At 73.1% G+C, this 56,342-nt stretch carries 57 protein-coding genes and 1 pseudogene; 25 read left to right on the top strand and 33 right to left on the bottom strand.

The window, feature by feature from the left end:
• Positions 1 to 12 precede the first annotated feature (12 nt).
• From BGP03_RS10000 to BGP03_RS09985, 4 genes are all read left to right on the top strand, one after another.
• Positions 13 to 609 carry a hypothetical protein gene (locus BGP03_RS10000; RefSeq protein ID WP_298796866.1) on the top strand — a complete coding sequence of 199 codons (597 nt, stop codon included), beginning with the start codon at positions 13 to 15 and terminating at the stop codon, positions 607 to 609.
• A gap of 45 nt (positions 610 to 654) precedes the next feature.
• Entirely contained in the window at positions 655 to 1,458 is an 804-nt protein-coding gene (locus BGP03_RS09995; protein WP_298796865.1) for a hypothetical protein, read from the top strand.
• A gap of 340 nt (positions 1,459 to 1,798) precedes the next feature.
• On the top strand, positions 1,799 to 2,365 hold the full coding sequence (locus BGP03_RS09990; protein WP_296367973.1) for an ATP-dependent Clp protease proteolytic subunit: 567 nt from the start codon (positions 1,799 to 1,801) through the stop codon (positions 2,363 to 2,365).
• Between the two features lie 23 nt (positions 2,366 to 2,388).
• Complete coding sequence (locus BGP03_RS09985; protein ID WP_296367685.1) at positions 2,389 to 3,414, top strand: 6-phosphofructokinase; 1,026 nt, start codon at positions 2,389 to 2,391, stop codon at positions 3,412 to 3,414.
• On the opposite strand, the gene BGP03_RS09980 is transcribed toward BGP03_RS09985, so the two are convergent.
• Entirely contained in the window at positions 3,384 to 3,986 is a 603-nt protein-coding gene (locus BGP03_RS09980; RefSeq protein WP_296367972.1) for a DUF4126 domain-containing protein, read from the bottom strand. The genes BGP03_RS09985 and BGP03_RS09980 overlap by 31 nt on opposite strands.
• 90 nt (positions 3,987 to 4,076) lie before the next feature.
• Between BGP03_RS09980 and BGP03_RS09975 the strand changes: the two genes are divergently transcribed.
• Positions 4,077 to 4,472, top strand: coding sequence for a hypothetical protein (locus tag BGP03_RS09975; RefSeq protein WP_298796863.1), 396 nt, complete (start codon positions 4,077 to 4,079; stop codon positions 4,470 to 4,472).
• Here the strand turns inward: BGP03_RS09975 and BGP03_RS09970 are convergent.
• From BGP03_RS09970 to BGP03_RS09960, 3 genes are all read right to left on the bottom strand, one after another.
• Entirely contained in the window at positions 4,455 to 5,435 is a 981-nt protein-coding gene (locus BGP03_RS09970; protein ID WP_298796861.1) for an AIR synthase related protein, read from the bottom strand. The two genes, BGP03_RS09975 and BGP03_RS09970, sit on opposite strands and share 18 nt — an antisense overlap.
• On the bottom strand, positions 5,432 to 6,028 hold the full coding sequence (locus BGP03_RS09965) for a cupin domain-containing protein (protein ID WP_296367679.1): 597 nt from the start codon (positions 6,026 to 6,028) through the stop codon (positions 5,432 to 5,434). The genes BGP03_RS09970 and BGP03_RS09965 overlap by 4 nt, the downstream gene beginning before the upstream one ends.
• A gap of 64 nt (positions 6,029 to 6,092) precedes the next feature.
• Positions 6,093 to 6,833 carry a response regulator transcription factor gene (locus BGP03_RS09960; RefSeq protein WP_296367677.1) on the bottom strand — a complete coding sequence of 247 codons (741 nt, stop codon included), beginning with the start codon at positions 6,831 to 6,833 and terminating at the stop codon, positions 6,093 to 6,095.
• 167 nt (positions 6,834 to 7,000) lie between these two features.
• Here BGP03_RS09960 and BGP03_RS09955 point away from each other — a divergent pair, with 167 nt between their 5' ends.
• Positions 7,001 to 8,476, top strand: coding sequence for a helix-turn-helix domain-containing protein (locus BGP03_RS09955; protein WP_296367675.1), 1,476 nt, complete (start codon positions 7,001 to 7,003; stop codon positions 8,474 to 8,476).
• Positions 8,477 to 8,635: 159 nt separating this feature from the next.
• On the opposite strand, the gene BGP03_RS09950 is transcribed toward BGP03_RS09955, so the two are convergent.
• A complete protein-coding gene (locus tag BGP03_RS09950; protein ID WP_296367662.1) occupies positions 8,636 to 9,775 on the bottom strand; it encodes an MSMEG_0565 family glycosyltransferase in 1,140 nt (379 codons plus the stop codon).
• A 77-nt stretch (positions 9,776 to 9,852) separates the two neighbouring features.
• Here BGP03_RS09950 and BGP03_RS09945 point away from each other — a divergent pair, with 77 nt between their 5' ends.
• The 5 genes from BGP03_RS09945 to BGP03_RS09925 all read left to right on the top strand — a co-directional run bounded on the left by BGP03_RS09945 (position 9,853) and on the right by BGP03_RS09925 (position 13,506).
• Positions 9,853 to 11,004 (top strand): MSMEG_0568 family radical SAM protein, encoded by a 1,152-nt coding sequence (locus BGP03_RS09945; RefSeq protein ID WP_298796859.1) that lies wholly within the window; start codon positions 9,853 to 9,855, stop codon positions 11,002 to 11,004.
• A 116-nt stretch (positions 11,005 to 11,120) separates the two neighbouring features.
• Positions 11,121 to 11,597 (top strand): MSMEG_0567/Sll0786 family nitrogen starvation N-acetyltransferase, encoded by a 477-nt coding sequence (locus BGP03_RS09940; protein WP_299736147.1) that lies wholly within the window; start codon positions 11,121 to 11,123, stop codon positions 11,595 to 11,597.
• Between the two features lie 75 nt (positions 11,598 to 11,672).
• The gene (locus tag BGP03_RS09935) at positions 11,673 to 12,095 is read left to right on the top strand and encodes an SgcJ/EcaC family oxidoreductase (RefSeq protein ID WP_296367657.1); all 423 of its coding nucleotides are present in this window, start codon (positions 11,673 to 11,675) and stop codon (positions 12,093 to 12,095) included.
• Between the two features lie 5 nt (positions 12,096 to 12,100).
• Positions 12,101 to 13,015, top strand: a complete 915-nt coding sequence (locus BGP03_RS09930) for a sigma-70 family RNA polymerase sigma factor (protein ID WP_298796857.1) — start codon at positions 12,101 to 12,103, stop codon at positions 13,013 to 13,015.
• Positions 13,012 to 13,506 carry a cupin domain-containing protein gene (locus BGP03_RS09925; protein ID WP_296367650.1) on the top strand — a complete coding sequence of 165 codons (495 nt, stop codon included), beginning with the start codon at positions 13,012 to 13,014 and terminating at the stop codon, positions 13,504 to 13,506. Before BGP03_RS09930 ends, BGP03_RS09925 begins: the two co-directional genes overlap by 4 nt.
• Here the strand turns inward: BGP03_RS09925 and glmS are convergent, their stop codons facing one another.
• The 7 genes from glmS to BGP03_RS09890 form a co-directional block, all read right to left on the bottom strand.
• Positions 13,507 to 15,333, bottom strand: coding sequence for a glutamine--fructose-6-phosphate transaminase (isomerizing) (gene glmS / locus BGP03_RS09920; protein WP_296367648.1), 1,827 nt, complete (start codon positions 15,331 to 15,333; stop codon positions 13,507 to 13,509). It abuts the gene before it with no gap.
• Between the two features lie 10 nt (positions 15,334 to 15,343).
• Positions 15,344 to 15,607: a hypothetical protein gene (locus BGP03_RS09915; RefSeq protein WP_298796854.1), complete on the bottom strand. Its 264-nt coding sequence runs from the start codon at positions 15,605 to 15,607 to the stop codon at positions 15,344 to 15,346.
• A gap of 68 nt (positions 15,608 to 15,675) precedes the next feature.
• On the bottom strand, positions 15,676 to 19,347 hold the full coding sequence (locus BGP03_RS09910; protein ID WP_298796926.1) for an ABC transporter ATP-binding protein: 3,672 nt from the start codon (positions 19,345 to 19,347) through the stop codon (positions 15,676 to 15,678).
• Positions 19,348 to 19,453: 106 nt separating this feature from the next.
• Entirely contained in the window at positions 19,454 to 20,269 is an 816-nt protein-coding gene (locus BGP03_RS09905) for an ABC transporter permease (protein WP_296367644.1), read from the bottom strand.
• Complete coding sequence (locus BGP03_RS09900) at positions 20,266 to 21,177, bottom strand: ATP-binding cassette domain-containing protein (RefSeq protein ID WP_298796852.1); 912 nt, start codon at positions 21,175 to 21,177, stop codon at positions 20,266 to 20,268. Before BGP03_RS09900 ends, BGP03_RS09905 begins: the two co-directional genes overlap by 4 nt.
• Positions 21,174 to 22,097, bottom strand: coding sequence for an alpha/beta hydrolase (locus BGP03_RS09895; RefSeq protein ID WP_296367639.1), 924 nt, complete (start codon positions 22,095 to 22,097; stop codon positions 21,174 to 21,176). Before BGP03_RS09895 ends, BGP03_RS09900 begins: the two co-directional genes overlap by 4 nt.
• Before the next feature lie 76 nt (positions 22,098 to 22,173).
• Entirely contained in the window at positions 22,174 to 22,938 is a 765-nt protein-coding gene (locus BGP03_RS09890) for an SGNH/GDSL hydrolase family protein (RefSeq protein WP_296367637.1), read from the bottom strand.
• Positions 22,939 to 23,119: 181 nt separating this feature from the next.
• Between BGP03_RS09890 and BGP03_RS09885 the strand changes: the two genes are divergently transcribed.
• Positions 23,120 to 24,670, top strand: a complete 1,551-nt coding sequence (locus tag BGP03_RS09885) for a long-chain-fatty-acid--CoA ligase (protein ID WP_296367635.1) — start codon at positions 23,120 to 23,122, stop codon at positions 24,668 to 24,670.
• A 4-nt stretch (positions 24,671 to 24,674) separates the two neighbouring features.
• Here the strand turns inward: BGP03_RS09885 and BGP03_RS09880 are convergent, their stop codons facing one another.
• From BGP03_RS09880 to BGP03_RS09865, 4 genes are all read right to left on the bottom strand, one after another.
• Positions 24,675 to 25,379 (bottom strand): Sir2 family NAD-dependent protein deacetylase, encoded by a 705-nt coding sequence (locus tag BGP03_RS09880; protein WP_298796849.1) that lies wholly within the window; start codon positions 25,377 to 25,379, stop codon positions 24,675 to 24,677.
• Positions 25,380 to 25,823, bottom strand: a complete 444-nt coding sequence (locus BGP03_RS09875; protein ID WP_296367633.1) for an NUDIX domain-containing protein — start codon at positions 25,821 to 25,823, stop codon at positions 25,380 to 25,382.
• A gap of 218 nt (positions 25,824 to 26,041) precedes the next feature.
• The gene (locus BGP03_RS09870) at positions 26,042 to 26,236 is read right to left on the bottom strand and encodes a hypothetical protein (protein WP_296367631.1); all 195 of its coding nucleotides are present in this window, start codon (positions 26,234 to 26,236) and stop codon (positions 26,042 to 26,044) included.
• 17 nt (positions 26,237 to 26,253) lie between these two features.
• Positions 26,254 to 26,829, bottom strand: coding sequence for a winged helix-turn-helix domain-containing protein (locus BGP03_RS09865; RefSeq protein ID WP_296367629.1), 576 nt, complete (start codon positions 26,827 to 26,829; stop codon positions 26,254 to 26,256).
• A 75-nt stretch (positions 26,830 to 26,904) separates the two neighbouring features.
• Between BGP03_RS09865 and BGP03_RS09860 the strand changes: the two genes are divergently transcribed.
• From BGP03_RS09860 to BGP03_RS09850, 3 genes are all read left to right on the top strand, one after another.
• A complete protein-coding gene (locus tag BGP03_RS09860) occupies positions 26,905 to 27,729 on the top strand; it encodes a DUF427 domain-containing protein (RefSeq protein WP_296367627.1) in 825 nt (274 codons plus the stop codon).
• A gap of 38 nt (positions 27,730 to 27,767) precedes the next feature.
• Entirely contained in the window at positions 27,768 to 28,799 is a 1,032-nt protein-coding gene (locus BGP03_RS09855; RefSeq protein WP_296367625.1) for an LLM class F420-dependent oxidoreductase, read from the top strand.
• Positions 28,800 to 28,885: 86 nt separating this feature from the next.
• The gene (locus BGP03_RS09850; RefSeq protein WP_296367623.1) at positions 28,886 to 29,659 is read left to right on the top strand and encodes a hypothetical protein; all 774 of its coding nucleotides are present in this window, start codon (positions 28,886 to 28,888) and stop codon (positions 29,657 to 29,659) included.
• Positions 29,660 to 29,732: 73 nt separating this feature from the next.
• Here the strand turns inward: BGP03_RS09850 and BGP03_RS09845 are convergent, their stop codons facing one another.
• Positions 29,733 to 30,188, bottom strand: coding sequence for a nuclear transport factor 2 family protein (locus BGP03_RS09845; RefSeq protein WP_296367968.1), 456 nt, complete (start codon positions 30,186 to 30,188; stop codon positions 29,733 to 29,735).
• Between the two features lie 137 nt (positions 30,189 to 30,325).
• Between BGP03_RS09845 and BGP03_RS09840 the strand changes: the two genes are divergently transcribed.
• From BGP03_RS09840 to BGP03_RS35835, 4 genes and pseudogenes are all read left to right on the top strand, one after another.
• Positions 30,326 to 34,072 carry a multifunctional oxoglutarate decarboxylase/oxoglutarate dehydrogenase thiamine pyrophosphate-binding subunit/dihydrolipoyllysine-residue succinyltransferase subunit gene (locus BGP03_RS09840; RefSeq protein ID WP_296367621.1) on the top strand — a complete coding sequence of 1,249 codons (3,747 nt, stop codon included), beginning with the start codon at positions 30,326 to 30,328 and terminating at the stop codon, positions 34,070 to 34,072.
• A gap of 6 nt (positions 34,073 to 34,078) precedes the next feature.
• Entirely contained in the window at positions 34,079 to 34,255 is a 177-nt protein-coding gene (locus BGP03_RS09835) for a DUF6104 family protein (protein WP_296367619.1), read from the top strand.
• A gap of 84 nt (positions 34,256 to 34,339) precedes the next feature.
• Positions 34,340 to 34,543: pseudogene (locus tag BGP03_RS09830) on the top strand (hypothetical protein); the annotation flags it as partial.
• An 82-nt stretch (positions 34,544 to 34,625) separates the two neighbouring features.
• Positions 34,626 to 36,170, top strand: coding sequence for an NlpC/P60 family protein (locus tag BGP03_RS35835; protein WP_363093495.1), 1,545 nt, complete (start codon positions 34,626 to 34,628; stop codon positions 36,168 to 36,170).
• A gap of 27 nt (positions 36,171 to 36,197) precedes the next feature.
• Here the strand turns inward: BGP03_RS35835 and BGP03_RS09820 are convergent, their stop codons facing one another.
• The 6 genes from BGP03_RS09820 to BGP03_RS09795 form a co-directional block, all read right to left on the bottom strand.
• The gene (locus BGP03_RS09820) at positions 36,198 to 36,551 is read right to left on the bottom strand and encodes a hypothetical protein (RefSeq protein ID WP_296367618.1); all 354 of its coding nucleotides are present in this window, start codon (positions 36,549 to 36,551) and stop codon (positions 36,198 to 36,200) included.
• Positions 36,551 to 39,298, bottom strand: coding sequence for an FtsK/SpoIIIE domain-containing protein (locus tag BGP03_RS09815; RefSeq protein WP_298796844.1), 2,748 nt, complete (start codon positions 39,296 to 39,298; stop codon positions 36,551 to 36,553). The genes BGP03_RS09820 and BGP03_RS09815 overlap by 1 nt, the downstream gene beginning before the upstream one ends.
• Positions 39,299 to 39,302: 4 nt before the next feature.
• Positions 39,303 to 39,557, bottom strand: coding sequence for a hypothetical protein (locus tag BGP03_RS09810; RefSeq protein ID WP_296367613.1), 255 nt, complete (start codon positions 39,555 to 39,557; stop codon positions 39,303 to 39,305).
• Positions 39,554 to 39,814, bottom strand: a complete 261-nt coding sequence (locus BGP03_RS09805; protein ID WP_296367612.1) for a hypothetical protein — start codon at positions 39,812 to 39,814, stop codon at positions 39,554 to 39,556. The genes BGP03_RS09810 and BGP03_RS09805 overlap by 4 nt, the downstream gene beginning before the upstream one ends.
• A gap of 210 nt (positions 39,815 to 40,024) precedes the next feature.
• Positions 40,025 to 40,453 carry a type II toxin-antitoxin system VapC family toxin gene (locus BGP03_RS09800; protein WP_296367610.1) on the bottom strand — a complete coding sequence of 143 codons (429 nt, stop codon included), beginning with the start codon at positions 40,451 to 40,453 and terminating at the stop codon, positions 40,025 to 40,027.
• Entirely contained in the window at positions 40,434 to 40,667 is a 234-nt protein-coding gene (locus BGP03_RS09795) for an AbrB/MazE/SpoVT family DNA-binding domain-containing protein (protein WP_296367608.1), read from the bottom strand. The genes BGP03_RS09800 and BGP03_RS09795 overlap by 20 nt, the downstream gene beginning before the upstream one ends.
• Positions 40,668 to 40,804: 137 nt before the next feature.
• Between BGP03_RS09795 and BGP03_RS09790 the strand changes: the two genes are divergently transcribed.
• From BGP03_RS09790 to BGP03_RS09770, 5 genes are all read left to right on the top strand, one after another.
• Complete coding sequence (locus BGP03_RS09790; protein ID WP_296367607.1) at positions 40,805 to 41,644, top strand: nitrilase-related carbon-nitrogen hydrolase; 840 nt, start codon at positions 40,805 to 40,807, stop codon at positions 41,642 to 41,644.
• Positions 41,645 to 41,734: 90 nt separating this feature from the next.
• On the top strand, positions 41,735 to 43,060 hold the full coding sequence (locus BGP03_RS09785) for an aspartate aminotransferase family protein (protein WP_296367605.1): 1,326 nt from the start codon (positions 41,735 to 41,737) through the stop codon (positions 43,058 to 43,060).
• 88 nt (positions 43,061 to 43,148) lie between these two features.
• Positions 43,149 to 44,543 carry a dihydropyrimidinase gene (hydA, locus tag BGP03_RS09780; protein WP_296367603.1) on the top strand — a complete coding sequence of 465 codons (1,395 nt, stop codon included), beginning with the start codon at positions 43,149 to 43,151 and terminating at the stop codon, positions 44,541 to 44,543.
• Positions 44,544 to 44,553: 10 nt separating this feature from the next.
• Positions 44,554 to 45,552 (top strand): TIGR03842 family LLM class F420-dependent oxidoreductase, encoded by a 999-nt coding sequence (locus BGP03_RS09775; protein WP_298796840.1) that lies wholly within the window; start codon positions 44,554 to 44,556, stop codon positions 45,550 to 45,552.
• 281 nt (positions 45,553 to 45,833) lie between these two features.
• Entirely contained in the window at positions 45,834 to 46,328 is a 495-nt protein-coding gene (locus BGP03_RS09770; protein WP_298796838.1) for an excalibur calcium-binding domain-containing protein, read from the top strand.
• A gap of 4 nt (positions 46,329 to 46,332) precedes the next feature.
• Here BGP03_RS09770 and BGP03_RS09765 read toward each other — a convergent pair whose 3' ends face one another.
• The 10 genes from BGP03_RS09765 to BGP03_RS09720 all read right to left on the bottom strand — a co-directional run bounded on the left by BGP03_RS09765 (position 46,333) and on the right by BGP03_RS09720 (position 56,097).
• Positions 46,333 to 46,653: a multicopper oxidase domain-containing protein gene (locus BGP03_RS09765; protein WP_298796836.1), complete on the bottom strand. Its 321-nt coding sequence runs from the start codon at positions 46,651 to 46,653 to the stop codon at positions 46,333 to 46,335.
• 211 nt (positions 46,654 to 46,864) lie between these two features.
• Positions 46,865 to 47,662: an MOSC N-terminal beta barrel domain-containing protein gene (locus BGP03_RS09760; protein WP_296367597.1), complete on the bottom strand. Its 798-nt coding sequence runs from the start codon at positions 47,660 to 47,662 to the stop codon at positions 46,865 to 46,867.
• The gene (locus BGP03_RS09755; protein ID WP_298796834.1) at positions 47,659 to 47,805 is read right to left on the bottom strand and encodes a hypothetical protein; all 147 of its coding nucleotides are present in this window, start codon (positions 47,803 to 47,805) and stop codon (positions 47,659 to 47,661) included. Before BGP03_RS09755 ends, BGP03_RS09760 begins: the two co-directional genes overlap by 4 nt.
• Before the next feature lie 76 nt (positions 47,806 to 47,881).
• Entirely contained in the window at positions 47,882 to 48,811 is a 930-nt protein-coding gene (locus BGP03_RS09750; RefSeq protein WP_296367595.1) for an ABC transporter substrate-binding protein, read from the bottom strand.
• Between the two features lie 23 nt (positions 48,812 to 48,834).
• The gene (locus BGP03_RS09745) at positions 48,835 to 49,551 is read right to left on the bottom strand and encodes an ABC transporter permease (protein ID WP_296367593.1); all 717 of its coding nucleotides are present in this window, start codon (positions 49,549 to 49,551) and stop codon (positions 48,835 to 48,837) included.
• Positions 49,548 to 50,204: an ABC transporter permease subunit gene (locus BGP03_RS09740; protein WP_296367592.1), complete on the bottom strand. Its 657-nt coding sequence runs from the start codon at positions 50,202 to 50,204 to the stop codon at positions 49,548 to 49,550. The genes BGP03_RS09745 and BGP03_RS09740 overlap by 4 nt, the downstream gene beginning before the upstream one ends.
• 61 nt (positions 50,205 to 50,265) lie before the next feature.
• Complete coding sequence (locus tag BGP03_RS09735; RefSeq protein WP_296367590.1) at positions 50,266 to 51,348, bottom strand: ATP-binding cassette domain-containing protein; 1,083 nt, start codon at positions 51,346 to 51,348, stop codon at positions 50,266 to 50,268.
• Positions 51,349 to 51,445: 97 nt separating this feature from the next.
• The gene (locus BGP03_RS09730; RefSeq protein WP_296367588.1) at positions 51,446 to 54,241 is read right to left on the bottom strand and encodes a GGDEF domain-containing phosphodiesterase; all 2,796 of its coding nucleotides are present in this window, start codon (positions 54,239 to 54,241) and stop codon (positions 51,446 to 51,448) included.
• A 193-nt stretch (positions 54,242 to 54,434) separates the two neighbouring features.
• Complete coding sequence (locus tag BGP03_RS09725) at positions 54,435 to 55,595, bottom strand: NADP-dependent malic enzyme (RefSeq protein ID WP_296367586.1); 1,161 nt, start codon at positions 55,593 to 55,595, stop codon at positions 54,435 to 54,437.
• A 214-nt stretch (positions 55,596 to 55,809) separates the two neighbouring features.
• Positions 55,810 to 56,097 (bottom strand): S26 family signal peptidase, encoded by a 288-nt coding sequence (locus tag BGP03_RS09720; protein WP_363093540.1) that lies wholly within the window; start codon positions 56,095 to 56,097, stop codon positions 55,810 to 55,812.
• 103 nt (positions 56,098 to 56,200) lie between these two features.
• Here BGP03_RS09720 and BGP03_RS09715 point away from each other — a divergent pair.
• Positions 56,201 to 56,342 (top strand): superoxide dismutase [Ni] (locus tag BGP03_RS09715; protein ID WP_299736193.1); only part of this gene is annotated, 142 nt, incomplete at its 3' end.

Raw genomic sequence — 56,342 nt, 5'->3', positions numbered from 1 at the left:
GCGCTGTCCCTGATGGGCGCGGCCGCACCGGTGCCGTCCGCGGCACCCGCCGCCCTCACGGCGCAGGCCGCACTGCTCCCCTCGGTCGTGCCCGTCGCACCGGAGCCCGAGGTCCTGGGCGCCACCCGGCTCGTGGCCGCGGTCCAGCGCGTGGAGAAGCAGGTCGCCGCGGCGAAGGCCGAGGCCGACCGCCGCGCGGCGGAGGCGAAGGCCGAGGCGGAGCGGAAGGCCGCCCTGGACTGCGGGCTCGACACCTCCGGCCTCGGCGCGGTCACGGCCGTCGCCCGGGCCGCCGCGCAGTACCTGGGCTGCCAGTACCGCGAGCCCACGATGTACGGCGTCGCCGGCCGCGCCGGCACCTCGGACCACCCCGGCGGCCGGGCCGTGGACTTCATGGTCGACCGCTCCACCGGTGACGCCCTGGCCGCCTGCGCGCTGCGCAACGCCGACGAGCTGGGCATCTCCTACGTCATCTGGCGCCAGCGCATCAACTACGGCAGCGGCTGGGAGGCCATGGAGGACCGCGGCGGCGCCACGGCCAACCACATGGACCACGTGCACATCTCGTTCGGGTCCGGGTCGGCCGGAGCTCCCCCGCCCGCCTGTTGACCCACTGAGCGTGACGATCCAGCTACCCTGCGCTAGATTCCCGCCGTGTCCCGGCACCGATCTCCTGGCCGCCCCGAGCCGGGGCGGGCAGCGCGACGGGTCCTGGCGTCACCCGGCGGGCCTGCGGCCACCCGGCACCGGGCCGAGCCCGCCGTGCGGCACGGGCTGGCTGCCGCTGCCGTCGCCGGTGGCGCGCTGGTCGTCGCCGCACCCCTGGCCCCCGCGGCGATCACCGGGGAGACCCCTCGGGACGCCGCCGCGCTCGGCCTCGCGTCCGACTCCCGCCCGGCCGCACACCCGCCCGGCACCTCCCCGGTCACCGGCCCGTTGCCGGCCGGGCCGGACCTCCCGATGCGACGCCTGGCCGCTGTCGTGCCCGTCGGGGCCGCCCCCGAGCCCGAGCCGGTGAGTTTCAGCGTCGCGGGCCTGCTCAAGTCGGTCGGCCTGGCGGCGGAGCGGGAGCGGACCGCCTGCGACGCCGACCTCGACGGGCTCGGCCGCGTGAAGCCGTGGGCCCGCGACGCCGCCCGGTTCCTGGCCTGCCTCTACGGCCGACCCGACCTGATCGGCGTGGCGGGCCGCGCCCGGCACTCCGACCACCCGTCCGGGCTCGCCGTCGACTTCATGATGCGCGGCGAGCGCGGCGACCGGCTCGCCGCCTGCGCCCTGGCCAACCAGGAGGCGCTGGGCATCTCCTACGTCATCTGGGAGCAGCGCATCAACTTCGGCGACGGCTGGCAGCGCATGGAGGACCGCGGCGGCGACACGGAGAACCACGTCGACCACGTGCACGTGTCGTTCGAGCGCAGGCCCGGCTCCGGCGAACCTCTGGCGTCCCGCTGCCGGTAGCACCTCGCAGCCCGTCGTGCGTCCTCGCAGCGCGCCGGCGGGCTGCGAGGTGACCGGCGGGCTGCGACGTGACCGGCGGGCTGCGACGTCGGGCGGCGGCCGGGAGCCGCGCCGTCGTGATCGCTCTCGGCGTACATCGTCGCTCTCGGCGAACACGGGGTCACCGCGTCCACCGACGGCCCTAGCGTCGGGGCCACCGCCGACGAGAGGACCTCCCGTGCCGATCCCCACCGGAACCCGTGTGACCGCCACCGGACCCTGGCCGCTCCTGCACCCGGACCCGCCCCTGCCCGTCCACCCCCAGCCGCCCCGGCCGGATCCCCGGCCGTACCCGCCGGCTCTGCGTGGCCCCGTTCTCCAGGCCGCCCCGGCCGGGCCCGACCCCGTCGTGGAGCGCCTGCTCGACGAGCGGATCGTGTTCCTCGGATCCGAGGTGGACGACGCGGTGGCCAACCGGATCGTCTCCCAGCTGCTCCTGCTGGCCGCCCAGGACCCCCACCGCGACATCACGTTCTACATCAACTCCCCGGGCGGCTCCGTCACCGCGGGCATGGCCATCTACGACACGATGGCGCTGATCCAGCCCGACGTCGCGACGTGGGCCGTCGGGTTCGCGGCGTCGATGGGACAGTTCCTGCTCTCGGCGGGCACCCCCGGCAAGCGCCACGCCCTCCCGCACGCGCGGATCCTGATGCACCAGCCGTCGGCCGGGATGAGCGGGGGCGCCACGGACATCGCGATCCGGGCCGGTGTCTACGCCGCCATGAAGCAGGAGATCGCCGAGATCACCGCACAGCACACCGGCCAGAGCGTCGAGACGATCACCGCGGACGCCGACCGCGACCACTGGTTCACCGCCGACGAGGCCCTCGCGTACGGACTTGTGGACCACGTCACACACCGGTAGTACCGGCCGGATACGGTGCACCCATGCGCATCGGGGTGCTGACGGGCGGCGGCGACTGCCCGGGGCTGAACGCGGTCATCCGGGCAGTCGTCCGCAAGGGCGTCACCGAGTACGGCTACTCGTTCCTGGGCTTCCGCGACGGCTGGCGCGGCCCTCTCGAGGCGCTCACGAAGCCACTCGACATCCCGGCCGTCCGCGGCCTGCTGCCCCGCGGCGGCACGATCCTCGGCTCGTCGCGCACCAACCCGTTCGCCGTCGAGGGCGGTGTCGAGCGGATCAAGAAGAACCTGCAGGACCTCGGCGTCGACGCGCTGATCGCCATCGGCGGCGAGGACACCCTCGGCGTCGCCACCAAGCTGCACGAGATCGGCGTCAACGTCGTCGGCGTGCCGAAGACGATCGACAACGACCTCTCGGGCACCGACTACACGTTCGGCTTCGACACCGCGGTCAACATCGCGATGGAGGCCATCGACCGGCTGCACACCACGGCCGAGTCGCACCACCGCGCGCTGATCGTCGAGGTGATGGGGCGGCACGCCGGCTGGATCGCGCTGCACGCCGGCATGGCGGGCGGGGCCAACATCATCCTCATCCCCGAGGTGCGGTTCGACATCGAGCAGGTCTGCAAGTGGGCCGAGTCGCGGTTCCGGCTGGACTACGCGCCGATCATCGTCGTCTCCGAGGGCGCGAAGCCCAAGGACGGTGACGAGTCGTTGCTCAGCGGTGAGAAGGACGCGTTCGGGCACGTCCGGCTCGGCGGCATCGGTGACTACCTGGCCCGCGAGATCGAGGCGCGCACCGGCAAGGAGGCCCGCACCACGGTGCTCGGCCACGTCCAGCGCGGCGGCACGCCCACGGCCCGCGACCGCTGGCTCGCCACCCGCTTCGGCCTGCACGCCATCGACGCGGTGCACGCCCAGCAGTGGGGTCAGATGGCGGCGCTGCGCGGCACCGACATCGTCATGGTGCCGCTCGCCGAGGCCACGAAGGAGCTCAAGCTCGTGGACCCTGCGCTCTACGCCGAGGCCGAGGTGTTCTTCGGCTGACGCCGCTCGCGCCACGCCGTGTAGCGGCGGTAACCGCGTCGCACCCGGCTCCACAGCAGCACCAGCAGCACGATCCCGATCGCCAGCAGCACGCCCGCGATGCCCAGCGCGAGCGCGGGCTGCAGCACCGCCAGGCTCGTGACCCCGGCGACCGCGACGTCCTCACCGACGCTGACGCCGATGTTCGTCACCGGCTCGGGCGAGGTGTTGACGATCAGCCGCAGCCCGCCCTTGACGAGGTGGCTGGCCAGCGCCGCGCCACCCCCGCCGGCGGCCAGGACCGCCTGCTGCAGCGTCGGCGCGTCCTGGGCGATGAGCAGCCCGATCACCACGCCCACTGTGGGGCGGATGGCCGTGGAGATCGCATCCCACAACGAGTCGACGTACGGGATCTTGTCCGCCACGAACTCCACCGCGACGAGCACCGCGGCGACGATGAGCACGTCGGTCCTGGTCAGGGCCTCGGGCACCGCGGCGACGTCGCCGAAGCGACCGATCAACCCGAGCATCAGCACGCACAGGTAGGCGTTGACCCCGCTGGCCCATCCGCTCGCCAGCACCGCGGGCAGCATCTCCACGGCGACCAGGCTACGGACCGGACTTCATCCGGCCGCAACAGTTCGGAAACGGGGAGGTACCGGCTCGTCACCGATCATCGACGCATGCCCCGCATCGCCCGCATCGCCTGCCACGCGGGCTGCCGCACGGACGCCGCCCGCCGCACCCACCACGACCGCCTGCTCGCCGTGGAGACCGACCCGGACGCGGTGCTGGAGCTGTTCGACCTCGCCGTCACCTGGCACGAGCTGGAGTACGACGACGAGGTGCTCGTGGCCCCGGCCCGCTGGCCGGAGTTCGCGGAGCGCCACCGCTGGCGGGCCCCCGACCGCGTCGAGCGCCTCTTCGGCCTGGCCGTGGACATCGCCCTGCGCGCCCAGCCCGCACCGGCGGCCGCCCCGCTGAGCATGGCGGCGGGCTCGGGCATCTGCCCGACCCTGGTCGGCCCGAGCCCGGCCACGGCCCGCGCGACGCACCTCTCGCTAGCGCCCCGCCCCTGAGCCCGGCGGTGTGCGAGGCAGGCCGGTGACACGGAAGTCCGCCATGCGCATCACCGTCGCGATCGCGCCGCCGGTCGTCACCGCCAGCTCGCCGGTTCCGTTCAGCTCGCCCACCACCGCCGCGGCCAGGTCCCGCTCGGCGAACGCGGCCAGGCACTCCTGCTCGCGGCCCGACGGCACGCAGAGCAGGAAGCCGAAGCTGGGGAAGCAGTTGAGCCAGCGGGTCAGCGGCACCCCGGCGGGGGTCGGCACGGCGTCGAGGTCGACGGTGACGCCGAGCCCGTCGCACTCCAGCAGCATCGCCAGCGACCCGATCAGCCCGGCCATGCTGATGTCCTTGCTCGCCACGCACACGCCGTCGGCCGCGAGCTGCGCCAGCAGGCGCACGTCGCCGGCGCAGCGCTGCCCGCGGGCCGTGAACGCGGGGAAGAACGGGAAGTCGGCGCGCATCGCCCCGTCCAGCGCCGCGGCCACCACGAGCGACTGGCCGGGGGCCGCGTTCGTCACCGACAGGGGGAACGGCGCGTGCCCCACCCCGAACGCCGAGACGGCCGGCGGCCCGTCGTGGATGGTGAGGTGGCCGCCGATGATCGGGACGTCGAGCAGCCCGCACGCCTCGCGCATGCCCTCCAGAACCTTGCGGGCCACCGCCTCCGACGCCACGACGGTGTCCACGATGCCCAGCGGCACCGCGCCCATCGCCGCGAGGTCGTTGACGTTGGTGAGCACCGCGGCGAACCCGGCGCCGTGCGGGTCGGCGGCCACGAACGGCGGGAAGACGGCCTCGCCGCAGGCCACGACCCGGGTGCCCGCGGCCTCGACCACGGCGCCGTCGTCGCCGGGCCCGCCGAGCCAGTCGGGGGCCGCGCCCAGCACCTCGCCGACCAGCCCGATCTCGGCCTTGGACCGCAGGCCGGGGTTGTCGAGGACGGACGCGACGACGTCGGCCAGCGACTCGCTCATCCGCGCACCGTGAACCACACCGCCCGCGCCGGCCCCGCGCCCGGGTTGCGCCACTCGTGCGGGCGGTCGGTGGGGTAGTGCAGCGTGTCGCCGGCGTCGAGGCGGTACCGCTCGCCCGCGACGTCCACCTGCATCTCGCCCTCCAGCACCAGCAGGATCTCCTCGCCGGCCCGCAGCGGGCGCGTGTCGCCGCTGCCGCCGCCGGGCTCGACCGTGGCGTGCACGCCGGCGGCGCGGAAGCGCTCGTCGGGGGCGGCGAGGGTCCGCCCGTCGACGCCGTACGCGGCGGGCGCCCAGTCCGCGGGCGTCGGAGTGGGCACGTCACCGCGCACGAGCGTGGCCACCGGCCGGGGGCGCGAGCCGTCGCCGACGAAGTGGACGATCGGGCGGTCGAGCGCGCCGGCGAGCTTCAGCAGCGTGGTGATGGTGGGGACCATGTCGCCGCGCTCGACCTTGTGGATCGCGGCCGCCGAGACGTCGGCGCGGGCCGCGAGCTGCTGCAACGACAGTCCGAGCGCCTGCCGGGCCTCACGCACCTTCGGCCCGATCGCCCCGACGACGGGTTCCCACGCGGCAGCCTCCACGTTCACCATCGTAGACAGACGCACCCGATGGTGAACAGTGCGTCGGTCCGAGCACCGTCCGCAACTCCCTGACTCAGACGATGCCCTGTCGCGTCGCGGTGTAGACGATCTCCGTGCGGCGGCGGACCTCGAGCTTGTCGCGCAGGTTGCGCACGTGGAACTTGACGGTGGCCTCGCTGATCACGAGCCGCCGGCCGATCTCGCGGTTGGACATCCCGACGGCGAGCAGCCGCAGCACCTGGTTCTCGCGCTCGGTGAGCATGGCCCCGCCGAACGAGCGCATGACGGGCCGGTCCTCGTCGCGCAGGACGTCGGTGACGATCGGGGCGGCACCCGCGGCGCCGCGGGAGTCGAACACGCTCTCGCCGCGCAGCAGCGCGTGCACCGCACGGCTGATGTCGGCGGTCTCGGCGCCCTTGCGCACGTAGCCGTGCACGCCGAGGCGGACGGTGCGCATCATGACCTCGCGGTCACGACAGCTGGTGAGCACGAGCACGCGGACGCCGCGGTGGCGCTCCAGGAGCATCCGGGCCAGCTCGACGCCGGCGGCGTCGCCGCGACCGAGCTCGATGTCCAGGATCACCAGGTCGGGCGGGCACCGGTCGGCGACGACGAGCGCGTCGCGCGGGGTGGCGGCCTCACCGACGACGGACAGGTCGGGGTCGGAGGCGAACAGCTGCCGCAGCCCGAACCGGACGATGGCCTCGCCGTCGACGATGAGCAGGCGGGCGGTCCGCTGCGCGAGGGGGGCGGGAGGGACGGCAACGGAATCCGGCACCGGAGTGCGGGCGTCGAGCACGGCGTCCGTTGTCACGGGCAACCTCCCTGGCACGATCGAGCGGTGATGGCGGCGACAGTAAGCGCCGTCACGTTGCCTGGACGTTGCACGCGCAACCGGCGCGTCGACCACCCACCTTGCCGCTGATCAGCGCCTGGGAGATGATGGGCAACCTTCCAGGGGCAGTGACGCTCGGAGTGCCGATGACACAGGATGGCGCGCACGACCCGGTCGAGCATGCCCATTTGCTGCACGGGGTCTACGACGCGGTGCTGGGTGGCGACGCGGGCCCGGCGGCGCCGAGGTCGCTCGTGTCCGAGTCCTGGCGGCGCAGCCTGGCCGCGCACGTCGACCCCGACCGGAACACACCCCCCGAGGTGGTGCCCGACACCGAGCTGCCCGACCTGCGCAGCGCTCACCCGCTCAACGAGGTCATGCCGCTGCTGCGCAGCACGCTCGTCAGCATCGCCGACGAGGCCATGCACGTCATGCTCGTCACCGACGCCGACGGCACGATCCTGTGGCGCGAAGGCGCCGCGAAGCTGCTGCACATCGCCGACTCCACGGGCCTGTCCCCCGGCTTCCGCATGTCCGAGGACGCGATCGGCACCAACGCGATGGGCACCACGCTGGCCGTCGACGCTCCGGTGCAGATCCACTCGGCCGAGCACCTCGTCCGCGCGTTCCACGCGTGGACCTGCGCCGCCGCCCCCGTCCACGACCCGGACACCGGCGCCATCCTGGGCGCCATCGACATCAGCGGCCCCCTGCACACGGTGCACCCCGCGATGGTGCAGCTCGTGTCGGCCACCGCGCAGCTCGCGGAGAACCAGCTCCGCGTGCGCCTGGCGATCGCCGACGAACGCCTGCGCGTGCGCAACATGCCGCACCTCACCAGCCTGCGCGGTCACACCGGCGCGCTGGTGACGCCCACCGGGCGGATCGTGGCGGGCGAGCCGTACGGCGCGTGGCCCACGCGGGTGGCGATGCCCGCCGAGGGCTCCGACCGCGTCCTGCTCGACGACGGCCGCGAGATGGTGCTCGAGCCGTTGGCCGAGGGCTACCTCCTGCGGGCCCCGCGGCGCGCCGCGACCAGCAGGCGCAGCGCGTTGTCGCTGCGGATGATGGGCGCCGGCAACCCGAGCATGGTGCTCAACGGGCGGTCGATCCCGCTCACGCTGCGCCCGGCCGAGCTGCTGGTGGCGCTGGCCCTGCACGCGGGCGGCCTCACCGCCGAGCGGCTCGCCCAGCTCCTCTACGGCGACGACGGCAACCCCACCACCGTGCGCGGCGAGATCCTGCGGTTGCGCGGCCTCATCGGGGCCGATGTCCTGCGCACCCGGCCCTACCGCCTCGACGCCGGGGTCGACTCCGACTTCGACGCGGTCCGCCGGGCGCTGCGCGCCGGGAAGCCCGCGGAGGCCCTCCGTGCGTGCGACGGCCCGCTGCTGCCGCGCTCGGACGCGCCGGAGATCCGGGAGCTGCGTGACGAGCTGGAGGTCGGCCTGCGCCACGCCGTCCTCGACGCCGGCGACCTCGACCTGCTCGCCGCCTACGCCGCCCACCCCCTGGGCCGCGACGACCTGGAGGTGCACGACCGCCTGGTCGACGACCTCCCGCCCCACGATCGCCGCCGCCCGGAGCTCGAGGCGAGACGAGCCCGCCTGTCGTCCGACTGAGACCCCGCACCCGTCCCCACTGCGGCGTCCACGGGCGGAAGGTCGCTGGTCGATCTCCACGAGCCGTCCGGCCGTGATCACCACCCGGGCGGGGGCCGCCGCGGTGATCCCGGGCGGACGGTCGTCTGTCGATCTTCGGGCCCGACCTTCCCGCCGTGATCACCTCGGTGGGGGCGGCGCTCCCGTCAGCTCCGTGTAGACGTGTTCGTGGGCCGCCGCGGCCGCGGCCCAGGTGTAGGACTGCGCGGTGGTCTCTCCCGCCCCCCGCAGACGGTCGGCCAGGCCCGGCTCCTCCAGCACCCTCCGCAGGGCCACGGCGAGGGCGTCCGCGTCCCCGGCCGCCGGGAGCAGGGCGTTCACACCGTCGACGAGGTACTCGCCGAACACGTCGATGTCGCTGGCCACCACCGGCAGCCCCTGGCTCATCGCCTCGATCGTGACGAGCCCGAACCCCTCCACCAGCGACGGGTAGCAGAGCACGTCGGCCGCGGCGTACCAGCCGGCCAGCTGCGCGTCCGTGACGGTGCCGACCTCCACCACGTCCACCCCGTCGACCAGCCCCAGCGACGGCAGCTCGGCCAGCGCCGCGTCGCGGTAGGGGGCGAAGTCCTGGAACGAGTGCCCGCCGACGATCGCGAGCACCGGACGGGGAGCACCCAGCTGCGCCAGCGCCCGGAACGCCACCGTCGACCCCTTGCGCGGCTCGATCCCGCCCACCGCCAGCAGCAACGGTCCGTCCGTCGTCCACGGGGGCGGCTCGGCCACGGCGAACCGCGCGGTGTCGACGGCGTTCGGCACCACCGTCGTCTCGACGCCGTAGTCGGCGCGCAGGATCCGCCGCCACTGCTCGCTCACGACGAGCACGCGGTCGGGCTCGACGATCGCGCGGCGCTGGCAGTCGATCAGGGCCCGGGTGGTGAAGTCGTCGACGTGGTGGGCGGTGCGCAGCACCCGGACGGGCGACCCGGTGAGATCCCGCGCACGCAGCGCGGCGCTGGCGGCGATGCAGTCCTGGGCGTGCAGCACGTCGAACTCGTCGATGCGGGCGGCCAGCGCGGCGGCCATGAGGTCGATGGACGCGAACACCCGCTGCTCCAGCGTCGTCCCCTCACGCGCCGGGCCCCTCACCACGGTGAACGGCAGGTCGACGGGCCGGTAGAGACCCTTGTCGGGATCGCCCATCGCCACCAGGTGCACGGGCAGACCGGCGCGGTGGAGGGCCTCGCCGAGCCCCAGCGTGTGGACGTGACCACCGCGCGGGGTGGTCGAGTGGCTGAGCAGCGCGACGCGGGGCGGCATACCCCGCATCTTGACAGCAGCCCGCCCGAGGTTTCCTATATGACACGATCGAACACTTCAGTGAACGGAGCAGGAGCATGACCCTGGTGGCGGACACCGCAGGACTCATCATGGACCTGCAGAGCGTCGGCCTGCGTCTGGAGACCACGCTCGAGACGGCCCGCAAGGGCGGGGCCGGGCCCTCGGACTCCGGGATGCTGTGGATCGAGGGCGTGCCCGTCACGGTGCCCCCCAGCGACTCCTCCCCGTACTCGCTGCGCGCCGAGGACGACGGCCAGGGCATCTACCGCGACGGCGTCAAGATCGCGTCGGTGGCCGGCACCGCGCGGCCGAGGTTCTACGACCTCGAGACCGCCGACGGCGTGCCGTACCACCAGATCGCGCTGCTGCACCTGGACTCCCTCGCCTCCACCGTCGTGCAGGCCTGCAACTACTGGGGCAACTCCGACCAGTGCGGCTTCTGCGGCATCGGCCTCTCGCTCGCCTCGGGCGCCACCATCGCGAAGAAGACCCCCGAGATGCTGGCCGAGGTGGCTATCGCCGCCAAGGAGCTCGACGGCGCGGTCGACGCCACCCTCACCACCGGCTCGTCGGTGGCCCCCGACCGCGGCGCGTTGTACGTCGCGAAGTGCGGACAGGCGGTCAAGGAGGCCGCCGGGCTGCCCGTGGAGATCCAGTTCGAGCCGCCGCGTGACCTCTCGGTGATCGACCAGGTGCACGACATGGGCGTCGACGCGCTGGGCATCCACATCGAGACGTTCGACCCGGCCGTGCTCGCGAAGGTGGCCCCGGGCAAGTTCCGCACCGGCATCGAGACGTACTTCCGCACGTGGGAGCACGCCGTGAAGGTGTTCGGCGAGGGCCGCGTCTCCACCTACGTCATCCTGGGCATGGGCGAGGACCCCCAGCTGACGATCGACGCGTGCAAGCGCGCCGTCGACATCGGCGTCTACCCGTTCGTGGTGCCGCTGCGGCCCGTCGCGGGGTCGCTGATGGAGGACGTGCCCGCGCCGTCGCGGGAGTACACGGAGCCGATCTACCGCAAGGTCGCGGGCTTCCTCGCCGAGCGCGGCCTCGGCGCCCACACCGCGGTGGCCGGCTGCGCGCGCTGCCAGGCCTGCTCGTCGCTCAACCTCGTGCAGACCGCCGGCTCCGCCGCCCCGTGCGGGCCGACCGGCGGGGCCCCGACCAGCGCTCCCCTGCTCCAGATCGGCCGGCGCCCCGAGTGAGCGGCTCCGCCGCCCGTGCGCGGATAACGGTGTTCCCGCCCGGATTTCCGCGCACGACCCCGCACCGGCCGGTGAGGCCGTCGCGACCGGTCACTGCGCTCGTCGGGATCGACCCGGTGCTGTGCCGACCGGCCTCGGACGCGGCGTCACGGGCCGCGCACCACGCCATCCGCCACGCCGTGTTCGTCGAGGAGCAGGGGGTGTTCACACTCTCCGACCTCGACGCCCACGACGCCCGGGACGACGTGATCCACGTGCTCGCCCTCTACGACGGGTGCCCGGCGGGCACCGTGCGGCTCCACCCCACCGGCCCCGGCGAGTGGCTGGGCGACCGGCTCGCGGTGCTGCCCGAGTTCCGCTCGGCGAGCATCGGCGGGCCGCTCGTCCGCTTCGCCGTGGCCACCGCGAGCGCCCGCGGCGGGCGGGTCATGCACGCCCACGTCCAGGTGGCCAACGAGCGCTTCTTCCACCGGCTCGGCTGGAGCACGGCCGGCGAGGTCGAGACCTACGTCGGCCAGCCGCACGTGCCGATGAGCATCGCGCTCTCGCCGGTCTGCACCTGGCTGACGGGCCCGGAGCCCGCGTCGGCCTGAACTCAGCGGCTCACCGATGAGTCCCGGCCCCGTCACCGGTACATCCCTCGACACCACCACCGAGGGAGAGTTCTCATGACCGGCACCATCAGCACCGACACCACCACCGACACCACCACCGACACCACCGCCGTCCGCGCCGTGCTCGACCGCTTCTACGACGCCTGGGCCGCGAACGACGCCGACGCGCTCGTCCCGCTCTACCTCGACGACGCCTCCGTCGTGCGGCCCGGCGTCGTGCACCACAGCCGCGACGCGCTGCGCGCCGGGATGGCCGCCTCCTTCGCCGGGCCGTTGAAGGGTTCCCGCGGCGTCGACGACGCGGCGAGCATCCGCTTCCCCGGGCCGGACACCGCGATCGTCGTGAGCACCGCGGGCGTCCTGATGCCCGGCGAGGAGTCGCTGCCGCCGGAGCGCGAGGTGAGCGCCACGTGGGTGCTCGTGCGCCGCGACGGCGAGTGGAGGATCGCCGCGTACGCCAACGCACCGGCACACTGACCCGGGTGACGACGATCGACATCGAGCCGCACCGCCGCGAGCTCGTCGTGCACTGCTACCGGATGCTCGGCTCCGTGCACGAGGCCGAGGATCTCGTGCAGGAGACGATGCTGCGGGCGTGGAAGGCCCGCGACCGCTACGACGGCAACCGGGCGTCACTGCGCACGTGGCTCTACCGGATCGCCACCAACGCGTGCCTCACGGCGCTGGAGGGGCGGGCCCGGCGCCCGCTCCCGTCCGGGCTGGGCGCGCCCGGCGACGATCCCGGCGCCCCGCTCGTACCGTCGTTAGAGGTGCCGTGGCTGCGGCCGTTCCCCGACGCCCGGCTCGACCCGGCGATCCGGGCCTCGGAACGCTCGGCGTTGCGGCTCGCCCTCGTCGCGGCGATGCAGACGCTCCCGCCCCGGCAGCGGGCGGTGCTGGTGCTGCGCGAGGTGCTGGAGTTCAGCGCCGCCGAGGTGGCCGGGCAGCTCGACATGACCACGGCCGCGGTCAACAGCGCCCTGCAACGGGCCCGGGCGGGGCTGGCCGCCGCGGGCCTGCGGGAGGAGACCGTCGAGGAGCCGGCCGACGATGCGGTGCGCCGCTACGTCACGGCGTTCGAGGCCGCCGACGTCGACGCGCTCGTCGCCCTGCTCACCGAGGACGTCGTGCTGGAGATGCCGCCCGTGCCGCACTGGTACCGCGGCCGGGAGAGCTACGGCGCGTTCATGACGGGGATGTTCGCGAGGCGCACCGGCCGGTGGGGGCTGGTGCCGACCGCCGCGAACGGCCAGCCCGCCGTCGCGGCGTACCTCGACGGCGGGCTGCACACGCTGCAGGTGTTCACGGTCCGGGGCGGGCGGGTGGCGCACACCGTGGTGTTCCAGGATCCGCAGGTGTTCACGGACTTCGCCCTGCCGGGCAGCATGGCCCCATGAGCACCTACCCACCCGGCCGCTACCTCGGTGCCGACGGCGAGGTCACCGCCACCTACCGCCCGGCGGACACCCCGCCCGACATCGCCAACCCCGACGGCGGGGCCTGCCACTACCTGGCCTCCGGTGCGTCGACGGACGGGAAGTTCGGCCTCTACCGCTGGGAGATGGGTCCGGGCCGCAGCGGCCCGGACCCGCACTTCCACCGCAGCATCTCCGAGTCGTTCTACGTGCTGACCGGCGAGATCATGATCTTCGACGGGAAGGCCTGGGTGCCGACCCGCCCCGGCGACTTCGTCCACGTGCCCGAGGGCGGCATCCACGGGTTCCGCAACGAGTCGGGCGCGCCCGCGTCGATGCTGCTGCACTTCGCTCCGGGCGCCCCTCGCGAGGACTACTTCGAGACCCTCGCCGACCCCGCCCGCCGCGAGGCGCTGACCGACGAGGAGGCCAGGGCCGCGTTCATGCTCCGCCACGACACCTACTGGGTGTAGTCACTCCACCGTGACGCTCTTGGCCAGGTTGCGGGGCTTGTCGACGTCGCGGTTCAGGGCCACCGCCGCGTGGTAGGCCAGCAGCTGCAGCGGGATCGAGAGCAGGATCGAGTCCAGCTCGGGCTCGTTCGCCGGGACGACGATGGTGCGGTCGGCCAGCTCCGCGGGCAGCTGCCGGTGGGCCAGCGCGATCACCGGACCCTTGCGCGCCTTGATCTCCGAGAGCGTGGAGGTGTTCTTGTCGAGCAGGTCGTCGTCGGGGACGATCGCGACCGTCGGCATCTCCGGGCTGATCAGCGCGAGCGGCCCGTGCTTGAGCTCCGCCGAGGGGTAGGCCTCGGCGTGGATGTAGGAGATCTCCTTGAGCTTCTGCGCACCCTCGCGCGCCACCGGCCAGCCCCGCCGACGCCCCACGAACATCATGCTGGCGCTGGGCGCGATCTCCTTCGCCACCTCGGCGATGACGCCGGACCGGGCCAGGATGTCCTCGATCTGGTCGGGCAGCGCCTTGAGCCCGGCGATGATCCGGCGCCCCTCCGACGGCGCGAGGTCGCGCATCCGGCCCAGGTGCAGCGCGAGCAGCGCGAACGCCGTGACGGTGGACGTGAACGACTTCGTGGCCGCCACCGACATCTCCGGGCCGGCGTGCAGGTAGATGCCGCCGTCGACCTGGCGGGCGATCGTCGAGCCGACGACGTTGATGATGCCGATGACGCGCCCGCCCTTGCGCTGCAGCTCGGTGACGGCGGCGAGGGTGTCGACCGTCTCGCCGGACTGGCTCACCGCGACGTAGAGCGTGTCGGGCTCCACCACCGGGTTGCGGTAGCGGAACTCCGACGCGGCCTCCGACGACGCCGGCACGCGGGCCAGGTCCTCGATCAGCTGCGCGCCCAGCTCACCCGCGTAGCAGGCCGAGCCGCAGCCGAGGATCTTGACGCGCCTGATCTCGCGGGCCTCGCGCACGGTGAGGTTGAGCCCACCCAGGTGCGCGGTGTCGAAGCGCTCGTCGAGCCGCCCCGAGAGCGTGCGCTTGATCGTGCGCGGCTGCTCGGAGATCTCCTTGATCAGGAAGTGGGCGTGGTCGCCGATCTCCGCGCCGACGACGTCCCAGTCGATGGTGGACGGGCTCTTGGCCGTGGACCGGTCGTCGAGGGTGAAGGTGCGGTAGCCGGTGGCGGTGATCGTGGCGAGCTCGCCGTCGTCGAGGTAGACGACCTGGCGGGTGTAGCCGATCAGGGCGGCGACGTCGGAGGCGACGAACATCTCCTTCTCCCCGACGCCCAGCAGCACCGGGCTGCCGTTGCGGGCGACGACGATGCGGTCGGGGTGCTCGGCGTCGACGATCGCGAGGCCGTAGGCCCCGACGACCTGGCGCAGCGCGGAACGGACGGCGCCCTCCAGGTCGACCGTCCCACCGGAGAAGGCGGCGGCGATGAGGTGCGCGATGGTCTCGGTGTCGGTCTGGGAGGTGAACTCCACGCCGTCGGCCACCAGCTTGGCCCGCAGCTCGTCGGCGTTCTCGATGATGCCGTTGTGCACGACGGCGATGCGGCCGGCCGCGTCGGTCTGCGGGTGGGCGTTCTCGACGGTGGGCTCCCCGTGGGTGGCCCAGCGGGTGTGGCCGATGCCGGGCGAGCCCTTGAAGCGGGCGGGGAGCTCGGCGGCGAGGTCGGCCACGCGTCCGATCGCCCTCTCGACCTTCAGCCCGCCCTTCGTGCACACCGCGAGGCCGGCCGAGTCGTAGCCGCGGTACTCCAGCCGCCCGAGCCCCTCCAGCAGGATGGGGGTGGCGTCCCGGGGGCCGACGTATCCGACGATTCCGCACATGCGAGTGTCCTTATCCGTAGACGATGCGACGCAGCTGGCGCTCCGACAGCGGCGGCGAGGCGAACCGCCGCTGGGCCAGCTCCGCGTCGAGGCCGGCAAATATCTGGTCGTTGGTGAGCCCGCGACGTTTCAGTTCGGCGTGCCGGCGGCGGACGAAGTCCGGTACCGGTTCGCCGAAGTACTGCACGACCTCCGCCACCACCCGCGCCGCCTCGGTCGGGCTGAGCGGGGTGCTGCGCACGAGGTGGTCCACGAGATCGTCGGGGGCGGGCACGAGGGGCAATGGTGCCCGATCGCGGCCAGAACACCAACTTTCCTGCCCGAAATCGGGCAGGAATCAGATCAGGCCGCCGGTTCCAGCTCCCCCGCCTCCCACAGCGTGGCGTAGCGGCCGCCCATCGCCAGCAGCTCGGCGTGGGTGCCCTGCTCCACGATCCGGCCGCCCTCCAGCACCAGGATGCGGTCGGCGCGGGCCGCCGTGGCCAGCCGGTGGGCGACGACGAACGCCGTGCGCCGGGAGGTGACGTGGTCGCCCGCGGCGAGCACCGCGGCCTCGGTGGCGGGGTCGAGCGCGGCCGTGGCCTCGTCGAACAGCAGCACGTCGGGGTCGGCCAGCTCGGCGCGGGCCAGCGCGATGAGCTGGCGCTGCCCCGACGACAGGCCCTGGCCCCGCTCGCCGACCGGATGTCGGAAGCCACCGGGCAGGCCGCGCACCAGATCCAGCGCTCCGACGGCCCGCGCGGCCGCCTCGATCTGCGCGGGCGGGGCGTCGGGGCGGGCGTAGGCGATGTTCGCGGCGACGTCGCCGGTGAACAGGTGTGCCTCCTGCGGCACGATGCCGAGCCGGTGACGGTAGTCGGCGAGCCGGAACCGCCGCACGTCCACGCCGTCGATCAGCACCTCGCCCGACCCGGCGTCGTAGAACCGGGCCAGCAGCTTGACCAGCGTGGACTTGCCGGCGCCGGTGGCCCCGACCAGCGCGACGGTCTCCCCCGGCGCCACCCGCAACGAGACGCGGTCGAGCGCGGGGGTGGCCGCTCCGGCGTAGGAGAACGACACGTCGCGCAGCTCGACCTCGCCGCGCAGCCGGTCGGGCACCGCCACCGCCTCGCCGTCGGGCTCCGGGGGCACGGTGGTGGGGGTGCGCAGCAGGTCGGTGATGCGGTTGAGCCCGACCCGGGCCTGCTGGTAGGAGTCGAACACCTGCGAGAGCTGCTGGACCGGCGCGAAGAACAGCCCCAGGTAGAGCAGGAACGCCGTGAGGATGCCGGCGGTCAGGTCACCCGACGCGAGGCGGGCCGCCCCGACCCCGAGCACCGCCACCGTGGCGATGTCCGACAGCAGTGCCACACCGGGGAAGTAGGTGGCGATGTAGGTCTGGGCGCGCAGCCGCGAGCGGCGGTAGGCGGCGCTGCGGTCGGAGAACCTCCGGGCGCTGCGCTCCTCGCGCACGTAGGCCTGCGCGATGCGGACGCCGGTGACGTTCTCCTGCATGTCCGCGTTGACGATGCCGACCTTCTCCCGCGCCTCCGTGTACGCCCGCGACGACAGCCGCCGGAACACCACGGTGGCCACGATCAGCACCGGGAACACCGCCAGCGCGACGAGCGCCAGCTCGATGTCGGTGACGAGCAGCGCCACCGCCACGCCGACCACCGTGATCAGGCTGACGATCGCCTGCGCCAGGCCGGTCTGCAGGAACGTGGACAGCGCGTCGACGTCGGTGGTCATCCGCGTCATGATGCGGCCCGAGAGCTCGCGCTCGTAGAAGTCGAGGCCGAGCCGCTGCAGGTGCGCGTAGCTGCGCACGCGCAGCAGGTAGAGCAGGCTCTCCCCGGCCCGGGCGGTGACGTAGGTCTCGGCCGCCACCACCAGCCAGCTGACCGCGACGACGCCCAGCCCGAGCAGCGTGGCCGCCAGCAGGATGCCGGGCGCCTTCGAGGTGATGCCGCCGTCGACGGCGAGGCGGGCGATGTTGGGGAACGCCAGCGAGCTGAGCGCATCGAGGGCGACGAGGGTGATGCCCAGCGCCAGCAGCCCGCGGACCGGCCGGAGCAGCCGGCCGAGCCGGCCCAGCTCATCGCTCATGGCCGGGTCGGGTGCGGTGGGGTCGGTGGCGCCGAGCTTCGGGACGTCGACGGCGGGGGGCAGCTTCGCCACCGCCGCCATCAGCCGGGGCGAGGGCGGCAGGACGCCCACCATGCCCGACGCGCCCATGCCCGGGTCGGGGGCGGCCGTGCTCCGGGCGCCGGGGGCCACCGGCTCCGGCCACAGCTCGGCGGTGACGCCGCCCAGCGCCGGACGGGCCGGAGCCGGAGGCCGCGGGGCCGCGCCGGACGGATCGGCGAGCGCCAGCAGCTCCCGGAACAGCGGCGACCGCGCCGTCAGCTCCGCCTCGGTGCCGACGTCGACCACGCGCCCGGCGTCGAGCACGGCCACGCGGTCGGCCAGGGCGAGGGTGGATCGGCGGTGGGCGACGAGCAGCGTGGTGCGGCCCTCCGTCAGCACGCGCAGCGTCTCGTGGATGGCCGCCTCGGTGGCGGTGTCGACCGCGGAGGTGGCGTCGTCGAGCACGAGGACCCGCGGGTCGGTGAGCACCGCGCGGGCCAGGGCGATGCGCTGGCGCTGCCCGCCCGACAGCGTGAGCCCGCGCTCGCCGACGAGGGTGTCGTAGCCGTCGGGGAGCTGGTCGACGAACGTGTCCACCTGGGCCGCACGGGCCGCGGCGCGGATCTCCTCGTCGCTCGCGTCGGGGCGGCCGTAGGCGATGTTGGCGCCGATGCTGTCGGAGAACAGGAACGCCTCCTCGAACACCACGCCCAGCTCGCGGCGCAGGTCGTGCAGGCGCAGGTCCCGCAGCGGCACGCCACCGAGGCGCAGCTCGCCGGCCTGCGGGTCGTAGAAGCGCGGCAGCAGCAGCGCCGCCGTGGACTTGCCGGAGCCGGCCGTGCCCACGAGCGCGAGCGTCTCCCCCGGCTCCACCCGCAGCGACGCGTCGTCGAGCACCGGCTCGCGGCGGGAGTAGCCGAACGTGACGTGGTCGAGCTCCACGGACAGCGGACCCTCGGGCAGGGCGGCGGGGGACACCGGATCGACGATGTCGGGGTGGGAGTCGATCAGGTCGTACACGCGCTCCACGCCGGCCCGCGCGAGCTGTGCGGTGACCACCAGCGAGCCCAGCAGCCGGGCCGGGCCGACCAGCCCGGCCACGTAGGTGGTGAACGCGAGGAACGTGCCCAGCGTGATCGAGCCGTTGAGTGCGAGGTAGCCGCCGACGGCGATGACACCCACCTGCCCGAGCGTGGGCAGCGTGAGCAGGGTGGGGTTGAGCCGGGCGGTCATCCGGGCGGCGCGCAGCCGCTCGGCGAACAGCCGCTTCGCGCCGCGCTCCAGCGCCGCGACCTCGCGCGCCTCCTGCCCGAAGCCCTTCACCACCCGCACGCCGGTGACGGTCTCCTCGACCTGCTGCGCGATGTCGGCGGCCCGCTGCTGCGCCGACCAGGTGGCCGGGAACAGGGTGGCGCGGGACTTCAGCGTCACCCACCCGGCCAGCGGGAGCAGCACCAGCGCCACGAGCGTGAGCGCCGGCGAGAGCCACAGCATCGCGCCCACCGACACCACCACGAGCACGACCGTGCCGAGCGACAGCGGCACCATCGACAGCAGCCCCTGCAGGAGCTGCAGGTCGGTGATGGCGCGGGAGACGACCTGCCCGGTGCGGATGGCGTCCTGCCGCTCACCGTCGAGCCGCTGGACGGCGGCGAACACCTGGCGGCGCAGGTCGTGCTGGACGTCGAGGGCGAGCCGGCCACCCAGGTAGCGGCGCAGGAACGACGCGGCGAAGCGCAGCACCGCGAGCCCGAGGAACGCCACGACGATGGGCACCAGCACCTCGGTGGAGCCCTTGACGGCGTCGTCGACGGCCACGCGGGTGAGCAGCGGCCCGACCGCGTCGAGGCTGACGCCCAGGGCGGACGCGACGAGCGCGGTGACGGCGACGCCGCGGTGGCGCATCGAGGCGCCGATGAGCCTTCTGATCCAGCCGGGAGATGTGGGGGATTGAGCAACGGGCACGGATCCACCGTATGCCGCCGCACCGACGGTCCACCTGTCGACGGCGCTAGGTGATGTCGCGGCGCCGACCCACCAGCCACGCCGTGGCCGCGGCGGCCGCGGTCCAGGCCGCCAGCACCAGCAGGGCGCCCCACCACGGCGGCGGTCGGCTCACCCCGGCCAGCAGCTCCGCGAGCTGCGTGCCGTCGCCGAGCAGTGCCCTTCCGGCCACGTCGTAGACGGCGACGTCCCCGGCGTTGACGGGCAGGTAGGCCGCCAGCCCGGCCGCGACGGGGTTGTCGGAGCGGCCCAGCAGCAGCGACAGCAGCGTCTCCGCCACCAGCATGTAGACCAGCGTCACGACGAGCGCGGTGGCCTGGTTGCTGATCACCGTGCCGAGCGCGGTGCCCAGCACGGCCCACAGTGCCGCGACCAGGAGCCCGACCGCCGTCACGGCGGCCAGCGCACCGACGCCCGGCAGCCCGGAGTGGGCGACCAGCCCGGCCAGCACCCCGACCACGACGGTGGCCGCGGCGTACAGCGCCCCGACCGCCCCCGTGGACACCGCCTTCGCGGTGAACACCCGCCCGCGGCCCTGCGCCGTCAGGTAGGCGGTGGTGATCGTGCGGTGGCGGAACTCCGCGGCCGCCGTCACGACGCCGTAGAGGGCGGCGAAGACGCTGGTCAGGGACAGCGAGTATGCCAGGGAGCCGAGCAGGATCGGCGGCACCCCGGTGCCGGCGTGGGCGTCGGCGAGCGACGCGGTGAACAGCCCGCCGAACAGGTTGACCAGCAGCGACAGCACCACCACGGGGACGAGCAGCGCCCACCACAGCTTGGTCGAGAACGCCTTGCGGAACTCCGCGCGGACCAGTCCCGTCATCCCCGCCACGCGCCCGTCGTGAGCTGGAAGAACAGCTGCTCCAGGTCGATCGTCTCCTCCACCAGCCCGTGCACCGCGACGCCGGCGGCCAGCGCCACGTCGCCCACGCGGACGGCGTCGGCGTCGGCGACGCCCAGGCGACCGTCGGGCAGCGTGTCGATCTCGACGATCCCGGCGGTCGCCAGGGCCCGCGCGAGCCCGCCCGGATCGGCGCACCGCACGAGCACCCGCGCCCGGCGCGACGCGCGCAGCTGGTCGAGCCCGCCCTGGTAGACGCACCGGCCCCGGCTGACGACGACGAGGTGGTCGGCGGTCTGCTCGATCTCGCCCAGCAGGTGGCTCGACACCAGCACGGTGCCCCCGCGCGCCGCGAACCCGCGCAGGAACGAGCGCATCCACGCGATGCCCTCGGGATCGAGCCCGTTGCCCGGCTCGTCGAGGATCAGCACCTGCGGATCGCCCAGCATCGCGACGGCCAACGCGAGGCGCTGCTGCATGCCCAGCGAGTAGCCGCCGACGGCGCGGTCGGCCGCGTCGATCAGCCCGACGGCGCCCAGCCCGACGTCGACGGCGGCGTCCGGCACCCCGACCGCGGCGGCGCAGGCCAGCAGGTGCCGCCGCCCGGTGCGGGCGGGGTGGAAGCCCTGGGCCTCCAGCACCGCCCCCACCACGCGCGCCGGCCGCTGCAGCGCCGCGAACGGCACCCCGTTGATCCGCGCCTCCCCGGCGGTGGGCGCGACCAGCCCCAGGATCATGCGCAACGTGGTGGTCTTGCCCGATCCGTTGGGCCCGAGGAACCCGGTGACCGCACCGGGCGGGGCGTCGAAGGAGAGGTCGGAGACGGCGGCGACCGGGCCGAACCGCTTGGTGAGCCCGCGCACGCCCACCCGGCCGCCGTCCTCGGTCATCCCTCGCGCAACAGCTTTCCGACCTGGTCGAACACCCCGCGCACGTGTCCGACGACGCCCAGCATCCACCAGAACCCGTGGATCATCGTCGGGTTCTGCAGGTGCTCGACCGGCACCCCGGCGTCGCGCAGCAGCGCGGCGTAGGCGTCGCCCTCGTCGCGCAGCGGGTCGAAGCCGGCGGTGACCACGATGGCCGGCGGCAGGCCGGAGTGGTCCGCGGCCCGCAGTGGCGAGACGTAGGGGTCCTCCACCGCGTCCGGACCGGGGAGGTAGTGGCCGTAGAAGAAGTCCATGGCGCTCTTGGTGAGCAGGTACCCTTCCCCGTTCTCGACGCGGGAGGCGTACTCGCCGCCCGCGTCGACCGCCGGGTAGAGCAGCAGCTGGCGGGCGATCGCGGGGCCGCCACGGTCACGGGCCATCAGCGCGACGACGGCGGCGAGGTTGCCGCCCGCGCTGTCGCCGGCCACGGTGAGCCGCGTGGCGTCGGCGTCGAGCTCGGCGGCGTGCTCGGCCACCCAGACGGTGGCGGCATAGCAGTCCTCGGGGGCCGCGGGGTAGAGGTCCTCGGGCGCCTTGCGGTAGCCCACCGAGACCACCACGGTGCGGGCGACGTTCGCCAGCGAGCGGCACGGGCGGTCGGCCACCTCGATGTCGCCGATCACCCACCCGCCGCCGTGGAAGTAGACGACCACCGGGAACGGGCCGGCGCCGTCCGGGGTGTAGATCCGCACGGGGACGTCGCCCGCGGGGCCGGGCACCGTCCGGTCGGCGACGTCCGCCACGGCCTCGGGCTCGCCCTCCAGGGCGATGAACCCCAGCCCGGCCTCGCGTGCCTGCGGCACCGTCATCACGGAGAAGTCCTCCGCGCCCTGCGCGGCCATCATGTCGAGAAGCGCCTGTGCCTGCGGGTCGATCGCCATCGCCACTCCCGTCGCCGGGGCCCGGTCGTCGTCGACCGGACCGCGCACCGACCTGATCACGTGTGCCGTACGCGCGTCAACGGGCTGTGGGCTCCGCTTCGCCGGCGGTCACGACCGGGATGCCCTCGGCCGGGGTGACCTCCTGGTTGGGCGGCGGGTTGTCGACGGCCGCCATGATCGCGCGCGACCAGGTGGCGTGGCCGACGTCGTTGAGCCGCACCGCCTCCCGACCGCGGGCGGGGCCGCCGCCGGTGAGGCCGAGATCCGCGACGCGCAGCCCGTGGCGCACGACCTCCTCGCGGATCACCGCGTTCGCCGCCTCGGCGGCCGGTCCCCGCAACGGCACGGTGGCGACGATGGCGCCCCGGGGCAGCGCCGCGATCATCGAACGCAGCGTGATGTCGAGGCCCGGCGTGCGGCGGGCCACGTCCTCCGCGCCGATGACGCAGGTGACGAGCGCGGCGGGCTCGTCGGCGGTGAGGGTGGCCAGCTCGGGCAGCTGGCGGGCCAGCACGTCGGCGACGCCGGCCCCGGCGCGTGACAGGTTGACCACGCGCCAGGCGTCGCGTCGGCGCAGCATCTCGTGCACCAGCCCGACGTAGCCCGCCTCGCGCGTGGTGGCGCCGATCCCCTGGCTGGCGGCGTCGCCGAGCACGATCCACAGCGGGCCGCACGACTGCTGGGCGTCGAGGTTGGCCGCGGCCCAGTCGTCGGCGTAGGCGCGGGTGCGGAGCCGGCGGGCGGTGGCACCCGGCAGCACTCCGCCCAGGAACCGCTCACCCCCGGCCTTGACCCGGCGCAGCGAGGCGCGCATCTGACGGGCCTGCGGGATCGAACTCATGGGATCTCCGAGCGGTGGGCGCATGCCGGGGAGCGGCGCGGGGCTGGGCGGCTCACCGTAGCCAATCCCCGAACGGGACGGGGGGACCGGGTGGACACGATCCGCCCGCGTCGAGGGCTACGCACGGCGGATCGTCTGTGTTTAGGCTCCTGCTTCTCGACGCCGAGCCCGGGAGACGCGCATGACCAGCACCGCCGCCGATTTCACCTCGATCGTGGCACGCTGGGAGGCCGAGCGTCCCGACGCCGTGGCCACCAGCCACGCCGGGACGACGCGGACCTGGGCCGAGCTGGCCCGGCGGGTGCGGCAGGTCGCCGCGGCGCTGCGGGCCGACGGGATCGGGCCCGGCGACCGGGTGGCCGTGCTCGACCTCAACCACCCCTCGTGCCTGGAGATCACGCTGGCGTGCGCCCAGATCGGCGCGGCCAACGCCGTGGTCAACTTCCGGCTGGCCCCGCCCGAGATCGTCTACGTCATCAACGACGCGCGGGCGCGGATCCTGTTCGTCGGCCCGGAGTTCGCCCGGGCGGCGGCCGCGATCCGCGAGAAGCTGACCGACGTCGAGCGGGTGATCGCGGTACCCGCGGAGTACGAGGACTGGCTCGCCGCCCACGAGCCCGACCCCGACGTCCATCCGTCCGCGCCCGACGACTGTTTCGTGCAGCTCTACACGTCGGGTACCACGGGCTTCCCCAAGGGCGCGATGCTGACCCACCGGGGGATGTTCGCCCACGCCACCAACGTGATGGCCGACTTCTCGATGACGTCCGACGCGGTCGTGCAGGTGGCGATGCCCCTGTTCCACGTCGGCGGCATGAGCTACTCGTTGCTGGCCGTCACCGCGGGCGCCCGGATGGAGATGATGCGGCTGCCGGACCCGGCCGCGATCCTCGAGATGTTCGAGCGCGACCGCGTCACCCACACCTTCCTCGTGCCCGCGCTGATGGGCGCGATGGCGCAGGTGCCCGGCGCGGCCGACCGCGACTACTCGTCGCTGGTGGCGCTGTCCTACGGCGCGTCGCCGATGCCGCTGCCGGTGATGCGCGCGTCGATGAAGCTGTTCCCCGGCGTGATGCACCAGGTCTACGGGATGACGGAGGCGTGCGGCGTCGTCAGCTCGCTGGGGCCGGAGGACCACGACGACCCCGCCGTCGCGCACCGCCTGGTGTCGGCGGGCACGCCGATCCACGGCGTCGAGATCGAGGTGCGCGACCCCGCCACCGGCGAACCGGTGCCCACCGGCGAGGCGGGCGAGATCTGGGTGCGCACCGACCAGCTGATGAGCGGCTACTGGGACAAGCCCGAGGCGAGCGCCGCCGCCATCACCGCGGACGGTTGGCTGCGCAGCGGCGACGGCGGCCACATGGACGCCGACGGCTACGTCTACGTCACCGACCGGATCAAGGACATGATCATCAGCGGCGGGGAGAACATCTATCCCGCCGAGATCGAGCGGGTGCTGGCCGAGCACCCGACGGTGGGTGACGTGGCGGTGATCGGGGTGCCCGATGAGCGGTGGGGCGAGGTGCCGAAGGCGGTGGTCGTGGCCGCGCCCGGGGCGACGGTGGACCCCGACGCCCTCCTGGCCTACTGCCGCGAGAACCTGGCCGGCTTCAAGTGCCCCAAGAGCGTGGACGTCCTGGACGAGCTGCCGAGGAACCCCACCGGGAAGATCCTGAAGAAGGACCTGAGGGCCCCGTTCTGGGAGGGGCGCACCCGCACGGTGGTCTGACCGGTCACCCGGCCCATTCCGCGAGCACCTGCTGCGCGTCGCCGGTGACCTGGTGGTGGAACGCCGGGCCGGGATCGCCCGGCACCGGATCGATGTTGATCACGGTGGCGCCGGCGGCGCGGGCCATCGGCGCCAACCAGGACGCGGGGGCCACCCGGCCGGACGTGCCGACGGCCAGGAACAGGTCGGCCGACACCGCCGCGTGCTGGGCGGCGGCGAGGGCGGCCTCGTCGAGCGACTCGCCGAACAGCACGACGGACGGGCGGACGAGCTCGCCGCAGCGGGGGCAGCGCGGCCGGGGGTCGCCCGACGCCCGGGCCGCCTCGACGGCCGGCCCGTTCCAGGGGCAGAGCAGGCAGCGGGCCCGGCCGGCGGAGCCGTGGATCTCGATCGTGTCGTGGGACCCCGCGGTGTGGTGCAGCCCGTCGACGTTCTGGGTGATCACCTGCGCCTGCACGACCGCGAGCGCCCGGTGGGCCGGCGTGGGCCCGGCCTCCTGCGCCTGCTCGTGCATGCCGCCCCAGACCTGCCACATGAGGTCGATGTTGCCGGGCACGTACTCGGCGTGCATGGCCCGCTCGACGTCGGGCGCGATCGTCCACAGCCCGTCGGGCCCGCGGAAGGTGCCGAGCCCCGCGGCCACGCTGATCCCGGCGCCGGTCAGTGCGACGACATTGTCGAAGTCCGCCCGCGGCGGCAGCTGCTCCACTCAGAAACCGTACGTCGTGATGGCCGGCGTCGTGCCCGCCCGGAGGTGCTCCAGCACGAAGCGCTCGTGCGGCACGACGGGCTCGGGCAGCGCGTCGAGGGGGAACCAGCCCAGGTCGGCGGCCTTGGCGGTCTCCCGTAGGCGGGGCTCGCCCGTCCAGGTGCGGGTGGTGAAGAAGAAGTCGACGCGCTCGTCGATCGCCTGCCCGTTGGCGTGGGTGCGGTGCATGGTGGTGAGCGGCGCGAGGTCGGTGGGCACCACGCCGATCTCCTCCCCGGCCTCCCGTACGGCGGCGGCCAGCACGGACTCCCCGTGCTCGACGTGACCGGCGGCCGCCGCGGCCCAGTGCCCGTCGCGGTAGCCGGTGTTCTGCCGCAGCTGCAGCAGCACCTCGTCGTCGCGCAGGAGGAAGACGTAGGCGGCGGGGACGACCTGGAAGCGCACCGCCCGACCCTAGGCCGTGCGCGGAAATCGGTGCCGGGGCACTGATATCCGCGCACGACCCCTCTCCGAGCGTCGCATGATCATCGAAAGCTGGAACCGGGCCACAGGACGCGGTGCCTGGCGGCCGCGCGTGCGAGATCGCCGCACTGAGCATCCATGATCGCCGCCGGCCGAGCGGGAGCACCCGGCGCGGGGCCGGGAGGTGCGACTGATCGCGATCAGGTGCCCGGGAGGAACGAGGGGGGCCAGGCGGCGGGGCGGGGGCGGGCGGCCCACCAGAGCCGGCAGTACAGGCGGACGGGCAGCGCCGGGCGGCGGTCCCGACGGCCCAGCTCGCGGGCCAGCCGGTGGGCGTCGGCCGCGGCCCGCAGGTCGGCGGCGTGCAGGTGGGCGAGGTACAGGTGCGGATCCATGGCAGATCCTTCCGGACTCAGTCGAGCGGACGGGTGAGCCAGCTGGTGAGGTGGAGGCGCACCGGGCGCGAGCCCTCGGGGCGCAGGGACGGATCGGCGATCCGGTCGCGGTAGCGCGCGCAGATCGCCTCGTACTCGGCGGCGACCTCGGCGAACTCCGCGGCGGTGAGATACGGCGTGGTGGACCACGATCCGGCCGAGCGGCGCCACTCCTCCGGCTCCCGGCTGGCGCGGCGGATGAACTCCTTGTGCTGGGCGGCGTGGTGGTCGATGACGACCTCGCTGAGGGCCTCGACCGCCAGCTGGCCCTCGTCGTCCATGTCCTCCATGTCGAAGCTGTGGTGCAGCGACACGAGCTTCCACGGCTTCTCCCGCCCCTCCCCACCCGCGGCCGGCTCCACGAACCCGTACTTCGCGAGCATCCCGAGGTGGTAGGAGCAGCTGGCCACGCTCTCGCCGGTGATCTCGGCACACCGCGTGGCGGTGGCCGCCAGCTCGACGCCCAGCAGATCGACGATCGCCACCCGCGTCGGGTGGGACAGCGCGCGCAACGCCTTGGGCTCGGTGATCCGCCCGGGCAGGTTCTCCGTCACGCGAATCAACATACCTTGCGCAAGAAACCTTTCGCAAGACTTCTTGATATAGCCGGACGCGAGGATCCTCGCGACATGGCGATCCGGATCTCCGCACTGCTCGCGGCCACCCTGGACGACCTCCGCTCCGAACCCGTGGAGAAGCGGATCCGCGTCGTCCACGGCGGACACCCGATCGCCGACACGACCGCGGCGGTGCTGGTGTGGGAGCCGCAGCGCGTCGTGCCCCAGTACGCCGTGCCCGTGGCCGACCTGCTCACCGAGCTGCGCGTGGCGGCCCCGGACGACGGCGACCGGAGCGGGCCGGCAGCCGCCGAAGTCGGCCCGGGTGGCCGCGCCGTCCTCACCCCCGCCACCGGCTTCGGCGTGCACACCGCCGACGGCGTCGTGCACAGCGTGGGGCCGGTCGGGTCGGCGTTCCGGCTCGCGGATCCCGCTCTGCACGACCACGTGGTGCTGGACTTCGCCGCGTTCGACACGTGGCTCGAGGAGGACGAGGAGATCGTCAGCCACCCGCGCGACCCGTTCCACCGCGTCGACGTCCGGCGCAGCTCGCGCCACGTCCGCATCGAGCTCGACGGCCACGTCCTCGCCGACAGCACCCGGCCGTCGCTGGTGTTCGAGACCAACCTCCCGATGCGCTACTACCTGCCGCCCGAGGACGTCGACGCCGCGCTGCTGCGACCGAGCGCCACCACCACGGCGTGCGCGTACAAGGGCGTGGCGTCCTATCGCAGCATCGCGCTGCCCGATCGCACGGTGCCCGACCTGGCCTGGACCTACCCCTCCCCGTTGCCCGACGCCGTCCAGCTGACCGACCTGCTCTGCTTCTTCACCGAACGCGTCGACCTCGTCCTCGACGGCGTCCACCACGACCGGACCGTCAGCATGTTCTCGTGAGCTTGACTGGCCAGTAACTTGTGCGTTAGACCCAGCGCATGAAGCTCTCGACCCAGCTCCAGTACGGCGACGACCCGATCCGCAACGCCGAGGCGGTGGTCGCCCTGGAGCAGGCCGGCCTCGACGTGGTGTGGGTCGCGGAGGCCTACAGCTACGACGCCGTCTCCCTCATGGGCTACCTCGCCGCGAAGACCGAGCGCGTCGAGATCGGCTCGGGCATCCTGCCGCTCTACAGTCGCACGCCCACCCTGACGGCCATGACGGCGGCCGGCCTGGACGCCCTGTCCGACGGCCGGATGATCCTCGGCCTCGGCGCGTCGGGTCCGCAGGTCATCGAGGGCTTCCACGGCGTGCCCTACGACAAGCCCGTCGCCCGCACCCGCGAGATCATCGACATCTGCCGCCAGGTGTGGCGCCGCGAGAAGATCCAGCACGAGGGCCTCTACAACATCCCGCTGCCCGCGGGCGAGGGCACCGGCCTGGGCAAGCCGCTGAAGCTGATCAACCACCCGAAGCGCTCGGACATCCCGATCTGGGTGGCCGCGCTGGGCGACAAGAACCTCGAGATGACCGCCGAGCTGGCGAACGGCTGGCTGCCCCACGCGGTGATGCCCGAGACGATGAAGGAGACCTTCGGCCCCGCGCTGGAGGCCGGCTTCGCCAAGCGCGCGCCGGAGCTCGGCCCGCTGCAGATCACCGGCGGCGGCATCCTCGCGCTCGAGGAGGAGATGTGGGAGCCGGCCCGCCAGCTGGCCAGGGCCATGTACGCGCTCTACATCGGCGGCATGGGCGCGCGGGGCAAGAACTTCTACAACACGGTGTTCCAGCGCCAGGGCTACGTCGACGAGGCCAAGCTCGTGCAGGACCTCTACCTCGACGGCAGGAAGGACGAGGCGGCCGCCGCGCTGCCGTCGGACTTCATCGACCGGGTGACGCTGATCGGCCCCGCCGGTCACGTCAAGGAGCGCATCGCGGCACTGCGGGAGGCGGGCATCACCCACCTGCACGTGAACCCGGTGGGCAGTGACGCCCCGAAGCTGATCTCGCAGGTGAAGGAGTGGATCGTGTAGCAACCGCACCCCGGAGCCGGTGACGGATGGTCACCACCGCACACTGTGAGGTGACCAGTCCGCCGCCCCCCGGAGTGGAGTGTCCGTTGCCCGACCTCGCCATCGAGGCGTCAGACCGGCCGTTGCGGTCCGACCAGTACGTGTTCGTCGAGACCCACGCCTGGTGGATGGGCACGTTCGGACGGCACAGCCACCTCACCGAGCACCGCCTCCGGCAGTGGGTGCCGGCGCGCGCCGACCGGGAGTGGGTGCTGGACCGCGAGCTCACCGGTGCGCAGGAGTGGCTGCTCGGCTCGGCCGAGGAGGCCGCCGACGAGGGCTTCGACCTCCGCGACGTCGCGCCGGTGGGCCGCTTCCGCGCCGTGCACGGCAGGTTCAACGACTCCGACGAGGCCTTCTGCGGCGTGTCCACCGACGCACCGCGCGGCAACTGGCAGGCCCCCACGCGCGAGTTCTTCGCCCGCCTCCCCCGCGACCCCGCGGCCCTGCACGAGCGCCTGCTCGGCGAGAACGCGGGCAACTGGTTCGGTCCCTTCACCGCGGGGGTCACGGTGCTGCGCACCTGCCTGGTGCCCGCCGACCTGCGCTCCGCGCTCTACCTGGCGATGGCCCGGCTCCCGGGCGTCAGCGCCGTCGAGGGCGTCGAGAACGTCGACGGTCGGCAGTGTCTGGCCCTGGTGCACGACATCGGACGCACCCGCACCGAGCTGATGATCTCCCCGACCGACGGCCAGTTCGCCGGCGAGCGCGACACCCTGCGCATCGACTCCCGCTGCGGTCTACCGGCCGGCACGGTGATCAGCTCCACCGCGGTGCGCACGGCAGTGGCCGACACCGAGGGTCACATCCCGCTCCCCTGACTCACGCTTGCAGGCGATGTGGTGCGTTCGCGCGCGAAACCGCGCGCGAGGACGCAGAATCGCCTGCAAGGCGCTACTGCAGCGGCTGCTCCGGGCCCGCCTCCCCGCGCTTGCCGAAGATCCGCCGCTCGGACTCGTCGATCTTCACGTCGTTGATGCTGGCCTCCCGACGGCGCATGTAGCCCTCGTCGTCGAACTCCCACAGCTCGTTGCCGTAGGAGCGCCACCACTGGCCGTCGACGTCGTGGCTCTCGTACTGGAAGCGCACGGCGATGCGGTTGCCCTCAAAGGCCCAGAGGTCCTTGCGCAGGGCGTAGTCCAGCTCGCGGTCCCACTTGCCCTTGAGGAACGCGGCGATCTCGGCGCGCCCCCGCACGAACTGGTCGCGGTTGCGCCAGACGGAGTCCTCCGAGTAGGCCCCGGCCACCTTCTCCGGGTCGCGGGTGTTCCAGGCGTCCTCGGCGGCCTGCACCTTCGTGCGGGCACCCGCCTCGTCGAACGGGGGCAACGGTGGACGGGTCACGGCCATCTCCTCAGGTAGTTGATCTGTGCAGGCGGTCATTGTGACAGCGTCCGAACGGCGTGTCCGAGCCGATGTCGGGAGGACTAACCTGAACGCCAGTCAGCGGCGAACGACGATGCGATCCGATCAAGGCGGTCCACAGCGTGTCCAGCAGCAGTACCTCGAGCACAGCCGACCAGTTCGGTCCCAACGAGTGGCTCGTCGAGGAGATGTACCAGCGCTTCCTGGACGATCCATCGGCTGTCGACCCGGCGTGGCACGAGTTCTTCGCCGACTACCGCCCCGCCGAGACGCCCGGTGAGGTGGCCACCACCAGCAGCAACGGGGTGGCGCCCGCGCCGGTGCCGCAGGCGGAGCCGGCCGAGCCCACCGAGAAGCAGCGCACCGCCGACCGCGCGGCCATGACGCCGCCGTCGTCGGCCACCAACGGGGCCGCCCCCAAGACGAGCCCGCCCGCCGTCTCCGCCACTCCGGCCAAGCCGGCCGCCGGGTCCACCACGCAGGCGGCCAAGCCGGCTCCCGTCGGCAGCGACGGCGAGTCCACCCCGCTGCGCGGCGCCGCGTCCGCCGTGGTCAAGAACATGAACGCGTCGCTGCAGGTGCCCACGGCCACGAGCGTGCGCGCCGTGCCGGCGAAGCTGCTGGCCGACAACCGCGTCGTCATCAACAACCAGCTCAAGCGCACCCGCGGCGGCAAGATCTCCTTCACCCACCTCATCGGCTTCGCCGTGGTGCAGGCGATGGCCGACTTCCCCACGATGAACCGGCACTTCGTCGAGGTCGACGGCAAGCCCACCGTCGTCCAGCCCGAGCACGTCAACCTGGGGCTGGCCATCGACCTGCCCGGCAGGAACGGGCAGCGCAGCCTCGTCGTCGTCTCGATCAAGGGCTGCGAGGCGATGAACTTCGCCCAGTTCTGGTCGGCCTACGAGGACATCGTCCGCAAAGCCCGCAACGGCGCGCTCACCGGTGAGGACTTCGCCGGCACCACCGTCAGCCTCACCAACCCGGGCACGCTCGGCACCAACCACTCGGTGCCGCGCCTGATGCAGGGCCAGGGCACCATCGTCGGTGTCGGCGCGATGGAGTACCCGGCGGAGTTCCAGGGCGCCAGCGAGGAGCGGCTCGCCCAGATCGGCATCAGCAAGATCATCACGCTGACCTCCACCTACGACCACCGCATCATCCAGGGTGCCGAGTCCGGCGACTTCCTGCGCCGCGTCCACCAGCTCCTGCTGGGCGAGGACGGCTTCTACGACGGCATCTTCCGCTCGCTGCGGGTGCCCTACGAGCCCATCCGCTGGGTGCAGGACATCCCCGAGGGCGAGGTCGACAAGACCGCCCGCGTCATCGAGCTGATCGACGCCTACCGCACCCGCGGCCACCTGATGGCCGACACCGACCCGCTCAACTACCGCCAGCGCCGCCACCCCGACCTGGACGTCCTCACCCACGGCCTCACGCTGTGGGACCTCGACCGCGAGTTCGCCGTCGGCGGCTTCGGCGGCAAGCAGCGCATGAAGATGCGCGACGTGCTGGGTCTGTTGCGCGACTCCTACTGCCGCACCATCGGCACCGAGTACATGCACATCGCCGAGCCCGAGCAGCGCAACTGGCTGCAGGAGCGCATCGAGGTGCCGCACCAGAAGCCCAACCCCGCCGAGCAGAAGTACGTGCTGAGCAAGCTCAACGCGGCCGAGGCGTTCGAGACGTTCCTGCAGACCAAGTACGTCGGGCAGAAGCGGTTCTCGCTCGAGGGCGGCGAGACCGTCATCCCGCTGATGGACGCCGTGCTGGACAAGGCCGCCGAGTACGAGCTCGACGAGGTCGTCATCGGCATGCCGCACCGCGGCCGGCTCAACGTGCTCGCCAACATCGTCGGCAAGCCGATCAGCCAGATCTTCCGCGAGTTCGAGGGCAACCTCGACCCCGGCCAGGCCCACGGCTCCGGCGACGTCAAGTACCACCTGGGCGCCGAGGGCAAGTACTTCCGGATGTTCGGCGACGGCGAGACGGTGGTGTCCCTGGCGTCCAACCCCTCTCACCTCGAAGCCGTGGACCCGGTGCTCGAGGGCATCGTCCGCGCCAAGCAGGACCTGCTCGACAAGGGCCACGACAACGGCTACACGGTGCTGCCGCTGATGATGCACGGTGACGCCGCGTTCGCCGGCCAGGGCGTGGTGGCCGAGACGCTGAACCTCGCGCTGCTGCGCGGCTACCGCACCGGCGGCACGGTGCACGTCGTGGTCAACAACCAGGTCGGCTTCACTACCGCCCCGGAGCACTCGCGCTCCTCCCAGTACTGCACCGACGTGGCCAAGATGATCGGCGCGCCGGTCTTCCACGTGAACGGCGACGACCCCGAGGCGTGCGTCTGGGTGGCCAAGCTGGCCGTCGAGTACCGCGAGCGCTGGCACAACGACGTCGTCATCGACATGATCTGCTACCGCCGCCGCGGCCACAACGAGGGCGACGACCCCTCGATGACCCAGCCGTCGATGTACGACGTGATCGACGCCAAGCGCAGCGTCCGCAAGATCTACACCGAGTCGCTGATCGGCCGCGGCGACATCACGATGGAGGAGGCCGAGCACGCGCTCAAGGACTTCTCCAACCAGCTCGAGCACGTGTTCAACGAGGTCCGCGAGCTGGAGAAGACCCCTCCGCGGATCAGCCCCTCGGTCGAGTACGAGCAGAGCGTGCCCACCGACCTCGACACGTCCGTGCCGCTCGAGGTCATCCAGCGCATCGGCGACGCCCACGTCGAGCTGCCCGAGGGCTTCACCGTCCACCAGCGCGTCAAGCCGGTGCTGGAGCGGCGGCTCAAGATGTCGCGCGAGGGCGGCGTCGACTGGGCGTTCGGGGAGCTGCTGGCGCTGGGCTCGCTCGTGATGGACGGCAAGCTCGTCCGGCTCTCGGGGCAGGACACCCGCCGCGGCACCTTCGTGCAGCGGCACTCCGTGGTGATCGACCGGAAGACCGGCGAGGAGTACTTCCCGTTGCGCAACCTGTCGGAGACCCAGGAGCGCTTCCTGCCCTACGACTCGGCGCTCTCGGAGTTCGCGGCCGTCGGCTTCGAGTACGGCTACTCCGTGGCCAACCCCGACGCGTTCGTGGCCTGGGAGGCCCAGTTCGGCGACTTCGTCAACGGCGCGCAGTCGATCATCGACGAGTTCATCTCGTCCGGTGAGGCGAAGTGGGGCCAGACCTCCGACGTCGCCCTGCTGCTGCCCCACGGACTGGAGGGCCAGGGCCCCGACCACAGCTCGGGCCGCATCGAGCGGTTCCTGCAGCTGTGTGCGGAGGGCTCGATGACGGTCGCGCTGCCGTCGGAGCCGGCCAACTACTTCCACCTGCTGCGCCGCCACGCCATGGACGGCGTGCGCCGCCCGCTGGTGGTGTTCACGCCGAAGTGGATGCTGCGCGCCAAGCAGGTCGTCAGCCCGCTGGCCGACTTCACCGGCGGCCGGTTCCGCTCGGTCATCGACGACCCGCAGTTCCGCGAGACCGACGGCCCGGCGGCCGGCGTCCGCAGGGTCCTGCTGTGCAGCGGCAAGATCTACTGGGAGCTGGCGGCGGCGCGCGAGAAGCAGGGCGGCATCAGCGACACGGCCATCGTGCGCATCGAGCAGCTCTACCCGCTGGCCGAGCGCCAGATCGCCGCGGCTCTGGACCGCTACCCCAACGCGGAGGACATCCGCTGGGTCCAGGAGGAGCCGGCCAACCAGGGCGCGTGGCCGTTCCTCGGCCTGGCCCTGCCGGAGAAGCTCCCCCGCCTCGTCGGGATCAAGCGCATCTCGCGGCGCCGCATGGCCGCACCCGCGGCCGGCTCGTCGAAGGTGCACGAGGTGGAGCAGGCGGCGCTGATCGCCGCGGCGTTCGAGGACTGAGCGCCCGTGTACTTCACCGACCGCGGTATCGAGGAGCTCGTCGAGCGCCGGGGGGAGGAGCAGGTCGCCGTCGAGTGGCTGGCCGACCGCCTGCGCGTCTTCGTGGACCTCAACCCGTCCTTCGAGGACGCCGTGGAGCGGCTGGCGTCGTTCCTGGCCAGGGACGACGCCGACCTGGAGTGACGTGGCCGCCCCGCTCCCGGTCGCCTCGGCGTCCGACCGCTCCGGCGGCCCCGCCGACGCCGGCACGCCGGCCCGACCGGGCACCTCGGCGTGGCGGCCGGTCCGGACGCGGGCTTCGCCATCGTCAGCACCGTCCGCGGCGGGAAGGCCACCTCGTCCCCGGGGTTCGCGACGCTGGAGGTCGGCGGCCGCCACGCGCTCGACGAGGTGGATCTGCTCACCGGCGCGACGGACCGGGTCGGCGGTCTCTCCGGCGGCGTCTCCGACATCGCGATCGCCCTGAGGTAGCCCCCGTCGGGAGTTGGCAAACAAGATCCCGCAGGGCACGATCGGCCATCACGGCGTCGAGCAGTGGCAAGGGGAGCGGTAGGTGACCAGTGGACGGCGGATACCCCCGTATCTGCGTCCCTCGATCGTGGCCCTGACCCTGGGTGTCATCACGGTGGGTGCCGTTCCGGCTGCGGCTGCGTTCGGCGCACCCGCGGCCGTCACCACGGCCGACGCGACCACCGCCCCGAAGGTCCACGCGCCGTTCGCGGTCGGCACCACCGGCGCCCCGGCCACCTCCACCACCCCGATCGCGACGAGCAACCAGGCGTTGTCGCCGGTCGCGTTCGTGACCACCACCGCCCCGCCCGGATCGGCGGCCGCCGAGGCCATCGAGTTCGCGCTGGCCCAGCGCGGGCTGCCCTACGTGTGGGGCGGCGACGGGCCTCAGAAGGGCGAAGCCGGCTTCGACTGCTCCGGCCTCACCACCGCCGCCTACGCCTACGCGGGCATCACGCTGCCGCGCACGGCCCACACCCAGTACTACGCGGGCCCGCACGTGCCCGACACCGCCGAGCTGCAGCCGGGCGACCTGGTGTTCTACGGCGTCCCGACCCGTGTGCACCACGTGGGGCTCTACATCGGTGGCGGTCGCATGGTCAACGCGCCGACGTTCGGCAAGCCCGTCCAGCTGGCGTACGTGCGCTACCAGGGCGACGACTACCTCGGCGCCACCCGCCCGGCCGCGGGCAAGGACGCCACCGGGCTGATCCCCACCGACAAGCTGCCGGTGACGGTGCCGCCCACGCCCTCGCTCAGCGCGCCGCACGGCCCCGGCGACTTCCCCGCCCCGCCTGCGCCCGATCCCGCGCCCGACCGGATCCAGGGCCCGGCCACCCCGCAGGATATGCAGAACGCGGCAGCGGGGTCGCCCGAGCAGCAGCAGGTGGTCGGCAGCATCCCGGTCCCGCCGGTCACCAGCTCCCCGGTGACCCCGCCTGCGACGCTCCCTCCGGTCATCACGACGCTGACGGTTCCGCCGACCACCCCGCCCGTCACGACGCCTCCGGTGACGACCCCGCCGGTGACCACACCCCCTGTGACGACTCCTCCGGTGACGACTCCTCCGGTGACGACTCCTCCGGTGACGACTCCTCCGGTGACGACTCCTCCGGTCACCACACCGCCGGTCACCACCCCGCCGGTCACCACACCGCCGGTCACCACCCCGCCCACCGCGACGCCGCCGGTCACCACACCGCCCCCGGCCGCGAAGGCCCCCACCGGCCTCGTCCTGCCGGGCGGCACCCTCACGCTGACCCGGGCGGCCGACGACGCCGACGGCGTGCCCGCAGCGCCCGCCTCGGCGAGCCGGGGTTCGCTCGGCTGGCACCCCGGCGCCGGCGACGCGTGGACGGCGGCGGTCACCCTGAACTCCGCGGTGGCCACCGGCTCGTTGACGGCCGACGCCACCGTCGTCGTCACGGGTCCGGGCGGGGCGAGGACCACGCTCACCGTCGCGTCGGTGCGCACCGTCGACGCCGCCACGGTGAACTCGCTCTCCCGCACGACCGGCAAGGGCCCACGGGTGGTGCTGATGCAGACCGACGCGGCGACGGGCCAGGTGCTGGTGATCACCGCGACCTGATCGCGGCCCCAGGGCGGCGGAATCGGCTCAGGAGCGGCGCAGCCGCCGCCCCTGCACCTCGGAGCGCAGCTCGGCCGCCCGCTGTTCCACGGCGGCGAGCAGCGTGTCGAGATCCGACGCCTTCGCCCAGGGGTCGGGCTTCGGGAACGGCCGCATCGTGATCCACGACTCCACCCAGAGGGCGTCCAGAGCACTCTCCCAGGCCAGCTCCACACACAGGCGCGCCAGCAGGTGCCGGTCGCTGGCCTCGCGCAGCTGCCAGCCCAGCGCCTTGACCCTCTTGTCGAGCTCCTTGACGCGCTCGGCGTTGAGGTCGGCGCGGGCGTCGAGCCCCCCGGTGACCTCGGCGATCCGGGCCTTGTAGCGGCGCGCGGCGTCCATCAGTCCTTCTCCTCCGCCGACGCCGGGACGATGACCACCTCGGGCGCGGAGTGCTGGCTGCGGTCGAAGAAGAACCCACGGCCGGGCCGGGGCGACCACGTGACCAGCATCCCGGGCAGCAGCGACTGCAGCTCGGTCCCCTGGACGTCCAACGCCACCCACGCGCCCAGGTCGTCCACCGCCGCCCCCATCATCAGCAGGGTCTTCAGCCGGGGCACGCTGCGCCACCAGCCCAGCACGTGCACCCCGACCTCCGGGCCGAAGTGGATGATCTTCCGCAGCGCCTCGGTGCCGGTGCGGTCCAGGGCCGTGTCCGCGGCGTCGGCGGCGTAGACCACCAGCACCAGCGGCGCGCGCTCGTTGCCGGCCAGCCGCGCGGTCACCTCTGCCGCGATCGCCTCCACCCGGGCGCGGAAGCCGTCGAGCCGGACGATCTCGGCGGCGCCGCGGAAGGCGCACTGCAGCCGTTCGGCCGCCGTCACCGCCTCGGCGACGAGCGGCGCCAGGACGATCGCGCCGTGGGCGGCCTCGAAGGCCGACGGTTCCCCGGAGTCCTCGCGGCTCACGAGCGAGGCCGCTGCCGCGTCGAGCACCCGCACGGCGTCGCGGGTGCCGGCCCCGAACACTCCCAGGTTGCGCCCGGGCACCGCCGACAACCCGACGGTGGCGGCGGTCCCCGAGAAGTCGATCTTCTGGCCGACCCGCACGCGCAGCCCGTGCACCGTGGCGCCGTCGACCAGCTCGTCCATCTTCGGCGCGCGGTTGCCGTCGAACAGCCGCGGCCTCGACTTCTTGTCGCCGTACTTCTTGTGCAGGTCCTGCTGCACCTTGTCCAACGTGCCCTTCACGCTCGCGTTCGGCAGGCGGATGATCTCGTTGCCGTGCCGCATGCCCGACTCGTGGTTGAGCACCGCGTGCCAGCGGGGCAGGTCCATCGCGGCATCGTTCTGCTCGTGGAGCACCCGGCGGGCACGCGGCAGCGCGACCCGCAGCACGAACTGCTCGAAGATCGCGGGGCGACCCCAGAACGCCTCGATCCCCGACACGTCCTGGCTCGCGAGCACCAGGTGGATGCCCTGCGACCGCCCGCGTCGCGCGACGTCCTCCAGCAGGCCGATCGCGGCCCGCGTGACGGCGTCCTTCTCGGCGAACAGGTACTGGAACTCGTCGATCACCGCGACGATCCGCGGCAGTGCCTCCACACCGTCCTCGTCACGGAGCTCCTCGAGCTTCGTGACCTCGTGCTCCTTCGCCAGGGCCGCGCGGCGGCGCATCTCGTCCGCGAGGTGCTGCAGCAGGGCGAGGCCGAACTCGCGGTCGGTGTTGATGTTGATGCCGATCAGCCGCGCCTGCGGCAGCCACGTCTCGCTCCGCCGCCCCGGGGCGAACTGGGCGAACGACACGCCCTCCTTGAAGTCGAGCAGATGCAGCTCGAGCTCCCCCGGCGGGTACCGCGTGGTGAGCGCGGCGATCATCGCGAGCAGGAAGTTGGTCTTGCCCGAGCCGCTCGGACCGCCGACCAGGGCGTGCGGCGACGCGTCGCCGAGCGTCATCGGCACCGGGTGCCCGTCGGTGAAGCCGATGGGGAAGTGCAGCCCCTTCGCCGACGACTCCGTTCCGACCTTGTCCGGCCGGACCAGCAGGTCGTCGAAGGTGCCGAGCCTGCTGCGCAGCTCCTCGTGCGCGCCCGCGATCGCGTGACAGGCCTCGGTGACCTCGGCCGGGGGCAGTACGGGGTCCAGCTCGACCGCCACGTACTTCTGCGTCATCGACGTCCGCACCGCGTCCTGCCGGCCGATGTCCACCGTCTCGACCGACGCACCGACGGCGATCGGCACGTCCACCGTCACGAGCTGGACGCCGCAGGCCAGGCCGCCGCTCGCCACGCGCTGGAGCTGGCGCTGGTCGTCGTCCCGCAGCGGCTGGCGGTTGCCGACCAGCACCGCCACCACCCACGGCTCGGTGCGCTCACCGGTGATGTCCTGCATGGCGCGCAACGACGGGTGCCCGTCGACGAGGACGCGGGTGTGGACGCGGCGGATCCGGTCCGACAGGTCCTCCAGCAGGCGTTCGAGACCGCTCGGGTCGTGCACGGTGAGCAGGCCGGTGCGGGTGAGCGGGTGCAGGCCGGGCAGCGGTCCGGTGAGCTGCCCGACGTCCCACACGTGGACGTGGACGCAGCCGGGCCGGAACGTGCTCATGATCCGCATCACCAGGCCCTCCACGAGCGCGATGGCGGCCGCCCGCTCGTCGGGACCGGCGCTGACCTGCAGGTGCGCGTCGTCCAGAAGGGGCACGGCCACGGGGAACGGCGGCGCCGACACGCCGAGGCGGCCGGCGCCGACCCGCCACAGCTCGGGGGCGTCGTCGGTCAGCGCGATGTCGCCGACCTTGCCCAGCCAGCCCTGCCCGGCCTCCCCCGCCGCTCCGGGCGCGGCCCGGGCGACGAGCTCGTCGAGGTCGGGCAGCGCGGTGTCGGCCGGGCGGGTGGAGGCGGCCCGGTCCTCGTCGATGGCACGGACGACGTGGGCCAGGCCGGGGCTGTGCAGCAGCGCCCGGAGCTCGGGGTCGGTCTCGGCCGCGTCCAGCCCGCGCTGGCGCAGCCACAGCTCCGCGAGCGCGTCGAGATGGGCCCGGCGGGCCGTCTCGCGGGCCGCGTCCGAGGCTCCGGACGCCGCCGCGATGGCGTCGCACAGGGCGTCGTAGGCCGCCCGGATGCGCCGGCGGCGGCCGATGAACGGGATCACCGGGTCAGATCCTCGCGCCGATGTCGGCCACGAGCTGTGCGCCGGACCCGATGAGGCCCAGCCCGTCCTGCAGCCGCTCGACCGCCCGCACCAGCTCGGGCGGAGGCAGCGGCTCGGAGTGCTTCTCGCCCAGCACGGAGAGCACCCCCACGGCGTCGTCGATGTTCGTGCGGGCGGCGCCCGCGTGCTGCTGGGCGCTGGTGAGCAGCTCGAGGACGGCGTAGAGGGTGGCCCGGACCTCGTCGAGCGAACCGGTCACAGCCGGCTCGCGACGCCCTCGGCGGCCTGGATGGCGGCAGCGACGGCCTGCTGCACCTCGACGATGCTGCCGACGGCCTGGGCCAGCAGCCCGTTGGCCTCGGAGACGTCGGCCTGCGCGCTGCCCTCCGAGACCCGCAGCATCATGCCCTGGGCCTGTTCCAGTGCCGAGTGCGCCTGCTGGAGGGCACCGAGGCTCTCGGAGGCCTTGTCGTTGGCCACCGCGATCCCGGCCCGGACCTCTTCGAAACTCGCCATCTGCTGATACTCCCGCGATCGCCTTCACCACGCACCGTGCACGAGAAACCTAGCGTCCAGTGCACCCCAGCTCCGCCCGGTGTGCCACTCAGCCCGATCTGATGAATTTCGTTACTTTCGTCCCGGACATCCGGACGCGACGAGGGCAACGAGCTCGGGGAGCGGTACGGCGACCGGGCCCGCCTGCTGTTCCTGGTCGGCCCTCCCGACTCATCCGACGAGAACGACGTCCACGTCCAACGCACGGTAGGTGCCGAGAGCCCGACGGTCGCGGGTGACCAGCGGGACGCCCACCGCGACGGCGGTGGCTCCGACGAGTGCGTCGTACACCGAGCCGCCGCTGATCCCCGTCTCGGAGAGGCGACCGAGCAGGGCGCCGGCGGCGTCGGGCGGCAGGAAGCGGGTGTGCGGGAAGTTGCGGGCGAGAAGCCGGGCGACCGCTTCGGGCGTCGGACGCGCCGGTGGTGGCAGGCGGGTCAGCACGGAATAGGTCTCGAACGCGGCGTGGCCCGCGAGACCGATCCGCCGGCCCTCCACCACCGCACGGCAGGGGGCGCGACCCGGGTGGTCCTCGGAGCTCAGCGCGACCGCCACGCTGGTGTCGACCAGGAACTCCGGATCAGCGCTGGTCGGCGTCACGGAGGGCCTGGACGTCGACGTCGGTCAGCGGGGTGCCGGAGGCCGGGACCAGCAGCCAGCCGTCCTCCTCGACGAGATGGTCGTCGGCGACCGGTCGCACACGCAGGTCCGCACCATCGGCCTCGATGTCGACCTCCCCGGGCGTCAGCCCCAGCCGGTCGCGCAGCTGCTTCGGGATGACCAGCCTGCCCGCCGCATCGATGGTCGTCCGCATACCACAACGCTACCATCGGACTGCCGTCGATCTTCATGTGACGACCGCGTGTCCTTCTGCCCGCAGGGTCTTGCGAGGAGGACCGTCCGCGTTCGAAGGTGTGCCCTTCCCCATCGGGTACGGCGGAAGGGCATGGCATGGGTGTGGTGAGGGCCGCGATCCTGCAGGCGAAGTGGACCGGTGACACGGCGTCGACGATCGAGGTCCACGAGTCCTACGCCCGCAGCGCGGCCGAGCAGGGGGCGCAGGTGATGGGCTTCCAAGAGGTCTTCAACGCCCCGTACTTCTGCCAGGTGCAGGAGGCCGAGCACTACCGCTGGGCCGAGCCGGTGCCCGAGGGCCCCACCGTGGTGCGCATGCAGGCGCTGGCCCGGGAGACCGGCATGGTGCTGGTCGTGCCGGTCTTCGAGGTGGAGAGCTCCGGCAACTACTACAACACCGCCGCCGTGATCGACGCCGACGGCACGATCCTCGGCAAGTACCGCAAGCACCACATCCCGCAGGTCAAGGGCTTCTGGGAGAAGTACTACTTCAGACCCGGCAACCTCGGCTGGCCGGTGTTCGAGACCGCGTTCGGCACGATCGGCGTCTACATCTGCTACGACCGGCACTTCCCCGAGGGCTGGCGCGCGCTGGGCCTGGCCGGGGCGCAGATCGTGTTCAACCCCAGCGCCACCAGCCGCGGCCTGAGCTCGCACCTGTGGAAGCTGGAGCAGCCGGCCGCGGCCGTCGCCAACGGGTACTTCGTGGCCGCGAGCAACCGCGTGGGGGTCGAGGAGTACGGCGACAACGACTTCTACGGCACCAGCTACTTCGTGGACCCGCGGGGGCAGTTCGTCGGCGACGTCGCCTCGGGCACGGACGAGGAACTGGTCGTCCGTGACCTCGACCTGGGCCTGATCGACGAGGTCCGCCAGACCTGGGCGTTCTACCGCGACCGCCGTCCCGACGCCTACGGATCGCTGGTGACGCCATGACGTGCGGCTCCGCCGCCCGTGCGCGGCTCTGTTCGATGTCACTGGCGGTGTCCCGGCCCTGTTTTCCGCTCACGACCCTGGACGGCTCCGATGAGTGACGCGAAGGACCTGCTCGCCCGGACGCGCGCCTCCCTGCCGTCCTGGCTGGCCATCTACTACGACGAGCCCATCGAGATCGAGCGCGGCGACGGCCGGCACGTCTGGGACGGCGACGGCAACCGCTACCTCGACTTCTTCGGCGGCATCCTCACCACGATGACGGCGCACGCGCTGCCCGAGGTGACCGAGGCCGTCTCCGCGCAGGCCGGGCGGATCATCCACACCTCCACGCTCTACCTCAACCGGCCGATGGTGGAGCTGGCCGAGCAGATCGCGACGGTGTCGGAGATACCGGACGCCAAGGTGTTCCTGACCCCCAGCGGCACCGAGGCCAACGACGCCGCACTGCTGCTGGCGTCGTCGCTGCGACGCTCCAACCAGATCCTGGCGATGCGCAACAGCTACCACGGCCGCTCGTTCTCGACCATCGCGATCACGGGCAACCGGTCGTGGTCGCCCACCACCCTCTCGCCCTTCCAGACCTACTACGTGCACGGCGGCCAGCAGTACCGCTCGCCGTTCTCGGGTCTGCCCGACGGCGAGTACATCGCCGCGTGCGTGGCCGACCTCAAGGAGGTGCTCGACCAGGCCGGTGGCGACGTCGCCGCGCTGATCGCCGAGCCCATCCAGGGCGTCGGCGGCTTCACCTCCGGCCCGGACGGGCTGCTGGGCGCGTTCGCTTCCGTTCTCCGTGAGCGCGGAATCCTGTGGATCTCCGACGAGGTGCAGACGGGCTGGGGCCGCACCGGCGAGCACTTCTGGGGCTGGCAGGCGTCCGGCGCCACCCCGGACCTCGTGACGTTCGCCAAGGGCATCGGCAACGGCCTGTCCATGGGCGGGGTGATCGCGCCGGCGTCCATCATGGACTCGTTGGGCGCCAACCACATCTCGACGTTCGGCGGCTCGCCGCTGACCTCGGCCGGCGCGCTGGCCAACCTGCGCTACCTGCTCGACCACAAGCTGCAGGACAACGCCGCGGCCCAGGGCCCGGTGCTGTTCGACGGCCTGCGCGCCGCGGCCAGCCCCATCGTCGGCGACGTCCGGGGCAAGGGGCTCATGATCGGCGTGGAGCTGGTGCGCCCCGGCAGCGGTGATGCGCGCTCCGCTGACGCTCCGCGCGGCGGCACGCCCGGCGACCCCGCCCCGGAGCTCGCGAGCGCGGTGCTGGAGGCGTGCAAGCGCCGGGGCCTGCTGGTGGGCAAGGGCGGCCTGCACGGCAACGTCCTGCGCATCGCCCCACCCCTGACCCTGACGCGGGAAGAAGCGGAAGAGGGCCTGGCCGCCCTGCTGGCCGCCCTGGGAGAGGTGGCCGGGTGACCGCAGCCCCGAGGTTCAGGAAAGCCACTCTCCTGTCCTCGGATGACCTGAAAGTGGCTTTCCTGAACCTCAACGAGGGGGGCGCTCCATGAGTCGTACGCTCATCCGCAACGGGCTGGTGATCACCGCGGCTGAGGAGCTGCACACGGACGTGCTCATCGAGGGCGAGCAGGTGGTCGCCCTCGCCGCCCCGTCGGTCTCCGCCGGGTGGACGGCCGACACCGTCATCGACGCCGGCGGCAAGTACGTCATCCCCGGCGGCGTGGACGGCCACACGCACATGGAGATGCCCTTCGGCGGCACGTTCGCCTCCGACACGTTCGAGACCGGCACGCGCGCGGCGGCGTGGGGCGGCACCACCACGATCGTCGACTTCGCGATCCAGCAGGTCGGCGGAACGCTGCGCGAGGGCCTCGACGCCTGGCACGCCAAGGCCGAGGGCCACTGCGCCATCGACTACGCGTTCCACATGATCCTCGCCGACGTCAACGACTCCTCCCTCAAGGAGATGGAGACGCTCGTCGGCGAGGGCGTCAGCAGCTTCAAGCTGTTCATGGCCTACCCCGGCGTCTTCTACTCCGACGACGGCAAGATCCTGCGCGCCATGCAGAAGGGCGCCGAGACCGGCGCGCTGACGATGATGCACGCCGAGAACGGCATCGCCATCGACGTGCTGGTGGAGCAGGCCCTGCAGCGCGGCCAGACCGACCCGCGCTACCACGGCGAGGTGCGCCACGAGCTGCTGGAGGCCGAGGCCACCCACCGGGCGATCAAGCTCGCCCAGGTGGCCGGCGCGCCGCTCTACATCGTGCACCTGAGCGCGACCAAGGCCCTCGCCGAGATCACCCGCGCCCGCGACGAGGGGTACAACGCCTTCGCCGAGACCTGCCCGCAGTACCTGTTCCTGTCCACCGACGACCTCGCGCGTCCGGGCTTCGAGGGCGCCAAGTACGTCTGCTCGACGCCGCTGCGCCCGGCCGAGCACCAGGCGAACCTGTGGCGGGGGCTGCGCACCAACGACCTCTCCGTGGTCTCCACCGACCACTGCCCGTTCTGCTTCAAGGGGCAGAAGGAGATGGGCCTCGGCGACTTCTCGAAGATCCCCAACGGCATGCCCGGCGTCGAGAACCGGATGGACCTGCTGCACCAGGGCGTCGTCGACGGGCACATCTCGCGGCAGCGCTGGATCGAGCTGGCCTGCGCCACGCCCGCGAAGATGTTCGGCCTCCACCCCCGCAAGGGCACGATCGCGCCCGGCGCCGACGCCGACGTGGTGATCTACGACCCTGCCGCGGAGCAGACGCTCTCGGCGTCCACGCACCACATGGCCGTGGACTACTCCCCCTACGAGGGCAAGCAGGTCACGGGCACGGTGGAGACCGTGCTGTCGCGCGGCCGCGTGATCATCGACAAGGGTGAGTACCTCGGCAAGCCCGGCGACGGCGCCTACCTGCGCCGCGACACCTGCCAGTACCTGATCTAGGAGCGCCACCGTGGACATCGGGCTCGTGCTGCAGACCGACCCGCCCGCGCAGACGGTCGTCGACCTCATGGTGCGCGCGGAGGAGCTGGGCTTCACCCACGGCTGGACGTTCGACTCCCATGTGCTGTGGCAGGAGCCCTACGTCATCTACTCCCGGATCCTGGAACGGACCTCCCGGCTGGTGGTCGGCCCGATGGTGACCAACCCGGGCACCCGCGACTGGACGGTCATCGCGTCGCTGCACGCCACGCTCAACGACATGTTCGGCAACCGGACGGTCTGCGGCATCGGCCGCGGCGACTCCGCGATGCGCGTGCAGGGCCGCCCGCCGACGACGCTGGCGCGGCTCGAGGAGTCGATGCACATCATCCGGGAGCTGGCCGAGGGGCGCCCGGTGGACCTCGGCAGCACGACCGTCCAGATCCCGTGGGTGCCGCAGGGGGCGTCCCTGCCGGTGTGGATGGCCGGCTACGGGCCCAAGGCGCTCGACCTGGTCGGGCGCTGCGCCGACGGGTTCATCCTGCAGCTCGCCGACCCCTACCTGGTGGAGTGGACGGTGAGGACCGTGCGGGCCGCGGCGGAGGCGGCGGGCCGCGACCCGTCGTCGATCACGATCTGCGTGGCCGCGCCCGCGTACGTGGGCGACGACATCGAGCACGCCCGCGACCAGTGCCGCTGGTTCGGCGGCATGGTCGGCAACCACGTCGCCGACCTCGTCACACGCTACGGCGCGGAGTCGGCGATGGTGCCGGCCGAGCTCACCGGCTACATCAAGGGTCGCGACGGCTACGACTACAGCCACCACGGCCGCGCCGGCAACACGTCCACGAACTTCGTGCCCGACGAGGTGGTCGACCGGTTCTGCCTCATCGGTCCGCCCGCCGCCCAGCTGGAACGGCTGGCGGAGCTGAAGCGGCTGGGCGTGGACCAGTTCGCGATCTACGCCATGCACGACGAGCGGGAGTCGACGATCGAGGCGTACGGGGAGTCGGTGATCCCCGCGCTCTGACACAGCGCGCGGCGGGGGATGTGTCATCCCTGCTCGTAGCCGGTCCCGGGTTCCCGCCGCACGATGGCGCGGTGACCACGACCTGTCGCCGCGCCCTGGTCGGGGCCGGTTGCACGCCACGCCCCGGCGGGGGCCGTGACGTACGACGGGTTGCGGTCATGGGATCATGTTTGCGGCATTCATCCCGTTAACGGGACGGCGGCCACGGGCGACAGGCGGACGTACGACGCCGCACCCGCGGCGACGCTCCTCCGCTCCCCGGGATGACGACGATGACGACGATGACGTTGACTCTCCACCCCGCACCCCGCCGGTTCCCGCTCGCCGCCCGCATCGTCGGGCTCGTGACGGTGGGGGCCCTGGCCCAGGCCTGCGGATCGGCACCGGCGGTGAGCCCCGCCGCGTCCGCCACGTCGGCCACCGCCGCTCCGGTGACCACGTCGGCGGCCCCGTCCACGACGGCCGCTCCCACCAGCACGGTCGCCCCGACCACCGCACCCGTCGTGACCGAAGCTCCGGTCGCCCCCGCCGCGGCCGCCGTGCCGACCACCGTCCGCAGAGCACCTCAGCCACTCGCCGCCGCGCCGAAGCCGGCCCCGAAACCCGCGCCGAAACCCGCCCCGGAGCCGGTCGTCGCCGCCCCCGAGCCCGCCGCCACCAGCTACGCCAACTGCGCCGCCGTGAAGGCTGCGGGTGCCGCGCCGATCTATGCCGGCCAGCCGGGCTACTCCTCCAAGCTCGACCGGGACGGCGACGGCGTGGCCTGCGAGACCTGACCGGTCAGACGGTCCGGATCGTCGCCGTCATCGCCATGTCCTCGTGCTCGAGGCTGTGGCGGTGGAGGACGAACCGGCCCACGTGGTCGCTGAACCGCACGGCGACGTCCACGATCTCGGCGGGCCGCAGGTCGGGCGGGTCCTTCCAGCCCGCGTCGAACCCGCGACGCCCACCCGACCCGCGGCGCAGCACGGGGAAGCCGTCAAGGTGCACGTCCACGTCGAACCGCTCGCCCGGCGCGATCTCGATCGTCGCGTGCGACACCGGCGCGGCCGGCAAACCGCCGTCCGAGCCGATCTGCACCAGCGGCAGGCCGGGCTGCACCGAGAGCCGGTGGCGCCGCGCGTCGGATGGTCCAGGGCCGGCTAGGCGAACGAGCGGTCGCAGATCATCAGCGGCAGCTCACGCCCGCCCCGCGCAGGGGCAGCGCGTCCTCCTCGGCGTCGCGGACGATGTGCATGCCGGCCAGGCCGCCCTAGACCACCGGAGCGGTGACGTCCAGCCCAGCACGACCGCGGGGTCGCCGCACCCCCGCTCAGCCGATCGTGACCGCGTCCCCGGCGCGCACGGTGCCGCCGCTGACCACCTCGGCGTACACCCCAGCGCAGGGCAGCACCCCGAACCCCTCGACGTCCACGCGGTTCTCCGCCAGCACCGTGCGCACCGCGTGGGCGGCGCGGGGCAGCGGGCCGTGCTCCAGCGTGGGCACCGAGCAGCGCGGGGTGGGCAGGATGCCGCGCAGGCGCACCTCCCCGACCACGATCTCCCGGCCGACCCAGTCGTTCTCCGCGTAGGGCACCCCATCCGGCGTGGCGATCACCAGGTTGGGCCGGTAGCGCACGGCCTCGGCCCCGATCCGGTCGAGCGTGGCCGTGGTGATCAGGTGCACCGGCGCGTAGTCGACGAACGTGGTGCCGGTGGAGCCCTGCGCGATCTCCAGGGTCGCGAAGGGCACGTCCGCGTCGACGCCGTGCGCCAGCACGTCCTCGGGATCCGGGCGCTCCACCTCGGCCCCGGGCGGGCGGACGCCCGCGAGGTGCACCTCACGGCCGAGCGCCGCCGACAGCTCGCCGTCGACGTCCTGGACCGTGCGGCCGTCGGCCCCGGTGATGTGCACCCCCGCGCCGTCGAGGGTGGCGCTGAACTGCAGCAGCCGCCGCCACAGCCGCGGGTGCTTGGCGGTGGCCACCCGTCCGGTCTCGACGTCGAGCAGGGCCAGCGCCCGGTCGCCCTCCACCCCACCCGCGGCGAGCACCAGGACCTCCCGGGCCTCCCCCAGCATCGACTTCACCGGGTAGCGGTAGAGCGCGGCGACGCTGCCGATCGCGGTCATGCCAGGACCTGCGCCTTCAGCCACTTCCTGGCCGGCTGGGCGTCCGACTGCGCGTTCTTCGCCTGCTCGACGTCGAGGTCGAGCACATCGGTGGGCGAGGACCGCGGGGCGGGCGCGGGGATCGGACCGGGGATGCGTTTCATCGTGGACGAGCTCCTTGCCGTTTCGGTTCGATGCGGGAGACCCCGCACCGTTCGGGTTCGGGGTCCCCGCGCTCGATCAGAGCAGGCCGTTCTTCGTCAGCCAGTCCTTCGCCACGACGTCGACGGCGGGCTTGGTGGGGCCGGCCGCCGTCGAGTTCAGGGTCAGCAGCTCGTCGGTGGTGAGCTTCGCGGACACCGCGTTGAGGACCTGCTTGACGGCGTCCGTCGCCTTCGCCTTGTTGATCAGCGGGACGACGTTCTGGGCCGCGAAGTTGCTCTTCGGGTCCTCCAGCGCCACGAACCCGTCGGCCTGGATGGAGGCGTCGGTGGTGAAGATGTCGGCCGCCTGCACATCACCGTTCTTCAGCGCCGCGATGGTGAGCGGGCCGCCGGCGTCGAGGGACTTGTAGTCCTTGAACGTGCAGTTGTAGGTCTTCGCGATGCCCGGGATGCCGTCGGGGCGGGTCTGGAACTCCGGCGGGCCGCCGAACGTGATCTGCCCGCAGTGGGGGGCGAGATCGGCGATGGACTTCGCGTTGTACTTCGCCGCGGTCTCCTTGGTGACCACGACGGCGTCCTTGTCCTCGGCCGCCGACTTGTCGGTGACGACGAGGGTGGGCGGCAGCGCCTTCTGCAGCGCGGCGTAGACGTCGTCGGGCGAGGTCTCGGTGGCCGCCTTGTTGATGTACTGCAGCAGCACGCCGGTGTACTCGGGGATGAGGTCGATCGAGCCGTCCTGCAGGCCCGGGTAGTAGGCCTCCCGGCTGCCGATGGAGAGCTTCTTCTCCACCGTGATGCCCTTGGCCGCCAGCGCCTGCGCGTAGATCTCGGCGAGGATCGAGTTCTCGGTGAAGTTGGCCGAGCCGACGATGATCGTCGACGACGGCGCGGCGGAGCCGCCGGAACCGCTCGACAGCGGGCTGCCCCCGCCGCCGCCACAGGCGGTGAGCGCGAGCGCGGCGGTCGCTGCGACCGCGGTGGTGCGAATGATCAGAGAGCGTCTCATCAGGGGTCCTCCGGGGGTGGGGCTCAGGCCGCCTGGGCGGCGGGTCGGGAGTCGGGAACGGCGCGCAACCGGCGCCGACCGGCGGCGGGAGCCACCTGCAGGCCGGGCGAGACGAGCAGCTGCTGCAGCCCGGCGAGCAGCAGGTCGGCCACGATGGCGAGCAGGGCGACCAGTACCGAACCGGCCACCATCTGGGGGAAGTCGCGGATGGCGAGGCCGTCGATGATGAACCGGCCGAGCCCGCCCAGCGCCACGTAGGCGGCGATCGTGGCGGTGGAGATCACCTGCAGCACCGAGCTGCGGACCCCGCCGATGATCAGGGGCAGGGCGTTGGGCAGCTCCACCTGGAACAGGATCTCGCGGCCCCGCATCCCCATGCCGCGCGCCGCGTCGACGATCGCGGTGTCGACGTTGCGGACCCCCGCGTAGGTGCCGGCGAGGATCGGGGGCACCGCCAGGATGACGAGCGCGATCAGCGGGCCGGTGATGCCCAGCCCGATCAGCGTGACGAGCAGGATGAGCAGGCCCAGCGTGGGCAGGGCCCGCAGGCCGTTGGCCAGGCCCACGGCGAGGAACCCGCCGCGGCCGGTGTGGCCGATCCAGGCCCCCAGCGGAACGCCGATCACCAGCGCGATGATCATCGTCAGCGCGGTGTACCCGAGGTGCTCGACCAGCCGTTGCGGGATGCCCTGCGAGCCGGACCAGTGCGTGGCGTCGAACAGGTAGCTCAGGTAGTTCATCGCGTTCTCCCCGCTGCGGCGGTGATGCGGTCCCACGGGGTGATCGCCCGACCCAGTGCCAGCAGCAGACCGTCGATGACCAGCGCCAGCACCAGCACGACCACGATCCCCGCGACGACCTCCTCGGTGATGCCCCGCTGGAAGCCGTCGGTGAACATCTTGCCCAGCCCGCCGAAGCCGACCGTGGCGCCGACGGTGACGAGGCTGATCGACGACACCGTGGCGACCCGCACGCCGGCCAGAACCACCGGCACCGACAGCGGCAGCTCGACGGCCAGGAACCGGCGCACCGGCTTGTAGCCCATGGCCGTGGCCGAGTTGACGACGATCGGCGGCACCGCCGAGAGCGCATCGGCGACCGTGCGGACCAGCAGCGCGAGCGTGTACACCGACAGCGCGACGACGATGTTGACCGGATCGAGGATCTGCGTGCCCAGGATCGCGGGCAGCAGGACGAAGATGGCCAGCGACGGAATGGTGTAGAGCAGCCCGGACACGTTGATGGTGACCGTGCGACCGAACGAGGTGCGGTTGGCCAGCCAGCCGAGCGGGATCGCGAGCACGAGCCCGATCACCACCGGGATCAGGGCGAACACCAGGTGCTGCAGGGTCAGGCTGCCGATCAGCGGCAGGTTGCCCAGGACCCAGGTCATGCCGGGTGCTCCTCGACAGGTGGAGCGGCCGGGACGAGGGCTGTGATGCCGGGGGACGAGATCATGCCGCCGCCTCGTCCCTGCGGGCGCCCTCCAGCGCCCGCAGCACGTCGTCGGCGCTGATGGAACCGGCCACCGCACCGTCCCCGTCGACGGCCACGCCCTGCCCGGACGGCGACGAGAGCGCCGCGTCCAGGGCACTGCGCAGCGAGCCGGACGAGATGTCGTACAGCGACCCGCCGGGCACCAGGTCGGCGCCGACGGGGCCGGTGACCCCGCGGACCCAGCCCTGTGGGCGGCGCTCGCCGTCGACGACGAGCGTCCAGCCCTCGCCCCTCGGCGCCGGCTCGCCCAACGCCACCGTGGGCAGCTCTCCCAGCGGCAGCTTGGTCGAGGAGAGGAAGCCCAGGCCGCGGTAGCCGCGGTCGCGGCCCACGAAGTTGTCGACGAAGTCGTCGGCCGGCCGCGCCAGCAGCACGCCGGGCTCGTCGTACTGGGCGAGGATGCCGCCGGTGCGGAACACCGCGACCTTGTCGCCCAGCTTGACGGCCTCGTCGATGTCGTGGGTGACGAAGACGATGGTCTTGCCCAGCTCGCCCTGCAGACGCAGGAGCTCCTCCTGCAGGCTCTCGCGCACCACCGGGTCGACGGCGCTGAACGGCTCGTCCATCAGCAGGACGGGCGGGTCGGCGGCGAGCGCGCGGGCCACCCCGACGCGCTGCTGCTGGCCGCCCGAGAGCTGGGCCGGGTAGCGCTTGGCCATCTCCGGGACCAGCCCGACCGTCTCCATCAGCTCGGCCGCGCGCCTGCGGGCCTTGGCCTTGTTCCAGCCGAGCAGCAGCGGGACCGTGGCGATGTTGTCGAGGATGGTGCGGTGCGGGAACAGGCCCGCCTGCTGGATGACGTAACCGATGCCGCGGCGCAGGTCGGCGGCGTCGACGGAGTTGATGTCCTGCCCGTCGACCTCGATGGTGCCGTCGGACACGTCGATCATTCTGTTGATCATGCGCAGCGACGTGGTCTTGCCGCACCCGGACGGGCCGACGAAGACCGTGATCTTCCCGGCGTCCACGGTCAGGTCGAGAGCGTCGACCGCCACCGTGCCGTCCGGGAAGCGCTTGGTGACGCCCCGGAACTCGATCACGCGGAGACCCCCGGTTCTTGTCGGCAACCGCTCACCGGTCACCGCAGGAGCACGAGGCTAACCCGCTCCACCGACAACGGCAGGGCTCCGTGATCGGTTAGAGACCCGCGATCCGGCTCGCGGGCGTGGCCAGGCGGTCGCCGTGCAGCGCCGCGCGCATGGCGTGCGGGGGCAGCGGGCGGGCGAACAGCCACCCCTGGAAGGCGTCCACGCCGATGCCGCGCAACACGTTGAACTGCTCGGCGGTCTCGACGCCCTCGGCCACGGTGGTGCGGCCCATCGCCTTCGCCATGTCCACCACGGCGCGCGCGACGGCGAAGTCGGCCGGGTCGTCGGCCACCCCGGTGACGAAGGCCCGGTCGACCTTCACCGTCTGCGCCGGGAGCTCCTTGAGCCGGGCCAGCGACGAGTAGCCGGTGCCGAAGTCGTCCACCGCGAAGCGGACACCGCGGTCCACCAGCGTGCCCATGGCGGCCAGCGCATGCGGCGGCAGCGCCACGAGGCTGGTCTCGACGAGCTCGAGGACCAACCGGTCCCACGGCAGGCCGCTGCTCTCGACGATCTCGGTGACGGCGGCCAGGAAGTCGCCGTCACCGGGGAGCAGCCCGGCCAGGTTCACCGCGACGGCCGGGTGGCGGCCGCGGTGCCCGGGCCAGGTGGCCGCCTCGGTGACGGCGGTGCGCAGCACCCACAGGTCGAGGTCGCGCAGCAGCCCGCTGCGCTGGGCGACGGGCAGGAAGTCGCCGGGCGAGATCACGCCGCGCTCCGGGTGCGGCCAGCGCACGAGCGCCTCGGCGCTGATGATCGTGCCGTCGCCGCCGACGACGGGCTGGTACTCCAGCACCAGCCCGTCGCCGGAGATGGCCGCGCGCAGCTCGGCCTCCAGCTCCAGCGCGCGGGTCGCCGAGCTGACGACCCCGTCGGTGGCCATCCCGATCCCTCCACGGGACTGCTTCCGCTTGGCGTCGTGCATCGCGACCTCGGCGAACCGGAGCAGGTCCGCGGCCCGCACCTCCCCGCTGGGCACGGGCGTGGCGAGCCCGACCGACGCCGTCATCTGCACCGGGCGGCCGCACACGGTGATCGTGGTGCGCAGCAGGTCGGCGACGATGCGGGCGAGCTGGTCGGGTCCGCCGACCTCCGCGTGGTCGGCGCAGATCACCACGAACTCGTCGCCCGACAGCCGGGCCGCGGTGCAGCCGACCGGCAGCTCGCGCTGCAGCCGGCCGGCGAGCGAGACCAGCAGGTCGTCGCCGGCCTCGTGGCCCAGCGAGGAGTTGACGCGCTGGAAGTCGTCGAGGTCGCCGCAGACCACCGCGACCCGGTCCCGGCCCGGGCCCGCGAGCAGGCGGTCCACGAGCGTCAGGCTGGCGGCACGGTTGGGCAGCCGCGTCAGCTCGTCGACGGTGCCTGCGCTGCGCAGCAGCTCCGCGGCGCGGCGGCGCTCGGTGACGTCGGTGCAGACGACGAGCCAGAACCAGCTGCCGTCGTCGGCCGAGGTGACCGACACGTTCAGCTCGCACCAGACGGTGGTGCCGTCGCCGCGGCGCAGCGGGGCCACGTCCACCCGGTAGCCGTACGGCGCCCCGGGCGGGATGGGCCGCAGCCACTCGGGCAGCGCGCGGTCCCCGGCGGGCAGATCGGCGGCCAGCAGCCCCGCCGGCAGCCCGCGCAGCCGCTCCAGCGGCACGTCGAGCAGGGCGCCCAGGCCCGCGTTGGCGTCGACGGTGCGGCCGGTCGCGTCGATCAGCGCGACCCCGCCGGGCACGAGCGCCATGAGGTCGGCGAACCGCTGCCCCGAGTGCCGCACGCGCTCGGCGGCGCTGCGCTGGGCGTCGGCGTCGCGGTGCTGGGCGGTGAGGTCGCGCACCACGCCGACGAGCCGCACGGGCGCACCGTCCTCGGCGTACTCCACCTCGGCGCGGCAGGACAGCAGCACGTCACCGGGCAGGCGCAGCTCCACGTGGTGGTCGGAGCCGGGCCGGCCGGTGCGGAGGTCGTCGCAGAGCATGGCCACCTGCTCGCCCTCGACCGGGCCCGCCTCGGGCGACTCGGGGTCGAGCCCGACGGCGGCGTAGAGCTCGTCGAGGGTGTCGCTGCGATGGAGCGTGCCGGTGGCCAGCTCGAAGCTCCAGGTGCCGACCCGCGCGATGCGCTCCAGCTCGATGGTCCAGTCCCGGTCCGACGTGCGGCCCAGCCCGGCTCCCCCCTCGCCCAGTTCCACGAGCACCACGGCGGAGAGTTCCTCACCGGGCAGCTCCCAACGGACCACGCGGACCCGCACCAGACTGCCGTCGTCGCGGACGAGACGGGCGTCGACGTCGGGGCCGACCACGAGCTGCGCCAGCCTGGTCCCGGTCAGCTCGGGGCCACCGCCCACCAGGCGCAGCAGCGCGTCGTTGGCGCGCACGACGCGATCGGCGCGGTCGCAGACCGCTGCCGGGGCCGTCGGCAGGCGCACCGTCTCGGGGCCGCCCCGCCGCATCGACCCACCGGGGACGTCGCTCAGCAGGCCCTCGCCACCGAAGACGGCGTCGCGCAGCGCCGGCGAGACCCGCGGCGTCCCCAGCGACCAGTCCTCCGACTCGTCGACGGTGGCGTAGGGGTCGATCAGCTGGATCGCACCGGGGTCGGTGGCGGGATCCGCACCCCGCTGGACGTCGACGCGCTGCCCCGCGAACGCCGGCGTCTCGGCCACGGCCCGGGCGAGCCGGTTGGCGAACCGCATCGCGTCCGGGTCGGCGCCGCCGCCGCGCACCGCCTGGCGGGTCCGGCGGAGATCGGCGCGGAGCACGGCGTCCGGGAGCACGCGGTGCACGGCCTTCGCCCCGTTCGGCTCGGTCACCGGGTCCTCGGCCGGGCCGTCACCCGAGCGGTGTCCGAGCTCATTCACGGGATCTCCTCGAGCGTGTGGCGTCGTGCGTCACACGGCTCAACGACGGGGTCCGCAACACGATCCGGTCACACTGCCCGATCGGCCTACGCCGACCCGAGTGAGTGAACGCCCTGGTCAGCACACTGTGTGACGACCAGGGCCATCCGACGACGAAGGCCCAGGAAAAGGCCCACCTGGAGGTGACTCCGAGTCAGGACGACTGTTCAGACGCCACCGCGACCGCCTGCGACACGGCGGGCGCGACACGCGGGTCGAACGGGCTGGGCACGATCCGGTCGGCGGCCAGGTCGTCGGCCGCCACGGAGAAGATGGCATCGGCCGCGGCCAGCTTCATGGCCTCGGTGATCCGTCGCGCACCCGCGTCGAGCGCCCCGCGGAACACGCCGGGGAACGCGAGCACGTTGTTGATCTGGTTCGGGAAGTCGCTGCGTCCCGTGGCGACGATCGCGGCGTGCCGGGCCGCCACGTCCGGGTGAATCTCGGGATCGGGGTTCGACAGCGCGAACACGATGGCCTCCGGAGCCATCCGCGCCACCAGCTCCTCGGGCACCTGCGCGCTCGACAGGCCCACGAACGCGTCGGCGCCGGTCAGCGCCTCGGCGATGCCGCCGGTGACGCCGCGCGGGTTGGACTCGGCGGCCAGGAGCGCCTTCTCCCCGCCCCGGCCGGCGTCGAGCACGCCCCGGGAGTCGAGGACGACGACGTCGCGGACGCCGGCGGCGAGCAGGATGCGCGCGCACGCGACCCCGGCCGCCCCGGCCCCCGAGATGACGACGCGCAGGCCGGCGAGGGGCCTGCTCTGCACCGCGCAGGCCCCGCGCAGCGCCGCGAGCAGCACGATGGCGGTGCCGTGCTGGTCGTCGTGCATGACGGGACAGTCGAGCGCCTCGACGAGCCGTCGTTCCAGCTCGAAGCAGCGTGGCGCGGAGACGTCCTCCAGGTTGACGGCGCCGAAGCTCGGCCGCAGCCGCACCAGCGTCTCCACGATCTCGTCGACGTCGGTGGTGTCGAGCACGATCGGGATGGAGTCGAGCCCTCCGAACGCCTTGAACAGCGCCGACTTGCCCTCCATCACCGGCAGCGCCGCCCGCGGGCCGATGTCGCCCAGCCCGAGAACGGCCGTGCCGTCGCTGACGACGGCCACCAGACGGTTGGCCCACGTGTAGCGGGCGGCCGCGGCGGGGTCGGCGGCGATCGCCCGGCTCACCTCGGCGACACCGGGTGTGTAGGCGATGGCGAGGTCGCGGGCGTTCGCCAGCGGCGCGGCGAGCCCGGTGGAGAGCTTGCCGCCCAGGTGCGCGGCGAAGATCTCCTCGGACGTGGGCAGGGTGAGTTCGGGGACGACGGTCATGGGGGTACTCCGGGTGCTCGGGCGTGTGCTCGCCGTGCACCGGGGGCCACGGTGCGGGCCCCGAGTCGGTGCCGGACGGCCATTCGGTCGCGGCCGCAGGATGGAGCGGCGACGCCGAGGGGGCGGTCAGGTGGCCCCACGGTAGCGGTCCGGGCGGCCGGAGGCGCGCCGATTTGAGCCGGATCACCGTGCAGAGCGGATGGCCACGGTCCGCCTATCGGGCCCGCAGGCGGCCCGGTCTCGGGTAGAGGCGCGCCCGCACCACTCCCACCACGTGGGCCGGTCCCAGCATGCGGGAGTCCGTGCTCCCGTCCGGGTTGTCGCCCAGCACCCACCACCCGTCGCCGTCGGGGTGCGCGGCGCGCTTCACCGACAGCTGGCCCGGGCGCTCCGACCAGCGGACGAGCACCACGTCACCGGGTGCGGGGGCCGCGCCGAACCGCGCCAGCACCACGTCGCCGTCCGACAGGGTGGGCGACATCGAAGGTCCCCGGATACCCACTCTGCGCCACCGCACACGTCCTCCTCGCCACGCTGCTGTCCGATATGGCCGGGAGTAGTGTCGAACGGGCCAGAACGATCACCACCAGGGAGGACCCATGCGCATGCTGTCCCGCATTCTCCGCCCGCGGCTCGAGGCCACCGCTCACTGTGACCTCCCCTGCGGCGTGTACGACCCGGCCCAGGCCCGTATCGAGGCCGAGTCGGTCAAGGCCATCCAGGAGAAGTACCAGGGCAACGAGGACC

This window comes from Pseudonocardia sp. 73-21 (assembly GCF_001899645.1).
Lineage (GTDB): Bacteria > Actinomycetota > Actinomycetes > Mycobacteriales > Pseudonocardiaceae > Pseudonocardia.
The sequence above is the reverse complement of the archived record's forward strand: the minus strand, read 5'-3'. Positions and strand labels throughout refer to the sequence as shown.

Coding starts and splice junctions, on each gene's coding strand:
- BGP03_RS10000 (WP_298796866.1), top strand. CDS start 13: ATGGGCGCGGCCGCACCGGTGCCGTCCGCGGCACCCGCCGCCCTCACG.
- BGP03_RS09985 (WP_296367685.1), top strand. CDS start 2,389: ATGCGCATCGGGGTGCTGACGGGCGGCGGCGACTGCCCGGGGCTGAAC.
- BGP03_RS09980 (WP_296367972.1), bottom strand. CDS start 3,986: ATGCTGCCCGCGGTGCTGGCGAGCGGATGGGCCAGCGGGGTCAACGCC.
- BGP03_RS09975 (WP_298796863.1), top strand. CDS start 4,077: ATGCCCCGCATCGCCCGCATCGCCTGCCACGCGGGCTGCCGCACGGAC.
- BGP03_RS09970 (WP_298796861.1), bottom strand. CDS start 5,435: ATGAGCGAGTCGCTGGCCGACGTCGTCGCGTCCGTCCTCGACAACCCC.
- BGP03_RS09965 (WP_296367679.1), bottom strand. CDS start 6,028: ATGGTGAACGTGGAGGCTGCCGCGTGGGAACCCGTCGTCGGGGCGATC.
- BGP03_RS09955 (WP_296367675.1), top strand. CDS start 7,001: ATGACACAGGATGGCGCGCACGACCCGGTCGAGCATGCCCATTTGCTG.
- BGP03_RS09950 (WP_296367662.1), bottom strand. CDS start 9,775: ATGCCGCCCCGCGTCGCGCTGCTCAGCCACTCGACCACCCCGCGCGGT.
- BGP03_RS09945 (WP_298796859.1), top strand. CDS start 9,853: ATGACCCTGGTGGCGGACACCGCAGGACTCATCATGGACCTGCAGAGC.
- BGP03_RS09935 (WP_296367657.1), top strand. CDS start 11,673: ATGACCGGCACCATCAGCACCGACACCACCACCGACACCACCACCGAC.
- BGP03_RS09925 (WP_296367650.1), top strand. CDS start 13,012: ATGAGCACCTACCCACCCGGCCGCTACCTCGGTGCCGACGGCGAGGTC.
- glmS (WP_296367648.1), bottom strand. CDS start 15,333: ATGTGCGGAATCGTCGGATACGTCGGCCCCCGGGACGCCACCCCCATC.
- BGP03_RS09910 (WP_298796926.1), bottom strand. CDS start 19,347: ATGCGCCACCGCGGCGTCGCCGTCACCGCGCTCGTCGCGTCCGCCCTG.
- BGP03_RS09905 (WP_296367644.1), bottom strand. CDS start 20,269: ATGACGGGACTGGTCCGCGCGGAGTTCCGCAAGGCGTTCTCGACCAAG.
- BGP03_RS09900 (WP_298796852.1), bottom strand. CDS start 21,177: ATGACCGAGGACGGCGGCCGGGTGGGCGTGCGCGGGCTCACCAAGCGG.
- BGP03_RS09895 (WP_296367639.1), bottom strand. CDS start 22,097: ATGGCGATCGACCCGCAGGCACAGGCGCTTCTCGACATGATGGCCGCG.
- BGP03_RS09890 (WP_296367637.1), bottom strand. CDS start 22,938: ATGAGTTCGATCCCGCAGGCCCGTCAGATGCGCGCCTCGCTGCGCCGG.
- BGP03_RS09885 (WP_296367635.1), top strand. CDS start 23,120: ATGACCAGCACCGCCGCCGATTTCACCTCGATCGTGGCACGCTGGGAG.
- BGP03_RS09870 (WP_296367631.1), bottom strand. CDS start 26,236: ATGGATCCGCACCTGTACCTCGCCCACCTGCACGCCGCCGACCTGCGG.
- BGP03_RS09860 (WP_296367627.1), top strand. CDS start 26,905: ATGGCGATCCGGATCTCCGCACTGCTCGCGGCCACCCTGGACGACCTC.
- BGP03_RS09855 (WP_296367625.1), top strand. CDS start 27,768: ATGAAGCTCTCGACCCAGCTCCAGTACGGCGACGACCCGATCCGCAAC.
- BGP03_RS09845 (WP_296367968.1), bottom strand. CDS start 30,188: ATGGCCGTGACCCGTCCACCGTTGCCCCCGTTCGACGAGGCGGGTGCC.
- BGP03_RS09820 (WP_296367618.1), bottom strand. CDS start 36,551: ATGGACGCCGCGCGCCGCTACAAGGCCCGGATCGCCGAGGTCACCGGG.
- BGP03_RS09805 (WP_296367612.1), bottom strand. CDS start 39,814: ATGGCGAGTTTCGAAGAGGTCCGGGCCGGGATCGCGGTGGCCAACGAC.
- BGP03_RS09795 (WP_296367608.1), bottom strand. CDS start 40,667: ATGCGGACGACCATCGATGCGGCGGGCAGGCTGGTCATCCCGAAGCAG.
- BGP03_RS09790 (WP_296367607.1), top strand. CDS start 40,805: ATGGGTGTGGTGAGGGCCGCGATCCTGCAGGCGAAGTGGACCGGTGAC.
- BGP03_RS09785 (WP_296367605.1), top strand. CDS start 41,735: ATGAGTGACGCGAAGGACCTGCTCGCCCGGACGCGCGCCTCCCTGCCG.
- hydA (WP_296367603.1), top strand. CDS start 43,149: ATGAGTCGTACGCTCATCCGCAACGGGCTGGTGATCACCGCGGCTGAG.
- BGP03_RS09770 (WP_298796838.1), top strand. CDS start 45,834: ATGACGTTGACTCTCCACCCCGCACCCCGCCGGTTCCCGCTCGCCGCC.
- BGP03_RS09760 (WP_296367597.1), bottom strand. CDS start 47,662: ATGACCGCGATCGGCAGCGTCGCCGCGCTCTACCGCTACCCGGTGAAG.
- BGP03_RS09755 (WP_298796834.1), bottom strand. CDS start 47,805: ATGAAACGCATCCCCGGTCCGATCCCCGCGCCCGCCCCGCGGTCCTCG.
- BGP03_RS09750 (WP_296367595.1), bottom strand. CDS start 48,811: ATGAGACGCTCTCTGATCATTCGCACCACCGCGGTCGCAGCGACCGCC.
- BGP03_RS09745 (WP_296367593.1), bottom strand. CDS start 49,551: ATGAACTACCTGAGCTACCTGTTCGACGCCACGCACTGGTCCGGCTCG.
- BGP03_RS09740 (WP_296367592.1), bottom strand. CDS start 50,204: ATGACCTGGGTCCTGGGCAACCTGCCGCTGATCGGCAGCCTGACCCTG.
- BGP03_RS09725 (WP_296367586.1), bottom strand. CDS start 55,595: ATGACCGTCGTCCCCGAACTCACCCTGCCCACGTCCGAGGAGATCTTC.